This is a genomic window from Flavobacterium sp. N502540 (genome assembly GCF_025947365.1).
Classification (GTDB): Bacteria; Bacteroidota; Bacteroidia; order Flavobacteriales; family Flavobacteriaceae; genus Flavobacterium.
Genome location: NZ_CP110012.1, coordinates 2306858 through 2364125 on the forward strand (window position 1 = coordinate 2306858; position 57268 = coordinate 2364125).

Annotated in this window: 56 protein-coding genes and 2 riboswitches (2 of these 58 cut by a window edge); of the genes, 22 read left to right on the forward strand and 34 right to left on the reverse strand. The window is 36.3% G+C overall.

The annotated features are described in order from the left end of the window. Together OLM58_RS10045 and OLM58_RS10050 are read left to right on the forward strand one after the other, a co-directional pair. Positions 1–5185 carry the 3' portion of an MBG domain-containing protein gene (locus OLM58_RS10045; RefSeq protein WP_264532171.1) on the forward strand. Its footprint begins 1037 nt before the window's first position, so only the last 5185 of its 6222 coding nucleotides appear in the window; the start codon falls outside the window, past its left edge; it ends in the stop codon at positions 5183–5185. Between the two features lie 58 nt (positions 5186–5243). Beyond that, the gene (locus OLM58_RS10050; RefSeq protein ID WP_264532172.1) at positions 5244–6155 is read left to right on the forward strand and encodes a type IX secretion system membrane protein PorP/SprF; all 912 of its coding nucleotides are present in this window, start codon (positions 5244–5246) and stop codon (positions 6153–6155) included. 104 nt (positions 6156–6259) lie between these two features. Here OLM58_RS10050 and OLM58_RS10055 read toward each other — a convergent pair whose 3' ends face one another. After that, positions 6260–6517: a hypothetical protein gene (locus OLM58_RS10055; protein WP_264532173.1), complete on the reverse strand. Its 258-nt coding sequence runs from the start codon at positions 6515–6517 to the stop codon at positions 6260–6262. 305 nt (positions 6518–6822) lie between these two features. Here OLM58_RS10055 and OLM58_RS10060 point away from each other — a divergent pair, with 305 nt between their 5' ends. Together OLM58_RS10060 and OLM58_RS10065 are read left to right on the forward strand one after the other, a co-directional pair. Continuing rightward, positions 6823–7578 (forward strand): NUDIX hydrolase, encoded by a 756-nt coding sequence (locus OLM58_RS10060; protein ID WP_264532174.1) that lies wholly within the window; start codon positions 6823–6825, stop codon positions 7576–7578. 43 nt (positions 7579–7621) lie between these two features. Continuing rightward, positions 7622–7942 (forward strand): MmcQ/YjbR family DNA-binding protein, encoded by a 321-nt coding sequence (locus OLM58_RS10065; protein ID WP_264532175.1) that lies wholly within the window; start codon positions 7622–7624, stop codon positions 7940–7942. A gap of 94 nt (positions 7943–8036) precedes the next feature. Here OLM58_RS10065 and OLM58_RS10070 read toward each other — a convergent pair whose 3' ends face one another. From OLM58_RS10070 to OLM58_RS10100, 7 genes are all read right to left on the reverse strand, one after another. Continuing rightward, positions 8037–8645, reverse strand: a complete 609-nt coding sequence (locus OLM58_RS10070; RefSeq protein ID WP_264532176.1) for an alpha-ketoglutarate-dependent dioxygenase AlkB family protein — start codon at positions 8643–8645, stop codon at positions 8037–8039. Then, a complete protein-coding gene (locus OLM58_RS10075; RefSeq protein ID WP_264532177.1) occupies positions 8632–8877 on the reverse strand; it encodes an Ada metal-binding domain-containing protein in 246 nt (81 codons plus the stop codon). Before OLM58_RS10075 ends, OLM58_RS10070 begins: the two co-directional genes overlap by 14 nt. Before the next feature lie 315 nt (positions 8878–9192). After that, positions 9193–9906: a 2OG-Fe(II) oxygenase gene (locus OLM58_RS10080; RefSeq protein ID WP_264532178.1), complete on the reverse strand. Its 714-nt coding sequence runs from the start codon at positions 9904–9906 to the stop codon at positions 9193–9195. A gap of 127 nt (positions 9907–10033) precedes the next feature. Beyond that, positions 10034–10879, reverse strand: a complete 846-nt coding sequence (locus OLM58_RS10085) for a methylated-DNA--[protein]-cysteine S-methyltransferase (RefSeq protein ID WP_264532179.1) — start codon at positions 10877–10879, stop codon at positions 10034–10036. 155 nt (positions 10880–11034) lie between these two features. After that, complete coding sequence (locus OLM58_RS10090) at positions 11035–11502, reverse strand: GNAT family N-acetyltransferase (protein ID WP_264532180.1); 468 nt, start codon at positions 11500–11502, stop codon at positions 11035–11037. A gap of 75 nt (positions 11503–11577) precedes the next feature. Further along, a complete protein-coding gene (locus OLM58_RS10095; protein ID WP_264532181.1) occupies positions 11578–11910 on the reverse strand; it encodes a DMT family transporter in 333 nt (110 codons plus the stop codon). Positions 11911–11951: 41 nt separating this feature from the next. Then, on the reverse strand, positions 11952–13031 hold the full coding sequence (locus OLM58_RS10100) for a hypothetical protein (RefSeq protein WP_264532182.1): 1080 nt from the start codon (positions 13029–13031) through the stop codon (positions 11952–11954). A gap of 94 nt (positions 13032–13125) precedes the next feature. Between OLM58_RS10100 and OLM58_RS10105 the strand changes: the two genes are divergently transcribed. After that, positions 13126–14970, forward strand: coding sequence for a hypothetical protein (locus OLM58_RS10105; protein ID WP_264532183.1), 1845 nt, complete (start codon positions 13126–13128; stop codon positions 14968–14970). 73 nt (positions 14971–15043) lie between these two features. Here the strand turns inward: OLM58_RS10105 and OLM58_RS10110 are convergent, their stop codons facing one another. Continuing rightward, positions 15044–17362: a patatin-like phospholipase family protein gene (locus tag OLM58_RS10110; RefSeq protein ID WP_264532184.1), complete on the reverse strand. Its 2319-nt coding sequence runs from the start codon at positions 17360–17362 to the stop codon at positions 15044–15046. 227 nt (positions 17363–17589) lie between these two features. Further along, positions 17590–18906: an adenosylhomocysteinase gene (gene ahcY, locus OLM58_RS10115; protein WP_017497980.1), complete on the reverse strand. Its 1317-nt coding sequence runs from the start codon at positions 18904–18906 to the stop codon at positions 17590–17592. A 320-nt stretch (positions 18907–19226) separates the two neighbouring features. On the opposite strand from ahcY, the gene OLM58_RS10120 reads away from it, so the two are divergent. Continuing rightward, positions 19227–19877: a 4'-phosphopantetheinyl transferase family protein gene (locus tag OLM58_RS10120; protein ID WP_264532185.1), complete on the forward strand. Its 651-nt coding sequence runs from the start codon at positions 19227–19229 to the stop codon at positions 19875–19877. Positions 19878–20048: 171 nt separating this feature from the next. Here OLM58_RS10120 and OLM58_RS10125 read toward each other — a convergent pair whose 3' ends face one another. From OLM58_RS10125 to OLM58_RS10135, 3 genes are all read right to left on the reverse strand, one after another. Beyond that, positions 20049–20456, reverse strand: coding sequence for a group III truncated hemoglobin (locus OLM58_RS10125; RefSeq protein ID WP_264532186.1), 408 nt, complete (start codon positions 20454–20456; stop codon positions 20049–20051). Continuing rightward, positions 20453–20740, reverse strand: a complete 288-nt coding sequence (locus OLM58_RS10130) for a hypothetical protein (protein WP_264532187.1) — start codon at positions 20738–20740, stop codon at positions 20453–20455. The genes OLM58_RS10125 and OLM58_RS10130 overlap by 4 nt, the downstream gene beginning before the upstream one ends. A gap of 81 nt (positions 20741–20821) precedes the next feature. Beyond that, positions 20822–21418: a Crp/Fnr family transcriptional regulator gene (locus OLM58_RS10135; protein WP_264532188.1), complete on the reverse strand. Its 597-nt coding sequence runs from the start codon at positions 21416–21418 to the stop codon at positions 20822–20824. Positions 21419–21499: 81 nt separating this feature from the next. Here OLM58_RS10135 and OLM58_RS10140 point away from each other — a divergent pair, with 81 nt between their 5' ends. From OLM58_RS10140 to OLM58_RS10160, 5 genes are all read left to right on the forward strand, one after another. After that, on the forward strand, positions 21500–22228 hold the full coding sequence (locus OLM58_RS10140; RefSeq protein ID WP_264532189.1) for a geranylgeranylglyceryl/heptaprenylglyceryl phosphate synthase: 729 nt from the start codon (positions 21500–21502) through the stop codon (positions 22226–22228). A 33-nt stretch (positions 22229–22261) separates the two neighbouring features. Continuing rightward, positions 22262–22885, forward strand: a complete 624-nt coding sequence (pnuC, locus tag OLM58_RS10145; RefSeq protein ID WP_264532190.1) for a nicotinamide riboside transporter PnuC — start codon at positions 22262–22264, stop codon at positions 22883–22885. Next, complete coding sequence (locus OLM58_RS10150; RefSeq protein ID WP_264532191.1) at positions 22846–24960, forward strand: DUF4301 family protein; 2115 nt, start codon at positions 22846–22848, stop codon at positions 24958–24960. The genes pnuC and OLM58_RS10150 overlap by 40 nt, the downstream gene beginning before the upstream one ends. Continuing rightward, the gene (gene arfB / locus OLM58_RS10155) at positions 24960–25364 is read left to right on the forward strand and encodes an alternative ribosome rescue aminoacyl-tRNA hydrolase ArfB (RefSeq protein ID WP_264532192.1); all 405 of its coding nucleotides are present in this window, start codon (positions 24960–24962) and stop codon (positions 25362–25364) included. The genes OLM58_RS10150 and arfB overlap by 1 nt, the downstream gene beginning before the upstream one ends. Before the next feature lie 97 nt (positions 25365–25461). Beyond that, a riboswitch (TPP riboswitch) is annotated at positions 25462–25555 on the forward strand. Positions 25556–25636: 81 nt separating this feature from the next. Then, entirely contained in the window at positions 25637–27826 is a 2190-nt protein-coding gene (locus OLM58_RS10160; protein WP_264532193.1) for a TonB-dependent receptor, read from the forward strand. Between the two features lie 67 nt (positions 27827–27893). Here the strand turns inward: OLM58_RS10160 and OLM58_RS10165 are convergent, their stop codons facing one another. Continuing rightward, positions 27894–28307 carry a Rieske (2Fe-2S) protein gene (locus OLM58_RS10165; protein ID WP_264532194.1) on the reverse strand — a complete coding sequence of 138 codons (414 nt, stop codon included), beginning with the start codon at positions 28305–28307 and terminating at the stop codon, positions 27894–27896. 156 nt (positions 28308–28463) lie between these two features. On the opposite strand from OLM58_RS10165, the gene greA reads away from it, so the two are divergent. The 3 genes from greA to OLM58_RS10180 all read left to right on the forward strand — a co-directional run bounded on the left by greA (position 28464) and on the right by OLM58_RS10180 (position 30620). Continuing rightward, complete coding sequence (gene greA / locus OLM58_RS10170; protein ID WP_017497969.1) at positions 28464–28940, forward strand: transcription elongation factor GreA; 477 nt, start codon at positions 28464–28466, stop codon at positions 28938–28940. A 65-nt stretch (positions 28941–29005) separates the two neighbouring features. Further along, positions 29006–29395, forward strand: a complete 390-nt coding sequence (locus OLM58_RS10175) for an HIT family protein (protein ID WP_017497968.1) — start codon at positions 29006–29008, stop codon at positions 29393–29395. A 73-nt stretch (positions 29396–29468) separates the two neighbouring features. Beyond that, positions 29469–30620: a transglutaminase domain-containing protein gene (locus OLM58_RS10180; RefSeq protein WP_264532195.1), complete on the forward strand. Its 1152-nt coding sequence runs from the start codon at positions 29469–29471 to the stop codon at positions 30618–30620. Here the strand turns inward: OLM58_RS10180 and OLM58_RS10185 are convergent. Continuing rightward, positions 30617–31765 carry a sensor histidine kinase gene (locus OLM58_RS10185; RefSeq protein ID WP_264532196.1) on the reverse strand — a complete coding sequence of 383 codons (1149 nt, stop codon included), beginning with the start codon at positions 31763–31765 and terminating at the stop codon, positions 30617–30619. The two genes, OLM58_RS10180 and OLM58_RS10185, sit on opposite strands and share 4 nt — an antisense overlap. A 160-nt stretch (positions 31766–31925) precedes the next feature. On the opposite strand from OLM58_RS10185, the gene OLM58_RS10190 reads away from it, so the two are divergent. The 3 genes from OLM58_RS10190 (at position 31926) to aat (ending at position 34199) form a co-directional block, all read left to right on the forward strand. Further along, positions 31926–32801 (forward strand): flavin reductase family protein, encoded by an 876-nt coding sequence (locus OLM58_RS10190; protein WP_264532197.1) that lies wholly within the window; start codon positions 31926–31928, stop codon positions 32799–32801. Between the two features lie 31 nt (positions 32802–32832). After that, entirely contained in the window at positions 32833–33204 is a 372-nt protein-coding gene (locus tag OLM58_RS10195; protein WP_017497965.1) for a DUF3127 domain-containing protein, read from the forward strand. Positions 33205–33560: 356 nt separating this feature from the next. Next, positions 33561–34199: a leucyl/phenylalanyl-tRNA--protein transferase gene (gene aat / locus OLM58_RS10200; RefSeq protein ID WP_264532198.1), complete on the forward strand. Its 639-nt coding sequence runs from the start codon at positions 33561–33563 to the stop codon at positions 34197–34199. A gap of 51 nt (positions 34200–34250) precedes the next feature. Here aat and OLM58_RS10205 read toward each other — a convergent pair whose 3' ends face one another. The 11 genes from OLM58_RS10205 to OLM58_RS10255 form a co-directional block, all read right to left on the reverse strand. Then, a complete protein-coding gene (locus OLM58_RS10205; RefSeq protein WP_264532199.1) occupies positions 34251–34961 on the reverse strand; it encodes a HesA/MoeB/ThiF family protein in 711 nt (236 codons plus the stop codon). 139 nt (positions 34962–35100) lie between these two features. Beyond that, positions 35101–36222 carry a 2-iminoacetate synthase ThiH gene (gene thiH / locus OLM58_RS10210; protein WP_264532200.1) on the reverse strand — a complete coding sequence of 374 codons (1122 nt, stop codon included), beginning with the start codon at positions 36220–36222 and terminating at the stop codon, positions 35101–35103. Between the two features lie 90 nt (positions 36223–36312). Beyond that, positions 36313–36690 carry a GxxExxY protein gene (locus OLM58_RS10215; protein ID WP_264532201.1) on the reverse strand — a complete coding sequence of 126 codons (378 nt, stop codon included), beginning with the start codon at positions 36688–36690 and terminating at the stop codon, positions 36313–36315. 146 nt (positions 36691–36836) lie between these two features. Further along, the gene (locus tag OLM58_RS10220; RefSeq protein ID WP_319802366.1) at positions 36837–37613 is read right to left on the reverse strand and encodes a thiazole synthase; all 777 of its coding nucleotides are present in this window, start codon (positions 37611–37613) and stop codon (positions 36837–36839) included. Further along, positions 37594–38232 (reverse strand): thiamine phosphate synthase, encoded by a 639-nt coding sequence (locus OLM58_RS10225; RefSeq protein WP_264532202.1) that lies wholly within the window; start codon positions 38230–38232, stop codon positions 37594–37596. Before OLM58_RS10225 ends, OLM58_RS10220 begins: the two co-directional genes overlap by 20 nt. Further along, positions 38222–38977, reverse strand: a complete 756-nt coding sequence (locus tag OLM58_RS10230) for a hydroxymethylpyrimidine/phosphomethylpyrimidine kinase (RefSeq protein WP_264532203.1) — start codon at positions 38975–38977, stop codon at positions 38222–38224. The genes OLM58_RS10225 and OLM58_RS10230 overlap by 11 nt, the downstream gene beginning before the upstream one ends. Continuing rightward, the gene (locus OLM58_RS10235; protein ID WP_264532204.1) at positions 38944–39534 is read right to left on the reverse strand and encodes a thiamine phosphate synthase; all 591 of its coding nucleotides are present in this window, start codon (positions 39532–39534) and stop codon (positions 38944–38946) included. The genes OLM58_RS10230 and OLM58_RS10235 overlap by 34 nt, the downstream gene beginning before the upstream one ends. 21 nt (positions 39535–39555) lie before the next feature. Then, complete coding sequence (thiC, locus tag OLM58_RS10240; RefSeq protein ID WP_264532205.1) at positions 39556–41379, reverse strand: phosphomethylpyrimidine synthase ThiC; 1824 nt, start codon at positions 41377–41379, stop codon at positions 39556–39558. 129 nt (positions 41380–41508) lie between these two features. Continuing rightward, positions 41509–41715: a sulfur carrier protein ThiS gene (gene thiS, locus OLM58_RS10245; protein ID WP_264532206.1), complete on the reverse strand. Its 207-nt coding sequence runs from the start codon at positions 41713–41715 to the stop codon at positions 41509–41511. A gap of 64 nt (positions 41716–41779) precedes the next feature. After that, positions 41780–41877: riboswitch (TPP riboswitch) on the reverse strand. A 96-nt stretch (positions 41878–41973) separates the two neighbouring features. Next, on the reverse strand, positions 41974–42543 hold the full coding sequence (locus tag OLM58_RS10250; protein ID WP_017497953.1) for a DNA-3-methyladenine glycosylase I: 570 nt from the start codon (positions 42541–42543) through the stop codon (positions 41974–41976). Next, entirely contained in the window at positions 42533–43219 is a 687-nt protein-coding gene (locus OLM58_RS10255; RefSeq protein WP_264532207.1) for a queuosine precursor transporter, read from the reverse strand. Before OLM58_RS10255 ends, OLM58_RS10250 begins: the two co-directional genes overlap by 11 nt. A gap of 182 nt (positions 43220–43401) precedes the next feature. On the opposite strand from OLM58_RS10255, the gene OLM58_RS10260 reads away from it, so the two are divergent. Beyond that, a complete protein-coding gene (locus OLM58_RS10260; protein ID WP_264532208.1) occupies positions 43402–45501 on the forward strand; it encodes a M3 family metallopeptidase in 2100 nt (699 codons plus the stop codon). A gap of 233 nt (positions 45502–45734) precedes the next feature. On the opposite strand, the gene tsf is transcribed toward OLM58_RS10260, so the two are convergent. The 6 genes from tsf to OLM58_RS10290 all read right to left on the reverse strand — a co-directional run bounded on the left by tsf (position 45735) and on the right by OLM58_RS10290 (position 50466). Next, on the reverse strand, positions 45735–46697 hold the full coding sequence (gene tsf / locus OLM58_RS10265) for a translation elongation factor Ts (protein WP_017497950.1): 963 nt from the start codon (positions 46695–46697) through the stop codon (positions 45735–45737). A gap of 138 nt (positions 46698–46835) precedes the next feature. Beyond that, positions 46836–47603: a 30S ribosomal protein S2 gene (rpsB, locus tag OLM58_RS10270; protein WP_017497948.1), complete on the reverse strand. Its 768-nt coding sequence runs from the start codon at positions 47601–47603 to the stop codon at positions 46836–46838. A gap of 241 nt (positions 47604–47844) precedes the next feature. Beyond that, positions 47845–48231 (reverse strand): 30S ribosomal protein S9, encoded by a 387-nt coding sequence (gene rpsI, locus OLM58_RS10275; RefSeq protein ID WP_017497947.1) that lies wholly within the window; start codon positions 48229–48231, stop codon positions 47845–47847. After that, a complete protein-coding gene (gene rplM / locus OLM58_RS10280; protein WP_017497946.1) occupies positions 48231–48686 on the reverse strand; it encodes a 50S ribosomal protein L13 in 456 nt (151 codons plus the stop codon). The genes rpsI and rplM overlap by 1 nt, the downstream gene beginning before the upstream one ends. Before the next feature lie 194 nt (positions 48687–48880). Beyond that, the gene (locus OLM58_RS10285) at positions 48881–49693 is read right to left on the reverse strand and encodes a ferritin-like domain-containing protein (protein ID WP_264532209.1); all 813 of its coding nucleotides are present in this window, start codon (positions 49691–49693) and stop codon (positions 48881–48883) included. A gap of 26 nt (positions 49694–49719) precedes the next feature. Beyond that, positions 49720–50466: a ferritin-like domain-containing protein gene (locus OLM58_RS10290; protein WP_264532210.1), complete on the reverse strand. Its 747-nt coding sequence runs from the start codon at positions 50464–50466 to the stop codon at positions 49720–49722. A gap of 184 nt (positions 50467–50650) precedes the next feature. Here OLM58_RS10290 and OLM58_RS10295 point away from each other — a divergent pair, with 184 nt between their 5' ends. Further along, the gene (locus tag OLM58_RS10295) at positions 50651–51679 is read left to right on the forward strand and encodes a LacI family DNA-binding transcriptional regulator (RefSeq protein WP_264532211.1); all 1029 of its coding nucleotides are present in this window, start codon (positions 50651–50653) and stop codon (positions 51677–51679) included. Positions 51680–51722: 43 nt separating this feature from the next. Here OLM58_RS10295 and OLM58_RS10300 read toward each other — a convergent pair whose 3' ends face one another. Together OLM58_RS10300 and polA are read right to left on the reverse strand one after the other, a co-directional pair. Then, on the reverse strand, positions 51723–52265 hold the full coding sequence (locus tag OLM58_RS10300; RefSeq protein ID WP_264532212.1) for a hypothetical protein: 543 nt from the start codon (positions 52263–52265) through the stop codon (positions 51723–51725). Next, the gene (gene polA / locus OLM58_RS10305) at positions 52231–55074 is read right to left on the reverse strand and encodes a DNA polymerase I (protein ID WP_264532213.1); all 2844 of its coding nucleotides are present in this window, start codon (positions 55072–55074) and stop codon (positions 52231–52233) included. The genes OLM58_RS10300 and polA overlap by 35 nt, the downstream gene beginning before the upstream one ends. Before the next feature lie 181 nt (positions 55075–55255). Between polA and OLM58_RS10310 the strand changes: the two genes are divergently transcribed. The 3 genes from OLM58_RS10310 to OLM58_RS10320 form a co-directional block, all read left to right on the forward strand. Beyond that, positions 55256–56791, forward strand: coding sequence for a DUF4394 domain-containing protein (locus OLM58_RS10310; RefSeq protein WP_264532214.1), 1536 nt, complete (start codon positions 55256–55258; stop codon positions 56789–56791). 170 nt (positions 56792–56961) lie between these two features. Then, entirely contained in the window at positions 56962–57159 is a 198-nt protein-coding gene (locus OLM58_RS10315) for a hypothetical protein (protein WP_264532215.1), read from the forward strand. Between the two features lie 45 nt (positions 57160–57204). After that, positions 57205–57268, forward strand: the start of a protein-coding gene (locus tag OLM58_RS10320) for a hypothetical protein (RefSeq protein WP_026110151.1). The gene runs 128 nt beyond the window's last position; only the first 64 of its 192 coding nucleotides appear in the window; its start codon is at positions 57205–57207; the stop codon falls past the right edge of the window.

Here is a 57268-nt window from a genome sequence, read left to right on the forward strand (position 1 = left end):
TGATACCGGAGCACTCACAGAACTAACGGAGACATTTGGCACCAATAACAGTAGTGCTAGAAGAAGAATACAAAGAACCTGGAAAGTTCAAAGCACAGGCAATCCCGGAACCGTAACCTTAAGTTATGATATAACCGGTTTAACGTATTCCGCAAAGAGCAGCAGTGATTATGTGCTTTTGGTTGACCCGACAGGTGCCGGCAGTTTCACCGGAACAGGAATCGTGAGCTATTCCCCAACACTCACGGGTAATATACTTTCTTTTGCTAATGTTGATTTACCAACGGGTGCTGTATTTACTTTTCAAACCTTGCTAGCCCCTACTGTTCAGGCAACAAACGTAACTTTTACGAATACAAAAGCGACAACAACTACGGTTGGATGGACAAATGGTAACGGTTCTTCAAGAGCTGTATTTATGTTTGCCGGATCAAGCGGAAGCCCGGTTCCTGTTAACGGAACAACCTATACGGCAAATACTGTTTTCGGTACAGGAACCCAGATTGGTACCGGTGGTTGGTATTGTATTTATAACGGTACGGGTTCAACAGTAGATGTAACGGGGTTAGCTCCGCAGGCCACTTATCAGGTTATGGTTCTTGAGTACAACGATAACGGTTCATCTGGTAACCAGTTATATTTATCTACCACGGCTACAGGTAATCCCGCCGGGGTAACCACTCCCTATGCACAGAAACCGGGTGGTGTAGGTACCGGACTTAAGTTGTGGCTGGATACCAGCAACGGGGTTACGGCATCGGGAAATAATTTAACAGCCTGGTCAGACAGAGCAGGGGTTAACACCTTTACGGTAAGCGCCACACAGCCAACGGTAAACAATAATGCTATTAATTTTCATCCTACTGTTGGATTTAATAACAACGATGGCATGGGAGTATACCCTGCGACACAGAATTTGATTGGTAATACTGCTATTACAGCCAGAGACGGATACGGGGTTTTTAAAATGGGGACTGGTACCATTATAGGCAGTGCATTATCCGGGACAAGTTATGGAGGAGCTTTTTTCGGAGCAGAAAGCCCTCGCATATATGTATCACGTGGGGTTGGAAGTACTCATTCAGGTTTTCTAATGGCAACAGATAGCAATTATCATATGTACAATATGGATATTAGCGGGAGCACTGTTACAGGTAAATTTGACGGTACTGGCCAAACAGTGACAACAGTAGGAACAACCTTCCAAAGTTATACTTTTACTCCTACTGTGGGTACTACCAATAATAAGAATGGTAATGCGCCCCTAAATGGTTGGGATCATTTGAAGGGAGAAATAGCCGAAGTTATTTTGTATGATCAAACAACAGCCTCACAAAGAATAAATATAGAATCTTATCTGTCCTTAAAGTATGGTATTCATAAAGCCGGTAATTATGTTGACAGTAATAATAATATACTCTGGAATGCCACGACTAACGCAGCTTATCATAATGATGTATTCGGAATCGGAATGGACAATTTATCCGGATTAAACCAGCCTAAATCCAATAGTATGAATACGGGTAGCGGTGATGGTACCGGGCAAAGTGCAAAAGGGAATATTGTAATTAGTAATCCTTCTTCATTAGCCAACAACGGATTTTTAATAATCGGGCATGATACCGGAGCACTCACAGAACTAACGGAGACATTTGGCACCAATAACAGTAGTGCTAGAAGAAGAATACAAAGAACCTGGAAAGTTCAAAGCACAGGCAATCCCGGAACCGTAACCTTAAGTTATGATATAACCGGTTTAACGTATTCCGCAAAGAGCAGCAGTGATTATGTGCTTTTGGTTGACCCGACAGGTGCCGGCAGTTTCACCGGAACAGGAATCGTGAGCTATTCCCCAACACTCACGGGTAATATACTTTCTTTTGCTAATGTTGATTTACCAACGGGTGCTGTATTTACTTTTCAAACCTTGATAGCCCCTACTGTTCAGGCAACAAAGGTAACTTTTACGAATACAAAAGCGACAACAACTACGGTTGGATGGACAAATGGTAACGGTTCTTCAAGAGCTGTATTTATGTTTGCCGGATCAAGCGGAAGCCCGGTTCCTGTTAACGGAACAACCTATACGGCAAATACTGTTTTCGGTACAGGAACCCAGATTGGTACCGGTGGTTGGTATTGTATTTATAACGGTACGGGTTCAACAGTAGATGTAACGGGATTAAATCCAAAGACAACTTATCAGGTTATGGTTCTTGAGTACAACGGTTCATCGGATAACCAGTTATATTTATCTACGACCGATACAGGTAATCCTGCCGGGGTAACCACTCTAAATAATGTAGCAACGCTAACCAATTTAAGTATCAATAAGGGTACATTGTCTCCGGATTTTGCAAGCGGTACTATAAGTTACAATGCCAAGGTAGATTATGCAACTAAAAGTATAACCTTAACGCCTACCGTCACGGACAGTAATGCCACGGTAAAAATAAATGGAGTAACGGTAACAAGCGGGAGTGCTTCGGGGGCAATAGATTTGAAAGTTGGTTCGAATGATATTACAACAGTGGTAACGGCTGAGGATGGTACTACAACGAAAACTTATACAACCACAATAGACAGGACGGCACAATCGACAATTTCAACGTCTGGTACATTAGCCGCGTTGACTACGACTTATGGTACCCCATCAGCCTCAACAACGTTTAGTGTTTCCGGGACCAATATGCTCGAAGGGATTTTAATTACGTCACCCTCAGGATTTGAAGTCAGCAGTGATGGTACTACCTTTACGAATTCAATTACAGTTGGTGCGGCCGGAACTATCACATCAAAATCGGTTTATATAAGGTTAAAAGGAACGATTTCGATAGGAAATTATTCCGGAGATATTGTTTTAACCAGTAACACTGCCGAAAACGTCAATGTGGCTACGGCTTCCAGTACGGTCAATAAAGCAGCCTTAACCATCACGGCAGTAGATAAAAGCAAAACTTACGGATCAGCAAATCCGACATTAACGGCTAGTTATAGTGGTTTTGTAAACGGAGACAGCGAAAGCATTTTAACCACTGCACCAAACATCAGCACGACAGCTCAGACAGGAAGTGCGGTTGGAAGCTATGATATAACAGCCGATGGAGCAGCTGCATCCAATTATTCAATCAGTTACACTAAGGGTAGTCTGACGGTCAATAAAGCAGTCTTAACGATCACGGCAGTAGATAAAAGCAAAACTTGCGGATCGGCGAATCCTGTATTAACGGCTGCTTACAGCGGTTTTGTAAACGGAGAAGACCAAAGCAGTTTAACTACTGCGCCGAACCTTACTACCACAGCCGTAACAGAAAGTCCTGTTGGAACATACACTATAACAGCCGGTGGAGCAGTTGCATCCAATTATACCATTAGTTATGCTGATGGAACCCTTACTATAATCGGGACAATTAAATCTACCGATGATTTAGGAGCTCCTGTAAATGGTTATGAAGGAGGTATTGTTGTAAATGTTTTAGACAATGATTTGCTGAATTGTGCAGCGGCAGCAGCAGGTAAAGTGAAAATTGCTTTGGCAAGTACATTACCGTCAGGAATAAATTTTGACACTGCTACGGGTAAAGTAAGTGTAAATCCGCATACGCCATCAGGAACCTATACATTTGATTATACGATTTGTGATCTTTTGAACATTTTAAATTGTAGTACATCTACAGTTACAATAGAGGTTGAAGCTTCGAAAATAGAAACTTCAACTCAAACGCCACCCTTTACTATTGTGGCTACAGGAGGTACTACGCCTTCAGTAGTATCAGATGTTAAAATAAACGGTCAGCCGGTAGTGATCGGGACAAAGCCGGGAGAAGTAACCCTTACAGGTACAAAAGTGCCACCAGGGTTTACGCTAAACCCTGACGGAACGGTTACAGTTCCGCCAAACACACCGGGAGGAAGTTATAAGGTAGAGTATCAGATATGTGAAGTGAGCAACCCTACAAATTGTAGTACATCTACAGTTACAATAGAGGTTGAAGCTTCGAAAATAGAAACTTCAACTCAAACGCCACCCTTTACTATTGGGGCTACAGGAGGTACTACGCCTTCAGTAGTATCAGATGTTAAAATAAACGGTCAGCCGGTAGTGATCGGGACAAAGCCGGGAGAAGTAACCCTTACAGGTACAAAAGTGCCACCAGGGTTTACGCTAAACCCTGACGGAACGGTTACAGTTCCGCCAAACACACCGGGAGGAAGTTATAAGGTAGAGTATCAGATATGTGAAGTGAGCAACCCTACAAATTGTAGTACATCTACAGTTACAATAGAGGTTGAAGCTTCGAAAATAGAAAGTCCAACTCAAACGCCACCCTTTACTATTGGGGCTACAGGAGGTACTACGCCTTCAGCAGTATCAGATGTTAAAATAAACGGTCAGCCGGTAGTGATCGGGACAAAGCCGGGAGAAGTAACCCTTACAGGTACAAAAGTGCCACCAGGGTTTACGCTAAACCCTGACGGAACGGTTACAGTTCCGCCAAACACACCGGGAGGAAGTTATAAGGTAGAGTATCAGATATGTGAAGTGAGCAACCCTACAAATTGTAGTACATCTACAGTTACAATAGAGGTTGAAGCTTCGAAAATAGAAAGTCCAACTCAAACGCCATTCTTTAGTATTGGGGCTACAGGAGGTACTACGCCTTCAGTAGTATCAGATGTTAAAATAAACGGTAAGCCAGTAGTGATTGGGACAAAGCCGGGAGAAGTAATCCTTACAGGTACAAAAGTCCCATCAGGATTTACGCTAAACCCGGACGGTACGGTTACCGTTCCTCCGAATACACCAGGAGGAAGTTATACGGTAGAATATCAGGTATGCGAAGTGACCAACCCTACAAACTGTAGTACAGGTACAGTTAAAATAGAAGTTGAAGAACCGACAAAAGACTGTGTGATTAAGGTATTCAATGCCTTTTCTCCAAATGGAGATTCCCAGAATGATCGTTTCTATATCCAGGGTCTGGAATGTTATCCGGATAATAAGGTAGAAATCTACAATCGCTGGGGCAGGTTGATATTTGAATGTGAGCACTACAATAATGAAGATCGTGTCTTTAAAGGAGGAAATGGTGAATTGACAGGAACCTATTATTATGTCTTAAAATACAGTGATAACAAGTCTCAAACTCATGAAAAAGCTAGCTACCTGTATATCAGTAAATAATAATCAAACAAAAAAAGGCTCAGTCAACAAAAACTGAGCCTTTCTTAAAAGAAAGGATATGAGAAAATTATTTTTATTTTTTATAATTTATTCCACAATTGGATTTGCACAGCAAGATTCACAGTTTACACAATATATGTACAATACTCTTATTATAAACCCTGCTTACGCAGGCTCAAAAGGGACAATGAGTATCTTCGGCTTGTACCGTACCCAATGGGTTGGACTCGAAGGAGCTCCAAAAACAGGTAGTTTTTCTTTGCATACGCCGCTGAACGATAGTAAGTTGGGAATAGGGGGGTCGTTGGTAAACGATAAAATAGGGCCAACAGATGAGAGTATATTATCTGTCGATTTATCTTACACAATACCCACATCGGCCTCCTTTAATCTTTCTTTTGGGATTAGGGGAACAGGCAATTTGTTCAGTTTGGACCAGAATAAACTAAGTCCTGAACTACAGGGAGATCTACAGTTTCAAAATTTAAAAAGTGTGTTTACGCCCAATATGGGAGTCGGGTTATATTGGTATTCCGATAAGGCTTACATTGGTTTGTCGATCCCTAATTTTATCGAAAATAATCGATACAACGATAATAATATATCCATTTTCAAGAATAAAATATGTTACTATTTGATAGGCGGTTACGTATTTGATTTGTCTCCTTCAATTAAATTCAAACCTGCAGTACTTACCAAAATGAGCACAGGATCCTCCTTGCAGATAGACCTTTCGGCAAACTTCATGTACAACGAGAAATTTGTATTTGGAGCTGGTTATCGATCAAATGCTGCAGTAAGTGCTCTGGCTGGGTTTCAGATTACAGAAGGTCTATTCTTAGGATATGCATACGATTTTGACACCACTGCATTGCGGAATTACAATTCAGGTTCACATGAGATATTCCTGCGATTCGAATTGTTCAATAATAGTAATAATAAGGGATTAATGTCACCCAGATTCTTCTAAATTAATAAAGATAGAAACCAGATGGCGAAGGCCCTCTGGTTTTTATAACAAAATAGAACAATAATGTAAGCTGTGATTTTTTTGGAGCAATGTCTGACTAAGAATTATTTTAAAACAGTGTTGATAAAATCCATTACACCAATTCCTTTGTAAGAAGCATATAACGCCTTGTCATAAGCTTCGCTTTTTGCTTTTTTATCTTTGGATTCCGTTTCAACAATCATTTCGTTGAAGATTCTTTCCTGCTCTTCACTATATTTTAAAGAAGCTTCAAGAAGATAAGTCTTAGAAACAAATCCGAACGAAGTCCAGATTTTATTTCTGATTTTTTTGTTTATGCCTTTTAACGGATTGGTAATCATATCTCCGGCATTAAATTTCTACATTCATGTTGGATTAAAAATTGTAAATAGTATACTGATTTACAGTGTGTTTTTGTTGTAAAAACCACAAATCGTTTTTTGAATGTGTTATTATGACGCAATGTAATTGTTTTTTTAATTCGATTTTCATTTTAAGTAAAAATTGTGATAGTTATACCGGGAGTTTTTCTGGAAGAATTCTTATTGAAACAGAAGCTCATTTTTGTAAAAATGTTCCTGATTTATAAAAATGCATTAAATTGCAGGTATATTAAAGGACAGCATGCTGATTTAAGAAACGTTAAATGCCAAAAAAGATAATAGAAAATAGCGAAAACTACCAGCCCGGACTTTCAATTGACTGTGTCATTTTTGGATTTCATGACAATCAGCTAAAAGTTTTACTCATTAAAACTCCATTTGATGAAAAATGGTCTTTACCCGGAGGATTTATACCCATTGAGGAAGATATTGACACTGCAGCCGTAACCGTTTTAAAGGAACGTACCGGAATGCAGGGTATTTTTTTAAGACAGTTTGCCACTTTTGGCCGCGTCAAACGAAACGATCTGGATTTTGGGAATGCCGTACTGGATCACTATAATATTTCCAGAGAAGATGGAAAATGGTTCACTCAGCGTTTTATAACCATTGGATATTATGCCTTAATTGATTTTTTAAAAGCAGTTCCGCAAAAAGAAAACAGTCAGGAAATTATAGAATGGATCGATCACAAAGAAGTTCCCGAGCTTATCCTGGATCATAGAGAAATTCTGGATAGAGCCCTGAATACTCTTAGGATCGAGTTGAATTTAATGCCGGTGGGTTACAATTTGTTGCCCGAAAAATTTACAATTCCACAGCTGCAAAAGCTGTATGAAACGATTTTGGACCGAAAATTAGACAGACGAAACTTTCTGCGTAAAATCACCAATATCGGAATTCTGAACAAACTGGACGAAAAGAAAAACAATGTGGCACACAAAGCCCCAAACTTATATACTTTTGATACTGATAAATACAAAGAGGTCCTAAAAAACGGACTGAATCAGGGATGGTGAAAAACAGGTTTTAAAAAGTAAGATCTTAAAAGACGAGGTAAATATGATTGCAATAGAAACATTTAGAACCCTTGCGTTGTCATTTCCGGACGCCACAGAAGAACCTCATTTTGCGGAAACTTCTTTCCGTATTAACAAAAAAATATTCGCCACTTTTGATGAAAAGAACAATACAGCCGTTTTAAAATTGAACGAAATCGATCAGTCCGTTTTTTGCGCTTCAAGTGAATTGATTTTTTATCCGGTTCCCAATAAGTGGGGCAAACAGGGCTGGACGGTTGTGGAGCTTTCAAAAGTAAGACCAGAAATGTTTGAAGATGCTTTGATTCTTTCTTATCAAAATGTAGCCTTTAAAAAAAAGTGAAAAGTAAGAAGTAAGAAGTAAGAAGTAAGAAGTAAGAAGTAAGAAGTAAGAAGTAAGAAGTAAGAAGTAAGAAGTAAGAAGTAAGAATGTGCTGTTAAGTTACGATAGTTCTGAACGTCAGATTTACTCTGGGTTTTGAAGTCGTTTTTGTGGGAGGTAAACGATGCAGCCAATTCGTTTGGGTAGCATCTTTCATAACCAGTAAACTTCCGTGTTCTAAAATTAAAGAAACAGTTTCTTTGGTTTCCTTGTGTTTGAAGGCAAATTTTCGTTCAGCGCCAAAGCTAACGGAGGCAATGGCACCGTTCTTTTTTAAATCTTTTTCTGCATCACTGTGCCAGGCCATTCCTTCCTCACCGGAATGATATAAATTGAGCAAACAGGAATTAAATGTCTCTCCCGTTTTTTCTTCTATCACCGCTTTTAGTTCCAGTAATTCCGGAGTCCACGCAAGCGCTTTTTTGGTTGTATTGGAATACGTATATTCAAAACCTGAATCGCCATACCACGCCACTTTTCGTTTGGTTAAAATCAATTTACCAAAGATAACAGCTTCATCATTTTTCCATTCAATGGTATTTAAAAGAACCTCCAGATAATGATTGGAGTCTTCCCTCGAAAACAACTTTCCGTAATAATTAACCGTTCCGTCTTTAGGAAGCAGATTCGTTGTTTCGTCTGTATGCGGATTAAATAAGTCCATTTTTCCAGTTTTGATATTCAGTTTTCATGCAATGTCCGCAAGGCCGAAAATTGTTTTCTTTGGCTTCGTTCCCGGTTGAAAAGAAAACCCTGTTTTCGCGTTTCATTCTTTTCCCGGATTTGCATTTTAGCGTTCCGTAGATTTTTAGTTTTCGGTTTCCACCAAAGCAAATTTCTTCATTTTTAATTTTACTTCGTAAATCCGAATCGGAAATTTTTGAGTGTAGAAGCATTTTTTTTAAGTTAAAAAGGTTCAGAGAGGCAAAGGTTCAAAGTTTTTTTGCCTCTGAATCTTTGCCTTCTTAATTTAAAATATTGAGTTGTTTTTTTGAAAGCTTAGAGATTCAAAGTTATTTAGATTCAAGGACTTTGAGCCTCTGTACCTTTGGAACTTTGAACCTTAGAATCTTAGCACTTTAGAACCTCAAGATAAATGACTTTGTGTTTTTTTGTAAATCTGAATCTGGAATTGTAACGCATTGATTGTTAAGATATCAGTTTTTAAGTTGCAAAGGCTTAGAACCTTAGTACCTCAGTACCTTAGAACCTCAAGATAATGCATCATGAAAAATAATCCCCAAGGTGTGCCGTTCGCCCGAATGTATTTCGCTTACACCATGTTTCATATTGACCCGATAATATCCTTTTGTACCTTTTACGGGTCTGAAATTGGTGGTAAAAACTAAAACGTCTCCTTTTTTAGGTTTCAGCACAATAGCTTTGGATTGCGCCCGAGGTGTTTGCTGTGTCAGTACAAATTCTCCACCTGTAAAATCTTCATCGGGTTCGTTCAGGAAGAGAACGATTTGAATTGGAAAATAAACATCTCCATACAAATCCTGATGCAGTGTATTGAAACCGCTTTTACCATATTTTAAAATCAGAACAGTTGCTTTTAATTGATGATTGGCATGGCATTGTTCCAGTAATTCCTGATGCGTATCCGGAAAAACGGTCTGAATATTAAGTGCTTTCATCCAGGCGTTTGCGATAGGAGCGAGTTTAGGATAAATAGAAGTACGAATGTTCTGAATCAGATCGGGTAAGGGATAAGCGAAGTATTTGTATTCCCCTAAACCAAAGCGGTAGCGTTCCATGACCACCGTTTTTCGGTATAATTCAGGCGTTGAATAATCGGCTTTTAGAGCTTCACATTGTTGGTTGTCTAACAGATTTGGAATAACGGCAAATCCGTTTTCGTGCATAGATTCGGTGATGCTGTCCCAATGAAGGGAAGCAATTTTTGATTGTATATTTTGCATAATGATTTTAAGTTGAGGTTTTTTGCCATGGACCGAGCGATAGCGAACGGGAGAAGTAATTCACGAATTATAGCAATTCTGCCGGCAAAGATTTAAAAAAAATAATTCGTGAATTTGTGACAGAAAATTATGGATTTATCTGTGCGCCTTCCCACCCAATAATGGCCGTTTTACGGGTGTTTCCCCACATGTATCCACCAAAGGTTCCGGTGGATTGAATTACACGGTGACAGGGAATTAAAAAAGCTACAGGGTTACTTCCGATCGCGGTACCAACAGCACGGGAAGCATTGGGCTTCTCAATTTGCTGTGCGATTGAACCATAAGTAGAAAGTTGTCCCATTGGGATTTTTAAAAGAGTTTCCCAAACTTTCAATTGAAAATCGGTACCTTTTAAATGCAGTTTAATTTCGGCTAATTTGCTCCAGTCATTTTGAAAAATAAACAGTGCATTTTGTTGTATTAAGTCCAGTTTTCGGCAAAATGTGGCGTTAGGGAATTTATGTTTTAAGTCTTCAAAGCCCTTTTCTTCGTTTTCGGCAAAAGCCATAAAACAAACTCCTTTAGGTGTTGAAGCCACAATGATATTTCCAAACGGACTTTCGGCAAAACTGAAGTTAATTTCTAAGTTCTTTCCCCCATTTTTATACTCGGCAGGCGTCATTCCTTCGATGTTTACAAACAAGTCATGCAAACGGCTGGTTCCCGAAAGACCGGTATCAAAAGCGGCATCAAATAAAGTAGCCTGACGGTCTTCCTGAAGTATTTTCTTGGCGTGTTCGACGCTAATATATTGTAAAAACTTCTTCGGACTTGTGCCTGCCCATTCGGTAAACAAACGCTGAAAGTGAAAAGGACTTAAATGCACTTTTTCGGCAACTTCATCAAGATTGGGCTGCGCTTTAAAATTGGCTTTGATATAATCAATCGCTTCAGCAATTCGATTATAATTAATGTTTTCCTGTGTGTTCATCTTCGTTTCATTTTATAAGGCAAATATCGACACGTTTTTGCGGGCATAAAATCCGAAACTTGCGGAAGTAATAGTTTGTTTCAAGTTTCAGGTTTCATGTTCTGCTAAAATTTGAAACCTGAAACTTGAAACCTGAAACCTGAAACCTGAAACAATTACAGCTGCAATTCTTTCTCCATTTTGTAATTAATCAACTCAACACCGGACCGAATGTTTATCTGCTCGGCTTTTACAACAAAACCGCTTTTTTCAAAAAAAGGTCTGGCCGTAATACTGATGTCTGATGTTATGATTTTTGAATGTTGTCTTTTGGCTTCAAGTTCTAATTCGGTTAAAAGCTTATGGGCGATTCCCTGTTTTTGATAGTCTTTGTGGATATAAAAGAAATCAATATAATTTCCGTTCTTCAAGGTTCCAAAACCAACCGTTTTAGTTGCTATGATAGCCAGTAAAACAAATTGTGTTTGAATAACGTCTAACCAACGTTCGGTATTTTGCACACCCGAAATCCAGACTTCAATTTGCTTTGGATCATAATCGTTTTTACAGACCGATTGTATGGTTTCGGTGTACAATTGCTGCATTTCCGCTAAGTCTGAAATTGTTGCTTTTTTGAAATTCATTAAATTTCTGATTTATAGTGTAAGGAGTGTTTTTATAATATCATTTGATAGTATCAATGATTGATTTAAAATACCTTAATGCGTGGTAGTTTTAGAAAAAACATTAATGACAATAACACCTGCCATAATCAATGTTAATCCAATTATCGCTGGTACATCAGGGATTTGTTTGAAGAAAACAGCGCCAATAATCGTGATCAGTACAATCCCAACTCCCGACCAGATGGCATAAGCAATTCCGACCGGAATGGTTCTGATGGCAAAACTTAAAAAATAGAAAGCGGCAAAATACCCCAAAATGGTAATAATACTTGGGATTAGTCGGGTAAATTCTTCAGATTTTTTTAGGGCCGAAGTAGCAATGATTTCAAAGATTATAGCAATGCCTAAAAAGAAAAAGTTTTTCATATCACGTTTTTTACAAAGATAGTTTTATTAAAAGAAGAACTTTATTTGAGATCGTCTTTTGCGACGGAAACACTAATGAGCTTGTAACCCTTTTCGGTTCGAAGAAATTCAAAATGATCCTGTTTAAAATCGGCTTTATTTTTTGAATTAATAATAATGTTTTTGACCGGGTACCTCCATTCTTCAGGTTCATTACAGTTATTAAAGTACGCATTATATTCACTCGTTTCAAAAATAAAAGGATTCAGCCCATCAGACGAAATAAAATAATCCGTTCCGGAAGCTTTAAGTTGCTGAAGTTTTAATTTTAACAGAGCATAATTTTCTTCAATAAATTTTGTCTTTGATTCGCTTTTCCATCCATTTGGTTCTTTCCAGTAAGTGATTTTATTAAAGGAGATCTTCATTAAATTTTCTTTGGATAAATCAGAAAGCAAATTGTTTTTTAACCACAATTTAAATTCCTTATCGTAATTAATAAAAGAATAATATTCACCATCAACGCCGGCAAAATTCTCTCTTATTTCTTCTTTATTAAGGACTTTTGATTTTTGTAACGAATAAAAGTTAAGATCAGTATTGTCTTTGAAATCCTCAATTAAGATTTTGTTGTTAAGGTCTATCAGGTACCTTTTTCCACCCGTCCAGAAAAAATGTTCACCGTCCTGCTTTTTTACAGCGTCTTTTAGTGCTGTAATCATTCCGTTTTGAACTTTTGATAAAACATTATAATCAGCAGGAATTGCAATTTTGCCTTGACTATTAAACATTCCGGTTTTATCTGTTTTTCGGTCCGTAAATCTGATGTAACCTTCATTTTCACAATCCGGGCCGTTATCAAAAATATAGAGGCTGTCACGTCCCACTACTTTACCGGATTTGGTCAGATAATAGCTCTTCCAGTTTTTACCAGTTTCTTCGGTTACGGCAATAATTTTGTCAAATTTACGGGCAGTAGTGAATCCCATAAACTTTGGTGTTATTTTGATAGTTCCGTTTATGTCTTTAAATCCAATATGTGTGGTGTCTTTATCCCAAAATGAAATCCAGAGGTCTTTTTTTTGTGCGAGTATAACACAATTAGTAAAGAAGTACAGGCAAAAAACTAGAAATCGTTTCATAAAGGCAAATTTCCAGTAAAGATAAGAATAACATTTTCTAAAAATAGACCTTGGATATTTGGGAGGAAAAGCAGTACTTTTCGAGAAAAAATAGATGAATAGAATTGTATTGATTTTGATGGGCTTTAGCCTTTCCGTGTTTTCTCAAAAAAAACAACCAAGTAAAGAAGAGAAAGACATGATTTATGAAATGACTTATAACATAAATAAAGAAATTTTTAAGACTCCTGACTTTCCGTTTAAAAAAGTAAATAGAAAAATGGATGAAATTCAGAAGAAAGCAATTCAATCTGCTGAGGTGATAAATTCTTCTATAGATACAATTATTTCTCGAGGAGTGTTGAAATTGGAGAAATCTACTTATGGATACGATTTGTTGTTTAATTCCCGTTTTCCTTCCTATTTTAAAGAAAATGATGAAACTACTATTGTCGATTTTCACCCCGTAACAAGCAAACTGTTTAATTCGAAAAAAGAGTTGATTGAAATTCAGCATGTCGGTGGGACTTCTTTTGGAATAGAGGTTTTGTACAAATACAAGAACGGAAAAGAGGTTAATTTGAATTTTACGACGTTGCGGAAGCAGGATCAGATCAACAATGCCATAAATTTTAAAAACAATAATGAACTTTCTGAAATTAAAGGAAGTGTAGTTTACAATATTAAATTCATTACGGATTATTCTCAGGTAAAGCTTTCTCAAAAAAACATAGGAAGTACGTTTAAGCTGAATAATAAGGAGTACAAGTTAGTAGAGGTTATAAACAATGTGATTTTGATTGAGGCTGTCGATCCGAATAGCGATCAGGAAAATAAGATGCGCATGGTGAATTATGATGCGCATGGCAATGTATTGGTTAGCTACAGTGACAAGGAAATGGCAGAATTAAAGAAGAAAAATAAAAAAATCAATGATGAAAGAGCTGGTTTTGGTGATATAAGAGGTAATATAAGTAAACGTGTTTTTGAGGTTTTTAAGGCTAATCCTAAAATGAGTTTTGAAGAATTTAAAAAAATATTTACGATAGAGGATATAATAAATGAAAAAAAGAATTACCTCTTTATTCAGACTATTGCGCCAATAAAAAATGATTTCGTTCTTTATGAGCCTGTTTATGGTATAGACAGGTCTTTTGAGATGATTCCGAATCTGAAAGAGCCAGAGTCAAAAAAAATGAGGGCAGAAGATTATAATGCTCCACAATTATCTGCAAATTGGGATGAGAAGCTATTCGGAGATATTAAAGAATACACAGAGAACTTTTACTATGCAACAAAAAAGAACGGCAAGTATGTAAAAGGTAAAATGCAAAATTATACCACTTATAAAAAGAATGCAAACGGAGAATTTGTAAAAGATGATATGTTCCCTGAAAAATCGGATTATCCGGAGAACAAGTATAATAATTTGAAGCAAAAGACAGAATCTATAAGTTATGACGATGATGAAAAGGTGAGTGGAAGAACGATTTATAGTTACGGACCCGACAAAAAAATAGTAGAAGAGAAAAATTATTTTTCGGATAATGATACTTTAAGAAGTTTGGTGAAATATAAATACGATAAAAATCAAGTTATAAAAACAAACTTTTCTTATGATTATCAGGGAGGAGAAACTCAAATTACAGAATCTGAAGAAGTATTCGTATATGATGAAAGAGGAAATCTGATAGAAGAACATTCGAAATTTAACAAAGAAGATTCCGGCTATTTAGATGAATTGGTGGTTTTTAGTAAATACGATGTTAATAATAGAAAAATTGAACAATCAAGTAAAGATTCACAATTGGGCAGGAATGGTAAAATTGAGTTGGATACAAGATGGCAGTATCTTAAAATAGACAATCAAAAAAACTGGACCGAAATGTTTTTTGAGGGAGGACTAAGTTCAGAAAAACAAGAGGCAAATTTTGTTGAGAGAATATTTGTCTATGAATAGTAAGTAGTGCTAAAAACTATACCCGACAGGTTTTTAAAACCTGTCGGGTATAAAAGATATTTTTTTAATTTTCCTATGGATTAAGCGACAATCCGACGCTGAAAAACAGTCTGACTTTGTCGATATTATTGATCCAGGAAGTATCAAAATGAATTGGGCCTAAAATAGACTGATAGGAAATGGCTGCTCCTCCGGATAATACAAGGCTGGTTTCGAAATTATGATCCCAATTTCCTTTTGGCTTAAATGCCTGGTCGATGAAATTGCCAAAACTGTCAAAACCTACAGAGGCAATATTAACATGAGGGGTCAGATAGATTTTTCCGGTAAGATTTATTTGCGAGGCGAGTTTAAGCCCCATATATTGTGTAACATTGAGTTCGTCTTCATGCAGACCCGGGAATGAAAAGCGATTACTGCCGGAACTTGGGATAATACCACCAAGAAAATATCTTGTTGCATAACCAAAATCGAAAAACGAAATTTGATTGTTTTTGAGCTGATCCTGAAAAATAAAACAAGCATCAAATCCTACGATTCCTGTGATTTTCTTTTTTAAGGGCAACCTCTTTTCAAAGCTTAAACCAAATTTCGTATAATTATTTGTTGAGCCGGAAAGATGCAGGACATCTGGGGCGGAAATGGAGGCGTTGACATTGCTAAGGAGTGATCGCGTTATATTTGATTTTATAATGGTTCCGTTTGTAGCAAAGAAAACTTTATCCATATCATTATAGGAATAATGCATGTTGAATTCGATATTATTAGAGCTGTAGTTGTTTAGTGAAACTGCGTTCGGATTGTATTCCCGGTCATATTTTGGTTTGAAGTAGGTGTAGTGATAGTTTAAACCAAAACCAAAATAGCTTTTCAGCGAATTTAAATTTCTGTTTACCTCATTGTTAAATTCAAATGTATTATAAAGGATATTATCTGAGGCTTTGCCATTAAGGTAAATTTCCTGTGTTAGGAAAGCTCCGTAAAGTTCCGTACCCCACCACCATTCTCTGCGTCCTCCAAAATTTTTCTGAAAATTGATTCTGCCTTTTGGTTGTTCTGCTATATCGGCAGTAACCAAAAGTCGGGAAGCATCGGCAAGGACGTTTCTGGCGGTGTAGTTAAAAATAACACCAACACCTCTATAAGTGTCATAATGTACGGAGGTATTTAGCTGATTTTTGGCACGCTCAAATCCAAATAATGTAATTCCGGATTTGTCGCCGTCTTTGACAAAATGACTATAGGTAATCTCATCAAAAAGATTGGTGCCCATAGCCCTGTTTATACCAGCAATTAAATCTTTGGAGGTGTATTTTACATGGGTTTTAAGATTTGCTCTTCCAACTACTAAAGGAAGATTTTCCGGGCTTATTTTTTTATAAACTATAGTGTCAAGAACAAATTCTTTAGGCATGTAGGGCAATTTGTGAATTCGTTGCGGAAATCCCTTTAATTTTTCCGATAAAGCAATTAGAGCCGGAAGATTTTGATTTGCGGCTATTTTACCGTCTTTATAGATTTCGTTACTGGCTGCAAAATCAGCTGTTGAGAAACGCAGGTTGGGCATGTGGTCAACTAATATGGTACACAGATCACGGTTTGCAGGGTTTTTAAGATTACTCGGAAACATACTGGTCTGCATCAATACCGTCATAATATTGTTTAATTTGCCCATAGGCTGCATTCCTCCACCTACATCGCTGCCAATAATAATGTCGGCACCCATTTGTTTGGCAACATCAGTAGGGAAATTGTTTAATACACCTCCGTCTACTAATAAGGTTTTTTCATAAGGCATTGGTTTGAAAATAGCAGGCAAAGACATACTGGCCCGCATGGCATAAGCTAAATTGCCTTTGCTTAAAATAACTTCTTTCCCTTCTCCTAAGTCGGTAGCCATAGCTCTAAAGGGGATAGGGAGACTGTCAAAATCTCTGATATTATATACAGGAAAAGTTAATTCAGAAAGAGATTCTCTTAGATTTTGATCATTTAAAAGAGAACCAACGCTATTGAGTTTTCCATCTTTAATCCCTATTCCGACCAAGTATCTTTGGAATTCTCTTTTTTCTTCTGCACTTACAGATTGCAAGGATTGGCCTCCGCCAAGGAGTTTATTCCAATAAATATTTTTAGTGATTTTTTCGATACTATCACCGGAATATCCCATAGCATATAGTCCGCCAATAATACTCCCCATACTATTTCCAACAATAAGATCAGGTACAATGTGTAGAGAATCCAGTTTTTGTAACAGCGGAATATGTGCAATTCCCTTTGCTCCGCCACCACTTAATACTAAAACAACTTTAGGTTTTTTTTCCTGAGAAAAAAGGATGTGCGGAAGACCTAATAAAAACAAGAAGACGAATAAACAAGATGTTTTTTTCAAGAGTGCTTTGTTTTTGTAGTTGAGAAGTAGTGGCTTATTTGAATTCTTAAAATTAAAAAGTTATTCTGAAAAAAACTTTTTTTGACAGATTTTTTTTTCTTAGAAATAGATCTGTCCTTTATTTATGAAAACCTATTAAAAACAAAACCCGACAGATTTTTAAAATCTGTCGGGTTTTAATATGCAATTGAAGAAATCTAAAAATCAGAAATCTGCAATCTAAAATATTAATATCTGTAGTATTCCGGTTTGAATGGACCTTGAACTTCAACACCAATATAAGCAGCCTGATCTTCGCGAAGAACTTCAAGTTCAACTCCTAATTTAGCTAAGTGTAAAGCAGCTACTTTTTCATCTAAATGTTTTGGTAACATATAAACGTCATTGTTGTAAGCAGCGCTGTTGTTCCATAATTCGATTTGAGCCAAAGTCTGGTTGGTAAATGAGTTACTCATTACAAAACTTGGGTGACCTGTAGCACAACCAAGGTTTACCAAACGACCTTCAGCCAGGATGATGATATCTTTTCCTGCGATAGTATATTTGTCAACTTGTGGTTTGATTTCGATTTTAGAAGCACCGTGGTTTTTGTTCAACCAAGCCATATCGATTTCGTTATCGAAGTGTCCGATGTTACAAACAACAGTTTTATCTTTCATTTGCTCGAAGTGCTCTCCAAGAACGATATCTTTATTTCCTGTAGTAGTAATGATGATGTCAGCATTAGCAATTACAGTGTTTAATTTTTTAACTTCATAACCGTCCATTGCAGCTTGTAAAGCACAAATTGGGTCAATTTCAGTAACAGTTACAATAGATCCGGCACCTCTGAAAGAAGCAGCAGTTCCTTTTCCAACGTCACCATATCCACAAACTACAACTCTTTTTCCAGCCAACATTAAGTCAGTTGCACGACGAACAGCATCCACTGCAGATTCTTTACAACCGTATTTATTGTCAAATTTAGATTTAGTAACAGAGTCGTTAATGTTAATTGCAGGCATTGGTAAAGTTCCGGCTTTTACTCTTTCGTAAAGTCTGTGAACACCAGTAGTAGTTTCTTCAGATAATCCTTTAATTCCAGGAACCAATTCAGGGAAACGGTCAATAACCATGTTAGTTAAATCTCCACCATCATCAAGGATCATGTTCAATGGTTTTCTGTCTTCACCAAAGAATAAAGTTTGCTCAATACACCAGTCAAATGATTGCTCATCAAGACCTTTCCAGGCATAAACCTGAATTCCTGCAGCAGCAATAGCAGCAGCAGCCTGATCCTGAGTGGAGAAAATGTTACAAGAAGACCAGGTAACTTCAGCACCAAGAGCAATTAAAGTTTCGATCAAAACAGCAGTTTGAATCGTCATGTGTAAACATCCAGCAATACGAGCACCTTTTAAAGGTTGTTCGTCTTTATATTCAGCACGAAGCGCCATTAAACCTGGCATTTCAGCTTCAGCCAATTCAATTTCTTTTCTTCCCCAAGCCGCTAGAGAGATGTCTTTTACTTTGAAAGCCACAAAAGGCGTAGTTGTAGTACTCATTTATAGTATATTTGTAATTGTAAAATTTTTGCAAATTTACGGAATAGGTTTTTAATTTAGACTACTTTCTGTCAGAATTGTGAAATGTTTAATTTCTTAATCTTTAGAATATTAGTTGATTACTGCGGTGGTTATATGGAGTGTAGTCGAAATAAGAAGCTAATCCTGCTGTACACTATATCTTTTGCAGTCTCGTAAAAAAAACGAGACTGCAAAAGGATGCCGTTCCCATCAGGGCTAAAAGACGAGACGTTAAATAAGAAATTTCGTTTTCAAATCAGGAAAACAACTCATAACTAAAAACTCATAATTAAAAAAGAATGCCTTTATTTGAAACCATACAATTCAACGAAACGACTAAAATCTTAGTTTGGCACATAACAGAATCTTTTGAGGAGTTAGTGAGCAATATAGTTTTAAAAGAGAAAACACAGTTAAGGTTGAACGGAATGAAATCGCAAATGCATCAGCGTGCCTTTTTGAGCGTTCGCATGCTGATTCAGGAAATGGGTTTTACAGATCAGGATTTGCATTACGACGAATTTGGGAAGCCATATTTCAATTGCGAAAATCATATCTCCATCACACATTCATATGATTTTGCAGCTATTATAATTAGTGATAAAACAGTAGGAATTGATATGGAGTTGCAACGCGAAAAGATTCTTCGCATCGCCGACAAATTTGTAGAAACCGAAAATACCTATTTGAATACCCAAAACACACCGGACTACATCAGGGAACTGACGGTAATCTGGGGAGCCAAAGAAGCAATCTTTAAAATCAGAAACGAAAAAGGAATCAGTTTTAAAGATCATATCAGCGTAAATGCGTTTTCGTTAGATAAAAGCCAAACGAAGGCAAGCCTTGATTTTAATGAACTGGCAGTGGATTTTGAGGTGCATTACAAAGAAATTAAATCGAATACTTCAGGGCAGAATTTTACCTTGGTTTATGCTTTTGAGAGATAAAGACTTAATAAAAACTCCAAATTCCAAGGTTTGACTCCAATTTTATCATTTCGACCGCAGGGAGAAATCAAACAGGCGAAGCAAATCACACATGGAAGTCCACAAAGCTTGGCGACTTACTTAGCGGAGTTTCTGTTGTGATTTTTTTTTCTCGAAATAACAAAAAGCAATTTATTCAGCACTAGCTTCCGCTATTTTTTTTCGATTTTCAAACATACTCAGAAACAAAAAAGTTCCCATTTTACGCGCGCGTCGTTTTAGCGTCTCGGCATTTTCACCTTCAAAATGTTCTTCTAAAGTCTGAAACCAATAATTCAGCCAGATTCCAAACTCATTAGAGGTGATTCTTCCTTCAAAACGCGAATCGACCTCGTTGTGTACGGCAAGCGGATTACCATTGTATTTTCTTACGGCAAATAAGTTAGTTTCCCAAAAATCGGTTAGCTTCTCTAAATGCGCATCCCAATCTTTGATCATAGAGTTAAAATAAAAGCCGATTTCTGCATCGGCTCTTATTTTAGCGTAAAACTGATGGACTAAAAATTTGACATCTTCTCGATTCTCTATTTGTTTTCTCATAGAATAAAACTATTTAAAAGAATAAAAAACACACTTAAAAGTGCACTTGCAATAATAAAATTAAAAACCGTTTTGTGCTTCATCTGTGCCAATATAGATGTGTTTGCAAAAACACAAGCCAAAACAATAATGGCAAGTTGGATCATTTGTGGTATTGAGGTTCCGTTAGCCAGAACGTACATGGCCGCAGCACCACCTAAACAGCTTTGACCAATTACAGCCATTGCAGCTGAACCCATGTAGTTTTTATTGAAATTTTCGAATGTTGTTTGATATAGTGTCATGATATTGAGATTTTTATACTACAAAGGTACAGGCACTATAGGGTTGCGTTTTATGATTTAAATCATATAAACGGAACTATTTTATCGGTATACTTTTCTGTTTATAATTTTTAAAAGACCTTTTTTCTCCAGAGTTTTTATCGTTCTGATGACCGTTTCAACACGTAAACCCGTTAGGTCTCCAATCTGTTGTCTTGTAAAATTGATGAGATATCCATTTGCGTCTTTTTTAAAATTGAAATAGACAATTCCGTGATCGATTAATTTTAAAATACGATGCTCCGGCTCCTGAGTAGACATCTCTGCCGCCATAACCGATTTGTAATACAGTCGCTGCGCCAGATTTTCGATTATTTTAAGACTGATGTCCGGATTTTCCCCCAGCAGTTTCATGAAACTATTTCTGTCAAGAAGAAAAATTTCCGAATCTTCAACAGCAATGGCATTTGCCGGATATTTTTGATTTAAAAATAAAGGAGGTTCTCCAAAAGGCTGTTCTTTGTAAAAAATACCCTGAATAAATTCACGTCCGTCATCGTTATAATTACTCATTTTTACTTCTCCGGAAACAATCTGACAATAGTATGCTGGCAGCTTGTTTTCTTCAAAAATAATTTCATTTTTGTCGAAAGACTTTTTCAGAGCGCCATATTTTTCCAACAGATCAATTGCAATCATAATTTTGTTTAACTATAACACAAATATAATTCATTCAAAATAGTTCTTCTACATCAAAAAACTTTTACTTTTACGCCCATTATGAGACAAAAATTACTCACTATACGGCAAGAAATTTTGGAAGCTAAAAGGAATGGGCAAAAATTACTGGCTATTCTGTTAGATCCCGATAAGATTGTTTGGGAAAATTTAGATCATTTATTGTTTAAAATAAATCAATCTCCCGCAACACATATTTTTGTAGGAGGAAGTATTGTACAGGCAACAATTTTAGAAGATTTAATTTCAAAATTAAAACAAGATACAAATTTACCCGTTGTTATATTTCCGGGTGACCCTTCTCAGATTTCACCTCAGGCAGACGCAATTTTGTTCTTATCTTTATTATCGGGCCGAAACCCGGATTATTTGATAGAGTATCAGGTTCAGGCAGCTCCAATTTTAAAAAAGACAAATCTGGAAGTTATTTCGACAGGTTATATTTTGATTGAAAGCGGCAATGAAACAGCTGTAGCACGTGTAAGTAAAACGAAACCTCTTGACAGGGATAACTTTGATCTGGTGCTGGCAACAGCGCAGGCGGGGGAAATGTTAGGAAACCAATTGATTTATCTGGAGGCGGGGAGCGGTGCAAAAAAAGCAGTTCCGTTAGAAATGATACAGCTAATTGCTCAAAATGTTGAGATTCCTATAATTGTTGGTGGAGGAATTGTAGATTTGCATGGAATTCAAAAGGCTTATAATGCCGGTGCTGATTTAGTGGTTATCGGAACCGCTTTTGAAAATGACAGTCATTTTTTTGAATCATAAATAAAATTCCAATCCAAATTAACCTACTCCATTATGATTGATTTTTTTCTGGACAGTTATAAAAACACTCCGTTATGGCATATTGCCCTGGAGTTTTTAGTTTTTATCTGTGGGATTTTGAGTGTGTGGTTTGCGAAAAAAGAAAATATCTGGGTTTATCCAACCGGTTTGATTGCCACCGTTATATCAGTTTATCTGTTGTATGTTGCAGGTTATATCGGAGATATGATTATCAATGGATATTTTTCGATTATGAGTATATATGGGTGGTATGTATGGGCCAAAGGAGGAACGGTTGAGGACAATCTGCCTATAACACGAACGAATAGTAATGAAAAAATAATTGGAATACTATTGTTTTTCATAACTGTTTTTGTAGTTTTCGGCATTTATAAATACTTTGATTACGAAATTAGAAACGACAATTATGTCGATATGATTTCATCTGGAATATTTTTTGCAGGAATGTGGTACATGGCGAAGAAAAAGATTGAGAACTGGACGCTTTGGATCATTGGTGATATTATTGTGGTGCCCCTTTATGCCTATCGCGGTTTAGGGATGTTATCACTTCAGTATTTAATTTTTACAATTTTGGCTATTTCAGCTTATTTAGAATGGAGAAAAATCTTAGACAGCAAAAAACAGCTATCATAAAAATTGCCTTATTTGGTCCTGAAAGTACAGGAAAAACTACCTTGGCAAAACAACTTGCAGAATATTATGAAACCGAATGGGTTCCTGAGTTCGCACGCGATTATTTGCAGGAAAAATGGGAAGAGAACCAGCACATTTGTGTAGCCGATGATATGATGCCTATCGCATTTGGGCAAGTAGCTCTTGAAAATCAAAAGCTGGCTTTGTCCGGAAAGTACCTGTTTTGTGATACCAATTTAATGGTGACAAAGGTTTTCTCTGAAATGTATTATGGATTTTGTGACCCGCTTTTAAACGAAGCAGCATTAGAGCATGAATACGATTTGTTTTTTCTGACTGATATTGATGTTCCCTGGGAAAAAGATGATATTAGAGATACTCCTAAAGGTCGTGAAACAGTCTTTTCAGTTTTTAAACAGACTCTTATTGATACTAAAAAACCTTTTATTACCCTTTCCGGAGATAAAGAAAGTCGTTTGACTAAAGCAATAGCGATCATAGAGCAATTAGCTGACGCAAAACAGCATGGTATCTCATCTGAAGATTTTGTTCAGATATACGAACATGGAATTTCTTTTGAGAAGATTTTACAACAGCTGCAAATTTTTAAAAACGGAATATCAAAATCTAATTTAGTTGGTCCGGCTACAATTTCAAATGGTATATTAAGTTTGTCAGAAGTAGAATTTGAAGAGAAAGCGGCCTTTTTTGATCTTCAAAAATCAGAAGTCAAATTGAAAAAGTTTGTTCCGGCTTCGGGTGCAGCCAGCAGAATGTTTAAATTTTTAAGCGCTTTTCTGAACGATTTTGACATGCAGAAAGAAACTATCAATGCTTATATCAACCGTAAAAATGACAAAGAGCTATCTATTTTTATAGTGGCTATGGAGAAATTTGCGTTTTTTAAAGAAGTTGATAAAAAGTTAAAAGAAATCTATCCGGATTTTGAAAGGCTTGACCGTGATCATAAAAATTATTATTTTATAAAAACATTGTTGTCTGTCGATCACTTTGATTTTGCAAATAAGCCAAAGGCAGTTTTACCTTTTCACCAATACAAAAGACATATTGCAAATCCAATTGAAGAACATTTGAACGAATGTGTTCACTATGCTTCTTCGAATCAGATTTCGAATTTGCATTTTACCGTTTCAGAAGCCCATCAGAATTTGTTTGAACATGAAGTTGAGGTTCTTAAAGAAAAAGTTGAAGTGGATTCAGAGGTTAAAATAAATATCTCTTATTCCTATCAAAGTAAAAGTACCGATTCGATTTGTGTAGATGCTAAAAATAGTCCAATTCGGGATAAGAATAATAAATTAGTTTTTAGACCCGGCGGGCATGGTGCGTTAATTGAGAATTTAAATGAACTCGATGCGGATGTTATTTTTGTCAAAAATATTGACAATGTAATTCAAAATCATATGGATCAGATTGCATTGTATAAAAAAGCATTAGCAGGGATTTTGATTAAAATACAGCAACAAGTTTTTGGCTATTTAAATGCCATTGAAAAAGAAGAGATACGAGAGGAAGATCTTGAAGAAATCGTTGTCTTTTTATCAAAAAAGCTTAATGTTGAGTTGAATAGTGACTATAGTAAGTTTACTTTCGAAAATAAAATCAGTAAGATAAAGAGCTTATTAAACAGGCCAATTCGTGTTTGCGGAATGGTGAAAAATGAAGGAGAACCCGGAGGTGGCCCATTCTGGGTAATGAGTCCAAAAGGATCAGTTTCATTGCAGATTGTAGAGGCTTCGCAAATCGATCTGACAAATAAAAGACAACAGGAAATCTTGGCTTCAGCAACTCATTTTAATCCTGTGGATTTAGTTTGCGGAATCAAAAATTATAAAAATGAAAAGTTTGATTTATTACAATTTGTAGATCAAAAAACGGGTTTTATCGTCGAGAAAAGTGTGGATGGCAAACTAGTAAAGAGTTACGAGCTTCCGGGACTCTGGAACGGGGCAATGGCCAATTGGCTTACTATTTTTGTGGCAGTACCATTAATCACCTTTAATCCGGTGAAAACAGTAAACGATTTATTAAAAGCTGCACATCAGCCACAATAATGGATATCGAAAAAATCATATCAGAGTTAAGTTTTAAAGCCGTACGAAGCAGTGGTGCGGGCGGACAAAACGTAAACAAAGTGTCATCAAAAGTGGTGTTGACTTTTGATTTGAATGTATCTCAGGCACTGTCTGAAGAAGAAAAACTGCTTTTACAAAAGAATATAGCAACCCGTTTAACCACAGAAAATATATTGATTTTAAATTGTGATGAAGACAGAAGTCAGCTTAAAAACAAAGATATTGTTATAAAACGTTTTTTAGAGGTAATTAAAAAAGGGCTGTATGTTCCTAAAGTTCGTAAAGCCACTAAAGTTCCTAAATCGGTAATTAAAAAGCGTATTAAGGATAAAAAGAACGTTTCGGAAATAAAACAATCCAGAAAGAAACCTAATTTAGATTAAATACCAACTCTTTAAATTCCAATTATAGCCTTTAGATTTCGTTGTCAAAAATTGGAATTTGGAATTTGAAAATTGGATTTTTTAACATTACATTTGCACTGTCTCAAAGGGGTGCTCTAAATAACGAGCTGAGATCATACCCAAAGAACCTGAGCGAGTAATGTCGCTAAGGGAAAGACGACAATTTTAGCGAATACACTATACTTTGTCGTGAAACATTTATTAATTTAACAAAAAGAATAATTCCCCCTTTTACTCGTAATTATTTACGGATGAAAACTATTTTTAAAGGTGCTGAGGTGCTAAGTTACAAAGGTTCTAAGATTCAAAAGTCGACCAGAACCAAATCTATTTTCTTATTTCTTTTTTCTATTTTCTTTTCTCAATTTTCTTTCGCGCAAGACCAGGATTCTACGAAAGTTAATAAACTGGATGATGTTTTAGTTTCAGCAGTTCGTGTTACTGCTAAAACTCCGGTAAGTTTCAGTAATCTTGATAAAAAGGATATTAAATTTAGAAATCTGGGACAGGATATTCCAATTTTAATGAATTATCTGCCATCGGTGGTGACTACTTCTGATGCAGGAGGAGGAATAGGCTACACCGGGATCAGAGTGCGTGGTAGTGATGCTACAAGAGTAAACGTAACGATTAACGGAATTCCTTATAATGATGCTGAAAGTCAGGGAACTTTTTGGGTAAATATGCCTGATTTTGCTTCTTCTGTTGAGAGTTTACAATTGCAAAGAGGTGTTGGAACATCTACTAATGGTTCCTCTGCTTTTGGAGCCAGTTTGAATATGCTGACGGATAATTATGCTACGAAAGCGACCGGAGAAATTTCAAGCTCTTACGGAAGTTTCAATTCAAATAAAAATACTGTAAAATTCAGTACAGGTTTACTGAACGATCATTTTGAGCTGGCAGGGCGTTTGTCTACCATTAAATCAGATGGATATGTAGATCGTGCAAGTTCTGATTTAAAATCGTATTTTCTTCAGGGGACTTATATTGGTAAAACAACTTTAATTAAGGCGCTGGTTTTTGGTGGGACCGAAAGAACATACCAGTCCTGGAACGGAATTGATGCTGAAAAGCTAAATTCAGACCGTACTTATAATTCAGCAGGAAAATATAAAGATGAAGCAGGAAATGTTCATTTTTACGATAATGAAACCGATAATTACAAACAAAACCATTATCAATTGCATTGGAGTGAATCCATTTCTGATAAATGGAGCAGCAATTTAGCGCTTCATTATACTAAAGGGCAAGGATACTATGAAAACTTCAAATATAATGAGCCAGTTAAAGGTTATGGGCCAATTCAGCCTACTAAAATGGTAGAAAATGACCTTGGAGAATTAGTTCCGGGAACTGATTTAATTCGTCAGAAATGGTTAGACAATGATTTTTACGGCACAACTTTTTCGGTAAAATACAAAGAAGAGAAATTAGACATAATCGTAGGTGGTGGCTGGAATAAATATGAGGGAGCTCATTTTGGTAAAGTAATCTGGGCCAGAAATTCTTCTCAGGCGCTGCCGGGAGATCATTACTATGATGATTTTTCAACCAAAACAGATGGAAATATCTTTGCAAAAGCCAATTATCAGTTAACAGAAAAACTTAGTTTTTATGGTGATTTGCAATACAGAAATGTAACGTACAAGGCCAACGGAAAAGACACTGGATTAGTAGACGATAACTTCAATTTCTTTAATCCGAAAGCAGGTTTAAATTACGCAATCAATTCAAACAACACCCTTTATTTTTCATATGCAAGAGCCAATCGTGAGCCTAACAGAACCGATTATGAAGGGGGAAATGTAAAACCTGAAAAACTAAATGATTTTGAATTGGGCTGGAGATTCAATTCAGATAAATTTCAGTTGAATTCGAATGTCTATTATATGGCTTACAAAGATCAGTTAATTTTAACCGGAAGACTGGATGATGTTGGAGCTCCAATTCGTGCTAACACAGAGAAAAGCTACCGTTTAGGTTTAGAAGTTGATGCCACAATACAACTTTCTGAAAAGTTTATTCTGAGACCAAACTTTACTTTAAGTAGTAATAAGAATATTGATTTGGCCGTTGAAGGCGAGCATTACGGAACAACCAATATCGCTTATTCACCGTCAGTTATTGCCGGAAATATTATCGTATACAGTCCGATTCAAAGTTTACACATTTCGTTATTGCAAAAATTCGTAGGCGAACAATACATGAACAATATTGAATTGCCCGCAGCAAAATTAGCGGACTATTTCGTAAATGATTTGAATGTGTCTTACGAAATCAAACCAAAATCAGTTTTCAAGTCGATCTTAATTACTGGTCTGGTGAACAATTTTCTGGATAAAAAATATGTTTCAAACGGAGCAATGTGGGATGTTTATCCTTACTACTATCCTCAGGCAGGAATTAATTTCTTAGCCGGATTGACATTGAAATTCTAAAAAAGTAAGAAGTCAAACGTAAAATTTAAAAAGCCTGAAAAGTTATTTTTTCAGGCTTTTTTTATTTTTAATTGTAGACGTGAATGATCGTTCCGGTAAATTCTACGCGATATTGTTTTAAGGGATAATCTTTACCTCCCAATCCGGTAAATAAACTATAGGCTGTTTTGTCGCAGGAACAAACCGCATTTATACCTTCAATTGTCATGGCGGTGCAGGAAGTTACGGGCTGATTTGGACAGGCGGCATCAAATGCATTATAACCACTTCCGGTATTAAAAATGATAATCCCTTTTGCTCCGTAATTTGGAACAATCACGCCATTACTTACAAATTTAAGATTGGAATAAGCAGGCAGATTGGTATCAATAGACAGGTTAACTGCATAACTAGGAATGTAAGGGTTTTTGTCGCGTCTACTATTTTCACTGCAAGAGAAAAGCACAGAGACAAAGACAATTAAGTACCAGAATTTTTTCATTATTTTAATAAGAATTAGTGAAACAAAAATAAATTATTTACATTTGGATTCTATATGATTAACATATAATTATGTACTATTAAAAATAATAGTATATTTGTAATTAAGAAATCCCGTCCCGATGGGATTTTTTGTATTTATATAAACGACGAAGTTATGAGTAAAGTATCTTATTATACAGCAGAAGGATTAAAAAAATTAAAAGATGAGTTGGAGCATTTAAAAAGTGTAATGCGTCCAAAGGCATCTCAAGATATAGCAGAAGCAAGAGATAAAGGAGATTTGTCTGAAAATGCGGAGTATGATGCAGCAAAAGAAGCACAAGGTTTATTAGAAATGAGAATTGCTAAACTGGAAGAAGTGTATTCTAATGCAAGATTAATTGACGAATCACAACTGGATGTTTCGAAAGCACTGGTTCTTTCTAATGTTAAAATTAAGAATCAAAGCAATGGAATGGAAATGAAATATACGCTTGTTGCTGAAAGTGAAGCAGATTTAAAAACAGGAAAAATCTCTGTAACGTCTCCTATTGGAAAAGGGTTACTGGGAAAATCTGTCGGAGAAGTAGCTGAAATTACAGTTCCAAACGGAGTTTTGAAATTTGAAATTCTTGAAATTACCAGAGACTAATTTTTTACGTTTAACTGTTTAATCGTAAAATCGATTAGACAATTCATCCAATAAACAAAGAAACAATGCCATCAATATTTACCAAAATAGTAAACGGAGAAATTCCTGCTTATAAAATTGCTGAGGATGATAATTATCTGGCTTTTTTAGATGTAAACCCAAATGCAAAAGGACATACACTTTGTATTCCGAAACAAGAAATCGACAAGATTTTTGATATGGAAGAGGAGTTGTATTTAGGATTAATGAAGTTTTCTAAGAAAATTGCAGCAGCACTCGAAAAAACGGTTCCTTGCAAAAGAGTTGGAGTGGCAGTTGTTGGTCTTGAAGTGCCTCACGCACACGTGCACTTGATTCCGTTAAACGAAATGGATGAAATGCGTTTTCAAAATAAAGTTTCACTTTCTAAAGAAGAATTTGAGGTTTTGGCCAAAGATATTCAGGCTAATTTATAAATAAAAAATATTAAGTTTTAAGTAAGAAATCACAATTTTAATTGTGATTTTTTTTTAAGCAAAAATTTTAATCATGAAAAGATATATAGTTTTAGTGGTCATACTTTATTCGATCATAGCTAAAGGACAAGTTAAAAATAATTATGAAGTTGTAGATAAGCAAATTTCTAAAATTGAAGCTAGTTCAACTAAATCGACCAAGGATATTGCAAATTATATAAAAGATAATTTTAAAACAGATGATGATAAAATAAGAGCGGTTTATTATTGGACAGCTTCTACTATTAGCTATGATGTTGAAAATATGTTTGCAGTAAATTTTAACGAAAGCAAAGAAGATAAAATAAATAAAACACTTATAAGTAAAAAAGGAGTTTGTGTTAATTATGCTGAGGTTTTTAATGATATTGCAAATAAAGTAGGGATTGAATCTGTAGTTGTAGAAGGATATACGAAGCAAAATGGTTTTACAGACTATATATCTCATGCTTGGTGTGGAGCAAAAATAGAAGGGAAATGGTACGCTTTTGATCCAACCTGGGGATCGGGATTTATTGTGAAAGGTAAATTCGTTAAGAAAATAAATAATTATTATTTTAAAACTGATCCATCAAAAATCATTACATCACATATGCCCTTTGATTATCTGTGGCAGTTTTTGGATTACCCAATAACAAATGAGGCGTTTTATAAAGGTAATTTTGCAGTAAATAAATCGAAAGTAAAAATTGATTATGTAAGAGAAATTGAAAAATATAATTCTTTATCCGAGATTGAAAAACTAATAAGTTCGGCAGATCGAATGGAGAAAAATGGAGTTAAAAATGCAATGATTTTTGATAGATTGGCTTATAAAAGGAGTGAAGTTGAAGTTTTGAAAGTGAATAGAATTGTAAGTCTCTTTAATGAAGGGGTTAGCGAATTAAATACATTTATTATTTTTAGAAATAATCAATTTAAACCAAAAGTTTCGGATGATGAAATAAGGAAAATGATTACTTCGCCTAAGGATAAACTTGTAAAAAGTAAGGAATTGATTGATAGTATAGGTGTCATTTCTAAAAATAATCAAGCCAATGTAACCTCTTTGTTAAATGGAATAAATCAGACTCTTACCCAATCTGAAGAGCATTTTTTGTTTGTTGAGAAGTATTTGAGCAAATCAAAGTTGGCTAGAAAAACAATGTTCACAAAAGTAAGCTGGTTTGGTGTTCCTATAAATTAGACTTTTTTATTTAGTAAAATCTGAAATGTAGTTCCTTTTCCAATTTCAGACTGTAGAACTTTTATCTTTCCGTTATGATATTCTTCAACGATCCTTTTGGTTAAGGAAAGTCCAAGTCCCCAGCCGCGTTTTTTGGTCGTAAAACCGGGTTCGAAAATAGTTTTAAACTGCTTTTTAGAAATTCCCGTTCCGGAGTCTTTTACATTAATTTTTACATGATGAGTATCTTCTTCAATTTGAAGATCCAGCATTCCTTTTCCTTTCATCGCATCAATAGCATTTTTAACTAAATTTTCAATAGTCCAGCTGTGCAGTGTTGGATTTATCATTGCCTGTATACTTTGTTGAGGTGCTTGATAAGAGAAAGTAACCTGCTTCGAAAAACGGGATTGTAAATAATGGTAAGTATTCAAAGTTTCGGTAACAATATCTCTCTCCTCTAAAACAGGAACCGACCCAATTTTAGAAAAACGGTCTGTGATCGTCTGTAAACGTTCAATATCTTTTTCAATTTCAAAAGTTATAGACGAATCGATTTCTTCTGTCTTTAAAATCTCTACCCAGCCAATTAAAGAGGATAAAGGTGTTCCGATTTGATGCGCCGTTTCTTTTGCCATTCCTGCCCAGAGTTTATTTTGGGTAGCCATTTTGGTACTTCTGTAAAAATTATAAATCAAAGCTCCAAACAAAAAGATAATCAGCAATAAGGCGATGGGATAATATTTCAGTTTATTAATCAATGCCGAATTCCCATAATACAATTCCTGATGTTTTCCGGGCGCATATTCAATAACGATAGGCTCATTCTCATTTTTCAGATTTTTGAGATAAGATAAGGTGCTTTTTTCATTTTGCAGGACTTCTTCCGGAACATTCACAGAACTAATCACCTTATCATACATGGTAAGCATAACGGGAACCGAGGTATTATTGTTGATGATTTCAAGCGGTAAATCTAAATCTGTATTTTCATCTGCATTGACCAGTGTCTTTTGTGCATTGGCCCAAAGATTCATCTTTAAGCGTTCTTCGTTTTTAAAGATTTGGAAAAAAGTATAAGTGTTCCAGAGAATCAGGGAAATGATTAAAAAGGAAATGGTAATAATGATCCAACGGGTTGTATTTCTTCTCTCGGAAAAAGACATAAATATTTTTTTGTGGTATAAATATAACGAAATATACACATTTAATATTTTGTGTAACGATAAAGATTTTTTTGTTTTAAAGTCTGAAACTATTTCTTTGGATTAAACGATTTTTCTATTTTTGTAGCTACGGAAATGAGATTCCTTTAAAAAGAAAAATATGATTAGTATTGATCCAAAAGAAATACCAACGGCCAAATTGCAAGGCTATTTACAAAGTGCTGTGGGGCCTAGGCCAATTGCATTTGCAAGTACAATTAGTGCTAAGGGAATACCCAATTTGTCACCTTTTAGTTTCTTTAATGTGTTCAGTGCCAATCCGCCAATTTTGGTTTTTTCACCAGCACGACGCGTACGCGACAATACAATAAAACATACTTTAATTAACGCTGAGGAAACCCGCGAAGTAGTTATAAATGTTGTGAATTATGATTTGGTGCAACAGACATCATTAGCCAGTACCGAATATGGTGATGGCGTAAATGAATTTATAAAAGCCGGATTGACACAAGTCCCGTCCGATTTTGTAAAGCCTTATCGTGTAAAAGAGTCTCCGGTACAGTTTGAATGTAAAGTCACTCAGATTATTCCGTTGGGAGATCAGGGAGGTGCAGGAAATCTGATTCTTTGTGAAGTGGTTAAGCTTCATATCAGCGAAGCTGTTTTAGATGAAAACGGAGCCATTGATCAGTATAAAATAGATCTGGTTTCAAGATTGGGCAGTAATTGGTATTCCCGATCGAATCAGGGGCTTTTTGAAGTGCCTAAACCCTTGACTACTCTTGGGGTAGGAGTAGATGTAATTCCTGATTTTATTAAAGAAAGCCCTGTTTTTGATGGGAATGATCTTGGAAAATTAGGGAACATTGAAGCCTTGCCTACCACAGAAGAAGTTAGTATATTTGTGAAAGAAAATTTTTCGGTAAAAGGAGTTTTAAGCTCTGACGATCTCGAAAAAGTACATTTGGAAGCCAAAAAATATCTCAATAAAGATGATATTTCATCGGCCTGGAAAGTACTTTTAGCAAAGCAATAAGAATAGAAACAATAATTAATATAGAAAGAAGATGGAAGTTACAGGTAAAGTAAAAGTGGTGAACCCAGAGCAACAAGTTAGTGCTGCATTCAAAAAAAGAGAGTTGGTTGTTACCACAGATGAGCAATATCCACAGCATATTTTGATCGAATTTACACAAGATAAATGCGATTTATTAAGTAGCTACAAACAAGGTGAGGCAGTAAAAGTTTCTATCAATTTAAGAGGAAGAGAATGGGTTAATCCACAAGGAGAAACCAGATATTTCAATAGTATTCAAGGTTGGAGAATCGAAAGACTGGCACCAGAAGGTCCTGGACAAACGCCTCCAATGCCGGCTGCAGAAGCTTTTGCACCTGCAACTAATTTAAACGAAGACGAACCGGACGATTTACCGTTCTAAGAAAGTTTAAACTTCAAAAAATAAATTCCAAATTCCAATTCATAAAATGTGTAATTGGGATTTGGAATTTGTTTTTAGCCTCGGTTTTTGTCAAAGTTCAAGGCTGTAATAAACTTTAATATTACACAAAATGATCCTAATAATTGTCATTTCGACGAAGGAGAAATCCTCGCGAGTAGCTCGACAAAGATTGGGTTTTCGTTGCGGAGTTTCTTACGGAGATTTCTCCTTCGTCGAAATGACAACATTGCGGGAATTTGGAATTTAAGTCTTAGTGATAGCGGAGAGGCGAAGCCATTTCAGTATTGAAATTTCCCAATGGGAATTTGGAATTTAAAAATTTTGGAATTTAAAAAATGTATTACGTATTTAACGATTTGTTTTTTCCACCCGTTTCAGAAGCCGATGAAGAAGGAATTCTTGCCATTGGCGGAGACTTAGATCCGGAAAGACTGAAATTAGCTTATCAAAGCGGGATTTTCCCGTGGTTTAATGAAGGAGAGCCTATTCTTTGGTGGTCACCGGACCCCAGAATGGTTTTGTTTTTGGAGGAATTGATTGTGTCAAAAAGCATGCGTAATGTTCTGAATAGAAAACAATTCACGGTTACTTTTAATGAAAGTTTTAGAGAGGTGATTTCGAATTGTCAAAAAATAAAACGTGAAGGACAAGACGGAACTTGGATTTCAAACGAAATGATTGATGCCTATTGTAAACTTAACGAGCAGGGAATTGCAAAATCTGTCGAGGTTTGGCAGGATGACGTTCTCGTTGGAGGTTTGTATGGGATCGATTTGGGTCATGTTTTCTGTGGAGAAAGTATGTTTTCGAAAGTATCGAATGCATCAAAAGTAGCTTTCATAGCTTTGGTAAATTATTTAAAAGAAGGAAATTACAAACTTTTGGATTGTCAGGTTTACAATTCCCATTTAGAAAGTTTAGGCTGTCGTGAGATTGATCGCGAGGAGTTTATAGCTATCTTAAAAAAGGAATGAAAGAATCTACTTCAACTTATGTAAAGGATTTTATGAGGACGAGAGGGTTGGTTAGAAATTAAGTTTGGTAAAATTCCAGTTTATCGTATTAAAAAGTACCAGTTCATTGTTTAAAGTTGGTAATTCTAAAATTATTTTGAGCGTTTCATGCGCCATCATCGTGCCAATAATTCCGGGTAATGTTCCTAAAACACCATTGAGATTGCAATTCGGAACATCCTTCGGATCCGGCATCTCGGGAAATAAATCACGTAAATTTTTACTGCCCTTATGGTTAAAAACGGCAATTTGCCCTTCAAACTTTAAGATACTACCGTAGACCAAAGTTTTTTGCAGCGCCACACAGGTATCATTTACCAAATAACGTGTTGTGAAATTATCCGAACCATCGACTACAATATCGTATTGTTCAATAACCTGTCGGGCATTTTCCGGAGTTAATTTTTCGACTATGGCTTCGACTTTTATTAATGGATTGAGTTCCGAAACCTCTTCTTTTGCAACAACAGCTTTAAGTTGACCAAGTTCTTTTTCGGTATATAAAATTTGTCGGTGAAGATTATGGATTTCGATAGTGTCAAAGTCCATAATACCAATAAAACCAACTCCCGCTGTGGCGATATACTGTAAAATGGGACACCCTAAACCGCCGGCACCAATTACTAAAACTCTGGCCTTTTTGAGTTTCTCCTGACCTTCGTCACCAATTTCGGGAAGAATGGTTTGCCTGTTATAACGTAGAAATTCCTGTATAATACTCATTTATTGTGAAATGTGATTTGTGATTTGTAAAATGTGGTTTGTAAAACCTGAAACTTGAAACCTGAAACCTGAAACCTGAAACCTGAAACTTGAAACTTGAAACTTGAAACTTGAAACTTGAAACTTGAAACTTGAAACTTTAAATTTGTAGACTAAAACTTTTGTCCCAGTCTTTCCAGACGGGTTCGTAGCCTGAATTTGTTATAATTTGCGCAATTTCTTTGGCAGAACGTTCGTCGCTGATTTCGAATTGCTCCAGAGATTGCGGATCAACAACATAACCACCGGGATTGGTTTTCGAGCCTGCACTCATACTGGTCACACCGATAGGGATAATATTGTTTCTGAATTTCTCATTTTCACGTGTCGAGATTGAGATTTCCAAATCCTCATTCCACAAACGATAGGCGCAAATGAGCTGTGTCAAATCCTTATCGTCCATAATAAAATTAGGTTCAATAATGCCTTCTGCCGGGCGGAGTCTTGGAAAGGAAACCGAATATTTAGTCTGCCAGTATTTTTTTTGAAGATAATCCAGGTGTAACGCATTAAAAAAGCTGTCGGTTCGCCAGTCTTCCAGCCCCAGTAAAACCCCCAATCCCATCTTATGAATTCCAGCTGTACCAATACGATCGGGAGTTTCGAGTCTATAATCAAAATTTGATTTTTTGCCTTTCGTATGGTATTTTTTATATACTTCCTGATGGTAGGTCTCCTGATATACCAAAACCGAATAAACACCAGCCTGATGCAAACGTTCATAATCTTCGGTTGAAAGTGGCTGGACTTCCACAGAAATAATGGAGAATTCTTTTCGTATTAAGGCAATTGCATTTAGGAAGTAATTAATGTTTACGGTATAATTCGCCTCACCAGTCACCAATAAAACATGGTCAAAACCAATCTCTTTTAAAGCTTCTACTTCAATTTTTATCTCAGCATCAGAGAGGGTTTTTCGTTTGATTTTATTGTCTAAACTAAATCCGCAATACGTGCAGATGTTTTGGCATTCGTTGCTGAGATATAAAGGAGCATACATTTGTATGGTTTTGCCAAACCGTTTTTTGGTAATTTCATGGCATTTTTGAGCCATCTGCTCCAGATAGTTTTGTGCGGCAGGAGAAATCAGAGCTAAAAAATCATCGAGATTTCGTTTGGTTTTAAACAAAGAGTGTTCTACATCTTTTGATGTGGTTTGATATATTTTAGATTGAATAGTATTCCAATCATAATTCTCAAAAACCGATTTGAATGTTTTCATTGGATTGTGTTTTGTTTCACGCAGATTTTAGGAGATTTAAGCAGATAAAAAATGATTTATGTTTTGTTATTTTTATCTACAGACGTTTCTTTATATTTTATTCGCAATTCTTTTGATATCATTAAGAATGTTTAAAGTATTGAAATTTACTAGTAATCCTAGTTTCTTATTTGTTAGCCTTAGATAAGTATTAAGTTGTTTATGGTGTATTGGAGCTAAATCTTCAACTGATTTCAGCTCAATTATTACTTTGTCTTCTACTAATAAATCGATTCTAAAAGCTGGATCTAATATCATTTCATCATATGTGATTTTTATTTCAATTTGTTTCTGGACTTTCAAGTCTAATTTTTCTAATTCGTAAAATAAAGCACTTTCATAAACAGATTCAAACAATCCAGGACCCAACTTATTATATACTTTAAAAATTGCTCCTCTTATTAAGTATGAGATTTCATTTTCATTCATTATTCTATTAATTTAAAAACGATTCAAAAATAAAGAATTTTCTCTCTTTTTTATGTTTGTTTTTCAAATCAATTTAAGACAGTGACGAACAAAAAAATAATCATTTTTTATCTGCTTAAATCTCCTAAAATCTGCGTGAAATATTTTTATTCATATAAAAAAGAGGTCAAAGGACTTGAAGCCATGGCATAATTTTGTTGAGGAGCAATTTTAGCTTCAAAGGCTTTTCGGCCTGCAATGACAGCCTCTTTAAAGGCTTCGGCCATTAATGTCGGATTTCCTGCAACCGCAATTGCCGTATTAACCAAAACTGCATCTGCTCCCATTTCCATGGCTTTTGCAGCATCAGACGGAGCCCCAATTCCGGCATCGACGATTACGGGAACATTACTTTGTTCGATAATAATCTCCAAAAAATCAATCGTTTTTAGACCCTTGTTACTTCCAATTGGGGAGCCTAAGGGCATAACAGCGGTGGTTCCGGCACTCTCAAGATGTTTGCATAAAACGGGATCGGCATGGATGTATGGCAGGATAAAAAAACCAAGTTTAGCGAGTTCCTCTGTCGCTTTTAAAGTTTCTATCGGATCGGGCATAAGATATTTCGGATCAGGATGAATTTCAAGTTTCAGCCAATTCGTTTCTAATGCTTCTCTCGCTAATTGTGCAGCGAAAACAGCCTCTTTGGCGTTTCGTGCTCCCGATGTATTGGGTAATAAATGAATGTTTGGATGATTTAAGTGCGTTAGAATAGCATCAGTTTCGGTTTCGAGATCGATACGTTTCAGTGCTACAGTGACCAACTCACTTTCTGATGCCAAAATAGCATTCTCCATTTCCAGATTCGAACCAAATTTTCCTGTTCCTAAAAATAGACGGGAGGTTAAGGTTTTGTCTCCGATGTTAAACAATGACGTTTGCATATAACTTTTCGTTTAATTGTTGAATGAGTTTTTCTTTTTGATTACTTTCTGTAAGCATTCCGGAGATCGCAATTCCATGAATCCCGGTTTCCATTAAGGGAGCGACATCGTTCAGAGTGATTCCCCCAATGGCATAAACAGGAATCTCCAGTTTATTGCGTTTTAACTCTTGAATAATTTTAAAATAACCCGACAATCCCAGAATTGGACTTAGTTTTTCTTTGGTTGCTGTAAAGCGAAAGGGGCCCAAACCAATATAATCGCAGCCATTTTTGATATGATTTTCAATGTCTTCATAAGTGTTGGCTGTTGCCCCTATGATTTTGGTATTTCCGAGTATTGCCCTTGCTTCGTCAATTTTCATATCCGATAGTCCGAGATGAACTCCGTCTGCAGCGATTTGCTGAGCGAGATATAGGTTGTCGTTCACAATAAAATTAGCGAGATACTCTTCACATAAAAATTTTACAGCTTCCGCCAGAGTAAAAGTGTCTTTTTCAGTTTGATTTTTAAAACGGAGCTGCACCCAATCGCATCCGGCATCTAAAGCCTGATGGATATTATACAGCTGTTCTTCTATTGTTTTTCCCTGCGAGATATATTGTAATTTATGATACATAATGATGTCCGATTAAGGTTGGGGTGGAATTCAGGTATTTTTCTATGTAGTTTTTCGCATTCCTGCAAGCTTCTTCCAAAGATTGATTCCGTGCAAGATTTGCAGCTATTGCAGCCGATAATACACAGCCTGAGCCATGTTTTGCGAAGCATTTTTTATCAGAAGGCAGAAGATCGATGATTTCGTCTTTCAGGAACAAACGATCAGTTCCGGTTGCCGAAGAATTGTGCCCGCCTTTTAATAGAATGTTTGTTGGAAATTTATTCTGAAACTCAAGTTGATTGATAATAAACCCCGGAAACAATATTTCAATTTCGTTGTAATTAGGAGTAATTAAATCAATTTTTGACAACGTTTGATTTAATTCTAAACGATCTTTAATGCTCATAAATTCAAATTGTGTTGACGATTTTAAAACCGGATCCCAGACGATTAAAGTGCTTGGGGATATTCGTTTTATAGCCGAAAGAATGTGGTTCAGATAATTTAAAGAAGGAACAATTCCAATTTTGACGGTACTGATTTTATAACGCTCAAAAAAGGTTTCAATTGACGAAATCACAAAACTCAAATCAGTCCATTGAATTTCAATAAATCGATCTTCCGTTTGAAGGGTATTAGCGGTTAAAATGCCAAATCCAGTGACCTGATGCTGTTCAAATGTTTTGACATCTGCCAAAACACCGGCACCGCCCGAAGGATCAAAACCTGCTATTGAAAGTGCGATTGGACGATTTGCTGACATAATTTGAATTGTTTTATAGGGTTTTCATTTTTCCAGATTGCTCCCAGAAGAGCCATGCCGTCAAAACCATTTTCTAGTGTTTTTTTGATGTTTTTAGCATCAATTCCTCCTAAAGCGATAACTTTAGTGATGTGATTTGTTCTTGAGTTTAAAGCTTCAAAAAGATTCGTCTCCGGATGATAGTTCTCTTTGGAAATGCTTTTGTAAACCGGACTTAAAAAAGCATAGTCAAACTCTGGCGGTAAGGAATTAAAATCTTCTATTGAATGGGTTGCTGTCGAAAATGATTTTCCTTCTGAAGAAATTAAAGTGTTATTTTTTCTTTCTTTTTCCGAAAAATGAATTCTGTTAATTCCAAAGTCTTCCGCCAAAACGTGATGACTGTGTAAGACTAAATGGCTTCGATATTCAGGTTTTATCTGCTGAATGAATCGAGCCATTTCAATTTCAGAAAAATCAGGCTTCCGAATATGAAGTAAAGCCAATCCTTCTTCAAATAGAGAATGAACGATATTTGTTTCATTTTTAATTGGGGAAGGATTGGTAATTACGATCATATATTTTCTTCACTAACTATATTAAATATAAATCTCTTTCCCCTGCTCGATAAACTCTTCTGATTTTTCTTGCATGCCTTTTTCGGCTGCAGCTACATCACGAATTTCCTGAGAGATCTTCATGGAGCAGAATTTAGGACCGCACATCGAACAAAAGTGAGCGACTTTCGCACCATCGGCAGGAAGGGTTTCATCGTGAAACTCTCTAGCCGTATCAGGGTCAAGGGCTAAATTGAACTGATCTTCCCAACGGAATTCAAAACGGGCTTTACTTAAAGCATTGTCGCGGTATTGTGCTCCCGGGTGACCTTTGGCAAGATCGGCAGCATGTGCCGAAATTTTATACGTGATTACACCATCTTTCACATCTTTTTTGTTAGGCAAGCCAAGATGTTCCTTTGGAGTAACATAACACAACATCGCACAGCCATACCAGCCAATCATCGCTGCTCCAATAGCAGAAGTTATGTGATCATAACCTGGTGCAATGTCCGTCGTTAGTGGACCTAAAGTATAAAAAGGAGCTTCATGACAATGTTCCAGTTGTTTGTCCATGTTTTCTTTAATCATGTGCATCGGAACGTGACCGGGACCTTCAATGAAAACCTGAACATCGTGTTTCCAGGCAATTTTAGTTAATTCTCCTAGGGTTTCCAGTTCTGCAAATTGTGCTGCATCGTTGGCATCTGCAATAGAACCCGGACGTAAACCGTCTCCAAGAGAAAAAGCCACGTCATATTGTTTCATGATTTCGCAGATTTCCTCAAAATGAGTGTACAAAAAGTTTTCTTTATGATGAAACAAGCACCATTTGGCCATGATAGATCCTCCACGCGAAACAATTCCGGTAACGCGATTGGCAGTCAAATGAATATAACGCAACAGTACTCCGGCATGAATCGTAAAATAAGAAACACCTTGCTCTGCCTGTTCAATTAAAGTGTCACGAAAAACTTCCCAGGTTAAATCTTCGGCAATTCCTTTTACTTTTTCTAAAGCCTGATAGATCGGAACCGTACCAATTGGAACAGGAGAGTTACGGATAATCCACTCTCTGGTTTCGTGAATGTTTTTGCCTGTTGATAAGTCCATAATCGTATCAGCACCCCAACGACAAGCCCAGACTGCTTTTTCTACTTCTTCTTCAATACTCGAAGTCACGGCGCTATTGCCAATGTTAGCGTTTATCTTAACCAAAAAGTTGCGGCCAACGATCATAGGCTCACTTTCAGGATGATTAATGTTGTTGGGGATAATGGCTCTTCCGCAAGCTACTTCGCTGCGGACAAATTCGGGAGTGATTTTACTTTTAGGGGTATTAGCTCCAAAACTATGACCACCGTGCTGACATTGCATCGCTTTGGTTTGTTCGTTTAAAAGCTCTATTCGCTGGTTCTCACGAATAGCAATATATTCCATCTCAGGAGTAATAATACCTTGTTTGGCGTAATATAATTGTGAAACATTAGCGCCTTTTTTAGCTCTTTTAGGCTGATGTAAATATTCAAATCGAAGATGATTTAAGCTCTCATCGCGCAATCGGCTTTGTCCGTAATCTGAAGTGATTTCATTCAGAATTTCGACATCATTACGGTCTAAAATCCATTGTTCTCTTAGTCTTGGAAGACCTTTTCTAATATCGATTTCAATATTAGGATCGGTATAGGGACCTGAGGTATCATAAACCGTTACGGGAGGATTTTTTTCAATTCCACCGTTTGAAAGTTTGGTGTCGCTAAGATGTATCTCGCGCATGGCCACTTTGATGGGGTGTATTTCTCCGTTGATGTAAACTTTTTTGGAATTAGGAAACGGGGTTCTGGAAATTTGTTCTTCTGTAGTCATAGCTTGTAGTTGTATTTTGTGAAATGTGAAATGTAAGATGTGAAATGTAATTGTCGATTGTAGAGGTACACGGCAGTGCATCTACTTCTTGCTTGACAATTGGAATTTGGAATTTAAAAAATTGGAATTTTATCCTCCCTGAGTAGCAGAAATAATTAGAATTTCGTCAGTTTCGGATACAAGTTGTTGGTTCCAGTTGGATTTTGGAACAACAGTATTGTTGATAGCAACGGCAATTCCGTTTTGTTTGTTGGGAATTTCGAGATCGAGCAATGACTGAATGCTTAACGATTCAGCATCGAATTTTTTGATTTGTTGGTTGATTTTTAGTTCCATTCCTTTAAGTTTAGTATGTAGTTATACTTTAGGAATGGCTACAATCGCACATAGAAATGCGCGCAGAAGTCATCTTACTTTTCCCTACGCTAGTGTGAACTAGATCAGGTTCAGAGGGTAAAATCTCAGCCTGCAAAATTGCAGACACCCCTAAAGTGTGAAGCAAATGTAATAAAATTTTATTGGAGAGCTGAAAAAAGTTTCAGGTTTCAAGTTTCAGGTTTTTGGAAAACTGAAAACTGAGACTGAAAACTGCGACTATTTCTTTCTCGTCCAGCAGTCCTCAACATGATCATTGACCATACCGGTAGCCTGCATATGAGCATAAATCACGGTTGATCCGACAAACTTGAAGCCTCTTTTTTTTAAATCTTTACTAATTTCGTCCGAAATTGGAGTAGTAGCAGGGACATCTTTTAATGTTTTTGGATTGTTGTCGATCGGTTTTCCGTTGACAAATTTCCAAATATAGTCAGAGAAAGTGCCAAATTCTTCCTGTACTTTCAGGAATGCCTGTGCATTTGAAACGGTAGCACGAATTTTAAGTTTGTTGCGAACAATTCCCGTATCCTGTAGTAAGGACTCTATTTTTTCTTCGGGATATTGGGCGATTTTTTTATAATCGAAATGATCAAAAGCGGCTCTGAAATTCTCTCTTTTATTCAGAATGGTAATCCAGCTTAAACCTGCCTGAAAAGTTTCCAGAATTAAAAATTCGAATATCGACGGGTCATCATAAATGGCAACACCCCATTCTTCGTCGTGGTATTTTTTATATAAATCGCTGGAAGAACACCAGCCGCAGCGTACTAGATTTTTATTCTCCATTGTTTAGGTGTTTGGATTTTTCGTGAGCAGGATCTTTGTCTAAGTATTTTTTAATCAAATGATGACCTCCATAAATAGCCGGTGTTAGTAAAACAGCTACGGATAATTTGAAAATGTAACCTGTTAATCCTGATGAAATAAAAGTATCGAAATCAATTTTTCCGGGTAACCAAAAGGCAATTCCAAGTACAATAAAAGAATCAAACAATTGTGAGATTACAGTTGATCCTGTTGTTCTGAGCCATATTTTTCGCTCTCCGGTACGTCTTTTGAAAAACCAGAAGATCCAGACATCAATCAACTGAGAAGCCATAAAGGCAATTAAACTACCCACGATGATCCACATACTTTGTCCAAAAACCGCCTTAAATTGTTCGTCATTAACAGGACTAATTCCTTTGGCCGCGGGTATCACGATAGCCATAAATAAGATCAGAAAAGCATAAGCAATTAGACAGGCTGTTATAAAGGACAGTTTTTTGACTCCTTTCTCGCCAAAATATTCATTGATTAAATCGGTTGTTAGAAAGACAATCGGCCAGGGTAAAATACCAATGCTCATGACAAATGGGCCAATCTGAATTAATTTTCCTCCAATAAGCTCGGCTACAACAGCATTGGTTATAAAGATGCCAGCCAGAATTACAAAAACAATTTCTCTACGGGTTTTAAACATGTGGTTCGGTTAATGATGTTTCAAATTTAAACTATTTCTCTATAACTTTTTAGCGGAATATTTAAATTAAAGGGTAGTTTTTAGAGGATTCCAAAGTTAAAATTTTCAAATGAATACTGATTTTTAGTTACATTTGGAACAATAACCTATTTTAAAACAAATCAACGATAATGAAAAAATTAATGACAATTTTTCTCATGGGAACAACCTTATTTGCGGCTAACGCACAGACCATTCCGGATAATCCGCTGGTTCAAAAATGGACAGGTCCCTATGGTGGTGTCCCTGCTTTTAATGAGTACAAGGTTTCGCAGTTTAAACCTGCATTTCAGTTTGCAATTCAGGAAAAACTAAGCGAAATTGATGCTATTACGAACAATCCTAAAGCACCAACTTTTGAAAATACGATCGCAGCTTTAGAGCGTTCAGGTAAAACAATTGCCAGAATTTATAGTGTTTATGGAATTTATGGCTCTACTTTGAGTACATCTGACTTCGACGAAGTTGAAACAGAAATGTCTCCGAAATTATCTGAGTTTGCAGATAAAATCGTTCAGAACAAAAAGCTATTCGCCAGAATTGAAGCTTTGTATAATTCTAAAGAAAGCAAAAAACTGACTAGTGAGCAACAACGTTTAATTTGGCTGTATTACACAGATTTTGTTCGTGAAGGAGCTAAATTGAATGAAGGCGATAAAGAAAAAGTAGCAAAAATCAACCAGGAACTGGCGAGTCTTTTTACTAAATTCAGTCAGAATCTATTGGCAGAAGAGCACAATCAATATGTAGCTTTAAAAACGGAAAGTGATTTTGACGGTTTGCCTACAGAAGTAAAAAATGCTGCTATTGCTGAGGCAAAAAGCAGAAAGTTAGATGTATTGGGATGTGTTGCAAATACACGCTCGTCTATTGAACCGTTTTTGACTTTCTCAACCCGCAGAGATTTAAGAGAAAAGGCATTTAATATTTTTGTAAAACGTGGCGATAATGGCAATGCAAACGATAACAATTCGACTTTAGTTGCTATTTTACAATTGCGTACCAAGAAAGCCAACTTGTTAGGTTTTCCAACTTTTGCCGATTGGAGTTTGTCTAATAAAATGGCAAAAGATCCTAAGAAAACTTTAGCTTTAATGGAATCTGTATGGAAACCTGCAGTAGATAAAGTACATCAGGATGTTGCCGAAATGCAGAAAATTGTTGATGCAGAAGGTGGGAAATTTAAAATACAGCCTTGGGATTACCGTTATTATGCTGAAAAAGTCAGAAAAGCGAAATACGATTTAGATCAAAATGAGGTGAAGCCTTATCTACAATTAGAAAACTTACGTGAAGGAATGTTCTGGGTTGCCGGAGAATTATTCAATTTAAGTTTCAAACAAATTACAAATGTTCCGGTATATCACCCTGATGTACGTGTTTGGGAGGTGAGTAATAAAGTTACGGGTAAAGTAGTTGGGTTATGGTATTTTGATCCGTATGCACGTGCAGGAAAACGCTCAGGAGCATGGATGAATGCATATCGTGATCAACAGCGAATGGACGGTGAAGTTTTGACCATCGTGTCTAATAACTGTAACTTCATTAAAGGAGCTGAAAATGAGCCAATTTTAATTTCCTGGGAAGATGCGACGACTTTGTTTCATGAATTTGGACACGCTCTTCACGGATTGTGTTCTAATGTGACTTATCCAACTTTGTCAGGTACAAATGTAGCCAGAGATTATGTTGAGTTCCCATCCCAATTGTTAGAGCACTGGTTAGCTACACCTGAAGTATTGAATAAGTTTGCTTTGAATTACAAAACCAATCAGCCATTGCCTCAAACGTTAGTAGACAGAATCGAAAAAGCGGCTAATTTCAATGAAGGTTTTTCAACTGTAGAAACGATTTCAAGTTCTTTAATAGATATGAAACTTCACTTGGCAACAAAAACTATTGATCCTCATAAATTTGAGAAAGAGACTTTAGATGCGCTTCACATGCCGTCAGAAATTGTAATGCGTCATAGAATTCCACAATTCGGACACATTTTCTCAGGGGATGGATATTCGGCAGGATATTACAGTTATTTGTGGGCTGATGTGATTAATGCAGATGCTTATGAAGCTTTTACAGAAGGAAAAGGACCTTATGATAAAGTAGTAGCAAAACGTCTTTATGAGACTATTTTCAGTGTTGGAAATACAATAGATCAGGAGAAAGCGTATGAAAACTTTAGAGGAAGAGCTCCGAAATCAGATGCTTTAATGAGAGCCAGAAATTTTCCGATCAAGAAGTAAATAGTTAGAAGTGAAATGTGAGATGTAAAATGTGAGATGGAATTAGAGGAAAACTTGAGATTTACGAAATAATCGAGTTGCTCTGAAGATGAAATAGATTCAAGGCACTATTCTTAAAAGTTACGATTCTAACTTTTTCACATTTTACATCTCACATTTCACAAATAAACATTCCGCATAAAAAAAGCCCGAATAAATTAATATTCGGGCTTTTTAAATATTGAAATAATATATTAACCTAAAGTAACTCTTTTGAAACCTGTGATCTCAACGTTGAATCCTTTAACGTAATCACCAACTTTTTTACTGTCATCTTTGATGAAGTTTTGATCTAGTAATGCTTTTTCTTGATCTAAAGTAGTGTTGTCAGAAATGAAACGTTGAATTTTTCCAGGAATAATTTTATCCCAAATTTGTTCTGGTTTACCTTCAGCTTTTAATTCAGCTTTAGCATCTTCTTCCGCCTGTTTGATAACTTCTTCAGTTAATTGAGAGAAAGAGATGTATTTAGGAACATTTTTTAAAGTTTTTCCTAAACGTTTTGCTTCTTCATTATCTTTTTCGATTACAGCAATACGAGCAGCAAGTTCAGATTCAACGAAAGCAGGATCAAAATCTTTGTAAGATAATGTGTCAGCTCCCATAGAAGCAACTTGCATAGATACGTCTTTTGTTAAAGTCTCAGCGTTAGCGATTGGAGCAGAAATAGCTGTTAAAGCAGCAATTTTGTTAACGTGAACATAAGATCCAACGAAAGCACCTTCTAAAATTTCAAAACCACCGATTTCGATTTTCTCACCGATAACACCAGTTTGCTCAATTAATTTTTCAGCAACAGTAATTCCATTGAAATCTGAAGCTAAAAATTCTTCTTTAGAAGAGAAGTTGATCGCTTTTTCAACTAAATCTTTAGCTAAAGTTACGAAAGCTTCATTTTTACCTACGAAGTCAGTTTCACAGTTTAAAGTGATGATAGCTCCTTTAGTGTTGTCTGCATTGATAAAAGAAACAGCAGCTCCTTCAGAAGACTCACGGTCAGAACGGTTAGCAGCAACTTTTTGTCCTTTTTCTCTAAGGATTTGTATAGCTTTATCGAAATCTCCTTCAGCTTCAACTAAAGCTTTTTTACAGTCCATCATTCCGGCACCTGTAGATTGTCTTAATTTATTTACGTCTGCAGCAGTAATTGTTGCCATAATATTTTGAATTTTAATGTTAAAAGTAAAAATTCCATCTTCTAAATCCCAAACTCCAATTTTATTAAATTATCAACATAACGTTTTTAATTTTGTATTTGGAATTTGGAATTTAAAATTTGGAATTTAAAATTTGATTTATTCTTCAGTTGCAGGAGCAGCCTCAGCCTCAGCAGCAGGAGCAGCTTCTTCAGCTACTTCAACTTCTTTTTCAGAACCTCTGTCAGAAAGACCTTCGATTACTGCAGTAGTCACTAAAGATAAAATTTTGTCAATTGATTTAGAAGCATCATCATTTGCTGGAATTACGTAATCAACCTCTCTTGGGTCAGAATTCGTATCAACCATTGCGAAAACTGGAATGTTTAATTTTTGTGCTTCTTTTATTGCGATATGTTCAGCTTTGATATCTACTACGAACAATGCTGCAGGTAGTCTAGACATATCAGCGATTGAACCTAAGTTTTTCTCTAATTTAGCACGTAAACGATCAACTTGCAAACGCTCTTTTTTAGATAACGTCATGAAAGTACCATCTTTCTTCATTTTATCGATAGAAGACATTTTTTTAACTGCCTTTCTGATAGTTACGAAGTTAGTTAGCATTCCACCTGGCCATCTTTCAGTGATGTAAGGCATGTTTGCAGCTTTTGCTTTATCAGCAACGATGTCTTTTGCTTGTTTTTTGGTAGCTACGAATAAGATTTTTCTACCTGATGCAGCGATTTTTTTCAAAGCTTCGTTAGCTTCTTCAATTTTAGCTGCAGTTTTATATAGATTGATAATGTGAATACCATTACGCTCCATATAAATGTAAGGAGCCATGTTTGGATCCCATTTTCTAGTCATGTGTCCGAAGTGAACACCTGCTTCTAGTAATTCTTTTACTTCTATTTTGTTTGCCATTTTTGTACTAGTTTACGTTCTGTTGATTAGCAATGTGTCTTTTTGGATTTTAGATTTTAGATTTTAGATTTTTAGATTTTTCAATCTTTTAATCTTTTTAATCTTTCAATCTTTATAATCGCTTAACCCATTTAGATGCTAAACTATTTCCTACCTCGATAGGAGAGCAACAACAACTGTGTTTTTTAATTTCAATAAATAATTGATAGTGTCCTGCACCAAATGTACAAGACAGGTAATATTAACGTTTAGAGAATTGGAATCTCTTACGAGCTTTCTTCTGACCGAATTTCTTACGTTCAACCATTCTTGGATCTCTTGTTAATAAACCTTCTGGTTTCAAGATAGCTCTGTTTTCGATGTTCACTTCACACATTACACGTGCTAATGCCATTCTTACAGCTTCTGCCTGACCAGTTGAACCACCTCCGTAAACGTTTACTTTTACATCAAAGTTACTAGCATTTTCTGTCATAGATAATGGTTGTAAAACTTTGTATTGTAAAGTTGCAGTTGGAAAGTAAGTTGCGAATTCTTTTTTGTTTACAGTGATTTTTCCTGTTCCTTCAGAAACATATACACGTGCAACAGCGGTTTTTCTTCTACCGATTTTGTGAATAACTCCCATTACTTAAGATCGTTTAGGTTAACAGTTCTAGGTTTTTGAGCTCCGTGAGTATGCTCAGCACCTACAACAACATTTAGATTTCTAAAAAGTTCAGCTCCTAATTTGTTTTTAGGTAACATTCCTTTTACAGCTTTTTCTACTAATAATGCAGGATTCTTAGATTGCAATACTTTAGCAGTTAAAGTTCTTTGTCCTCCTGGGTAACCTGTATGACGCATGTAAATTTTGTCATTCATTTTTGTACCTGTAAGGTTAATTTTTTCTGAGTTGATAACAATTACGTTATCTCCACAGTCAACGTGCGGTGTGTAACTTGGTTTGTACTTACCTCTTAAGATCATTGCAACCTTTGAAGCAAGACGTCCTAAGTTATGACCTTCAGCGTCAACAACAATCCACTCTTTAGTTACAGTGGCTTTGTTAGCTGAAACCGTTTTGTAGCTTAATGCGTCCATAATATTATTTTAATTAAACATTCCATCCCCAATAAAGGGGATGCAAAAGTACAATTAATTATTTTAAAACCAAATACCTGAAAAGAATATTTTATCTGCTGAAAATCAGGACATCAGTTTTCGATTTTAAACTATAAAAAAAAACCACCTTCACAAGTAGTGTAAAGATGGTTCAATATTTAGAATTGTTTGGACTAAACAATAAATAGATTTGCAATATCAACGACCTGTTGTGTCGTAAGTGGCTCATCATAAGCTTCTGATCCTGCAGAAGCTCCAAAGGCAGCTGCGGTGTTGAATCCTGCCTGTATGGTAACGCCTTCGCCGTCATAGACCGCTTGTGTTGCGGCAGGCATTCCTGCACCTCTCTCACTGTTAGAAATCCATCCTTTCAATCCTCTTAAACGTCGTACTTCAGAGGCATGACGGGCTTCTACTGAGTGAATTTGTAATGCGGCAGTCAATAAATCAGGTGTAGTGATTAAATTTGCTGCCTGACCTTTGTAGGCTCTAACACCTGTATCTTCAAAGGCTTGTGCCAGTGCCAAAAAGGTTGGATAGTCATGAAACGGGTCAAAAGCTCCTCCAACGGTAAAGTCAAAAGTAGGTTTAGCGACAAAGTTTGCACTTGCTGGTCCGCCCAGTCCCGCAATCAAAAACTTAACGTGATCGGACTCGTGTGCTGCTATTTGTTCAAAAACTTTTCGATCTCTTCCTCCATTTTCTGATGCCGGAATTACACCGGAATCTAACGCCATGGCATAAAATTCGTTTTCCAGATATTCTAAAGTTAAGGCAAATTGTAGCGCTCCAATCGGAGTTGCAGGTGTTGCGGTAATGTCTTTTGCCAATGCTTTATTGGCCATTGCAGATAATCCGAAAGGGATTGATGCATAGGCTAATGTTTTTCCAATACTTCCAAACTGATTAAAACTGTCTCTTCTTGAACCAGTGCTTCTCATCAAGCTATCATCAGTAAACGTTTCTATAAATTTTAAAATATTCATAATTTCTATGTTTTAGCTTGTTAAGATTAAGGTAAATATTTGGCTGTGAATTTTGTGGTAATGAAGCCTCCCGCAATTGGTAGAATTTTTGAAGGGTCCTGAGCAACATCCAAACCGGTGCTTACATTTACAATATCATCGCCGGCAAAATCCTTAGAGTTAGGATTGATCAAGCTTCTGATAGCTGAGGCGTGTCTGGCTTCTACCGAAACAATTTTTCCGGCTAAAAGTAAATAATCAGCACTTTTAATTAGTTTTCCTGCTCCGTTATAAGCAGCAACTCCGGTATCTTCAAGAGCTTTTGCTGTAGCAAGAACCTCAGTACGGCTGTTGAAATTTAAAGAGCCATAATTAAAAGCCAAGGAGGGAAGCAGTTGTGAACTTGGGTCAGGAAGTGCTCCGGTTAAAGCGGCCTTAAAAAAATCCCTGTGAATTACTTCGTGATGATACAAATCTGTTAATACCTGACGTTCGATAGGATTAAAAGTGACATTAAAGCTTGTTGAGTTTACCACTTTAGTATAAAAATCGGCTTCCAGCTGTTCCAGAGCATACGCGTAGGTCAGTACTCCAAAATCACCGGACCCTAAATCAAAAACTCCATTTCTGATTCCGGGCAGCGTAGTGTCCTCCATATCATCGTCATTGTCATTATCGCTGCACCCAGCCATAAGAAGGCCTGCACCAACTAATGTAAGGCCGCTGAGCTTAAGAAAGCTCCTTCTGTTGTTCAATGAAGGGTCAACTTCATGAATTTTAACTTCGTTTTTCATAATCAAGGATTTTAAAAGGTTAAAAGCATGTATTCAGGTATTAACGAAATTTTAAGGCTTGCGGTTTTGAAAAAGAAGTTAATTTTAAAAAACACTCTGAAATTTTAAATGGGATAACGTGTTTTTTGTTTTATTTTAGGTAATTCTACTATATTTGTATTAATTACATAAAATTTATTTTTAAATGAAAGCTAAAGCAACTCTAAAGCAAATTGCGAAGGAACTGGGTGTTTCTGTATCGACTGTTTCTAAGGCGTTAAATGATAGCCCGGAGATCAGTGAGCAAACAAAGGTGAAGATTAAGGAGTATGCCAAACTCAAAAACTATAAACCGAATGTTATTGGTTTGAATTTAAAGAATCGTAAAACCAAAACAATAGGTGTAATTATACCTAATATACTTAACTCCTTTTTTGCAAAGGTTTTTAGTGGTATCGAAAAAGTAGCCGATAAAAAAGGATATAATGTAATTACTTGTATTTCGAACGAATCTCTGGAAAAAGAAGTTCATACGCTTGAAATGTTAAGCAACGGAACGATTGACGGATTTATATTGTCAGTATCTGAAGAAGCACAAAAATTGGAAGATTATGGTCACTTTTCGGCGATCATTGCTGATGGAACACCTATTGTGATGTTTGACAGAATAGCCGATGGAGTAGAATGTGACAAAGTAATAGTAGACGATTTTGATTCTGCTTTAAATTCAACACAACATTTAATTGATTTAGGATGTAAAAATATTGCTCTGATTTCATCAGTAGACAATTTGAGTGTTGGGAAATTAAGAGCCGACGGTTATTTAAAAGCATTAGCAGACAATAATATTCCGGTAAATGAAAATATAATTCTTCGTACCGATTCGGAAGAAGATATGAAAGCTAAGATTGATGGCATTTTCGAACATAAAATTGATGCGATTTTTGCTTTGGATGAGAATGATTCGGTGGCCGCTTTACGAGTAAGTCTGAAAAAAGGATATAAGGTTCCGGAAGATATTTCAATCATAGGTTTTGCGGATGGAATTTTAGCTTCAAGACGTTTGTCGCCAAGTTTAACAACAGTAAGTCAGCATGGAGTAGAAATAGGTGAGGTCGCAGCCAGACAGTTAATTAAACGTTTAGAGGAGGAATCTGAAGAAGAAACATCAGATTATGAAACAATCGTCATCAAAACAAAACTGAAAGAACGAGAGTCTACAAGAAAGAAATAAGCATAAAAAAACATCCGCCATGGCGGATGTTTTTTTTATTCAATTATTTTACGGACTCTTCATTTATTATTTGTGGGCTATGTAAATTAGGACCATCCCAAATTGTGTATGTCTTTAGATATTCTAATATAATTTTTTGTGTTTTAAAATCATACTTTTTTAAATAGGTTACAAGTGAACCAGAGTCTTTTTCGCTATAATAGAAAAGATATTTGTTGCTTTTTTCGAGAATTCCCCAATAATTATTAGCTCCTGATCCTAGAGAATAAAATCGAACTAAGAGTATGTTTTTATTTTTTTCATTTGGAAAAATATCAATACATTTCTTAACCCCGATTGCATTCTGGTAGTGTTTAATTGGTAAGGCTTCTTTCTTTATTCCAAATTGATTGTAATCAATTAAAAATTGAATTATTTCTTTTTGGTATTTCTTTATCCTATAATCTTTATCTACTCCAAATCCTTTTTGACTGTAGGTATTAAATGAGGAAATGAAGAACAAAAAGCTTAAAATTAATTTAAAATTGAACATAAAAGAACCCTGAAATAAATTAATGGGCTGCCAGCCAGTCTTTGCCCATTCCAAGTTCAACTTCTAGAGGAACTGCCATCGTAAAGGCGTTTTCCATTTCGTGTTTGATCATAGGCTGAATTTTTTCGAGTTCATCATTGTGAACATCGAACACAAGCTCATCATGTACCTGAAGCAGCATTTTAGATTTCCAGTTTTCGTCTTTTAGTTTTTTATGAATGTTGATCATCGCGATTTTAATCACATCGGCAGCACTTCCCTGAATGGGTGCATTTACAGCATTTCGTTCAGCGGCACTTCTCACCACTGCATTTGCCGAGTTGATGTCTTTTAAATAACGGCGACGGCCTAAAATGGTCTGCACATATCCTTTTTCACGCGCAAATTCAATTTGTTCGGAAATATACGATTTCAGTCTCGGATATGTTTTGTAATACGCTTCGATCAAAGCGGCGCTTTCACTACGGGATAAAGAAGTCTGATTGCTCAGTCCGAAAGCAGAAACACCGTAGATAATTCCAAAGTTAACCGTTTTTGCATTGCTTCTTTGTTCGCGGGAAACTTCCTCCAAAGGCACATCAAAAACTTTGGCTGCAGTTGCTCTGTGAATGTCTTCTCCGTTTTTAAAAGCGGCAATCATATTTTCTTCACCACTTAATGCGGCAATAATTCTTAATTCTATCTGCGAGTAATCGGCAGAAATTAAAGTATAGTTTTCATCACGTGCGACAAAAGCTTTACGAATCTGACGTCCTCTTTCGGTACGAATCGGGATATTTTGTAAATTCGGATTGTTAGAACTCAAACGGCCTGTTGCGGCAACAGTCTGCATATAATCCGTATGAACGCGTTGTGTCTTTTTGTCCACCTGTTCCGGTAAAGCCAGAATGTAAGTGCTTTGTAATTTCACCATTTGACGCCAATCCAGAATTTCTTTTACAATTGGATTGTCGTTGGCCAAATAAGTTAAAACTTCCTCGCCGGTTGCATACTGACCGGTTTTGGTTTTCTTTTGTTTTGCTCCGCCAATTTTAAGTTTGTCAAACAAAATGTCGCCCAGCTGTTTAGGAGAAGCCAGGTTGAATTTCTCTCCGGCAGTTTCGTATATCTTCTGTTCTAGCGATTTGATTTCAACATCCATTTCTTTTGACATCGCCTTTAAAAACTCAACATCCAGACGAATTCCTTCTGTTTCCATGGCTGCTAAAACGCTTACTAGCGGAATCTCAATTTCGTCAAACAGTTTTTTAGTCTCGGTTTTGTCTAATTCTGTAGTGAAGATTTCTTTCAGCTGTAAAGTGATATCAGCATCTTCGGCAGCATATTCCTTAATATCTTCAAGAGCTACATCGCGCATTGAAATCTGATTTTTTCCTTTTTTGCCAATCAATTCCTCAATTGGTTTTGGAGCATATTTCAAATAAGTTTCCGATAAAATATCCATGTTATGACGCATATCCGGATTGATCAGGTAGTGTGCAATCATGGTATCAAAAAGTTTTCCTTTTACCGTTATGCCATAATTAGAAAGGATTTTTAAATCGTATTTTAAATTCTGACCTATTTTTTCAATGTTTTCATTCTCAAAGAAAGGTCTGAATTTTTCAATTAAAACATGAGCTTCTTCCTGACTTTCCGGAAATGGAACATAAAAAGCTTTTCCTTTTTCGTAAGAGAATGCAATACCAACCAATTCGGCATGCAAAGCATCTAATCCGGTAGTTTCGGTATCAAAACAAACAGAAGTCTGGTTTTGCAGATTCTGTAAAAGTAATTTTATTCCCAAATCCCCTTGAATCGCCTGATAGGAGTGAGGAGTATTTTCTAAAGTATTGTAAAAGGAAGTTCGGGCTGTTTCTGTATTTTCCTCGCTGGAGCCTCCTCCAAAGAGATCAAACTGATCTTCGTTTTTAGGCTGTGGTTTTTTATACAATTTAGCGTCAGAAACCGGAGCTGAAGTTGTTTCATTCTCGCCTCCTGTTTTAAATAAATTATCAAATTGTTCCGCCATTCGTCTGAATTCCAATTCCTGAAAAATAGCTTCGGTTTTTTCAATATCGGGACGTGTTAACTCATAATCGTTTTCATCAAAAGTTACCGGGCAGTCTAATAAAATGGTTGCCAATTTTTTAGATAACAATCCTTTCTCTTTATTGGCCTCAATATTCTCCTTCATTTTTCCTTTCAGCTTGTCTGTATTCGCTAATAGGTTTTCCATTGTTCCAAATTCCTTAAGAAGCTTTTTGGCAGTTACCTCACCAACTCCCGGAAGTCCCGGAATATTATCGGCAGCATCACCCATCATTCCAAGAAAATCGATCACCTGTTCCGGACGTTCGATTTCGAATTTGGCTAAAACTTCAGGAACTCCCCAAATCTCAATCCCATTCCCCATACGGGCAGGCTTGTACATGAAGATATTCTCAGAAACCAATTGGGCAAAATCCTTATCGGGAGTTACCATAAAAACTTTATAATTCTGTTTTTCTGCTTGCTTGGCGATAGTTCCAATTAAATCGTCAGCTTCAAAACCTGATTCTTCGATAATCGGAATGTGCATGGCTTTTAATAATTCACATATATAAGGAACTGCAATTTTTATGGCTTCCGGTGTTACATCACGATTGGCTTTGTATTCCGGGAATATTTCGTTACGCAATGCGCTTCCGCCTTTATCAAAAGCTACAGCCAGATGATCCGGTTTTTCACGTTTGATAACATCCAAAAGCGAATTCATGAATCCCATGATTGCCGATGTATCCATTCCTTTAGAGTTAATCCTTGGGTTTTTTATGAAGGCGTAATAGCCACGAAATATTAAAGCGTAAGCATCAAGTAGAAAAAGGCGTTTTTGTGACGACATAAGTACAATTTATCAATTCAATTTTCAAAGTTACGAATATCACTATAATATTAGGGAAGAAAATGCTTTGTTATTTGTTTTTCAGAAATACCGGAAGATTTGACAGCTATTTTCTGAAAACTTTGAAAAATTGCAAACCAAAAGATTTTTTTTGCCGTAAGTGAATAAAAAACAATGTGTTATGAGAGAAAATTTATTTACACCGCGATCACTTTTTTTGATGGGATTAATGTCATTTTTAGGTGCATGTTCTAATGATGACGACAGAACTCCAATTCCACAGCCAGAACCAGAACCAATGCCTAGTACTGCCCCTCCGGTAGACTTCACCGCATTAAGCAATGATAACAAAGTTTTTTACTTTAATGCCAAAGATTTAAAAACTCCTGTTCGTTCTTATTCTATAACAGGATTACAATCAGGCGAGAGTATCATTAGTATTGACTACAGACCTGCTACAGGTCAATTATATGGATTGGGCTCTACCAGCAGATTATATACCATAAATGAAAGTTCGGGATTAGCAACAGCTTTAGGAACAGCATCTTTCTCTCCGGCAATTGAAGGAACATCGTCTTCTATAGATTTTAACCCCACGGTTGACAGGGTACGGCTAGTGTCTAATAACGGAAAAAATCTGAGATTGCATCCCGAACTCGGAACTGTAGCTGCAACCGACGGAAATATTAACGGGATAGCGAATGCTCAGGTAGGAGCGATTGCTTATACCAATAGTCTTTCAGGAAGTACGACGACACAGCTTTTTGATATTGATTATGCTACGGATAAATTGTACCTGCAAAATCCTCCAAATGATGGAACCCTTCAGGAAGTAGGGAGCTTAAAAGTTGATTTTTCAGGAGTTGGAGGTTTTGATATACAGCCCGATTCGAATTTAGGAATAGCAGTAAATAATAAAAATAGCGAATCAAGATTATATACGATTAATTTAACGAATGGAGAAGCAACCTGGGTCGGGGTTTTTACACAGCAGATTGTTGAAGTAGCTTTTAAGACAAAACCTATCGCTTTCGCAACGTCCGAAACAAACATTTTGTATCGATTTAATCCGGTTACAGGAACTTCAAATTCAGTTGCTCTGATGGGGATGAATTCAAGTGAGCAGGTGGTTGGTTTGGACTTCAGGCCAGCAAACGGAGCGCTTTATGCCCTAACCAATCAAAACAGACTGTTAACGATTAATTCTTCAAACGGACAGGTGACCGCTGTTGGTGCTGGATTGTCTCCAACATTGTCAGGACAGAATTTTGGTTTTGATTTTAATCCAACGGTTGACAGAATACGTGTGGTAAGCAATACAGGACAAAATCTCCGACTGCACCCGGATACAGGGGTTGTTGCTGCTGCAGATCTCAGTCTTAATCCGGGGACACCATCCGTTACAGCTGCCGCTTACACGAATAATTTTGCACAAGCTTCGACTACACAGTTATTTGTTATCGATTCCGGTACTAATAGCTTGTATCTGCAAAATCCTCCAAACAACGGAACTTTAGTATTAGTAGGCAGTCTTGGAGTGGCAGCCACAGGAATGAATGGTTTTGACATAGGAGGTAACAGTAATGAAGCTTTTGCAGTATTAACAGTTAGTGGTGTACAGTCTGTTTATAAGATTAATCTAACCACCGGTACAGCAACAAAAACAGTTGATTTTTCTCCGGCAGTTACTTCGATGACTTTAGGATTGGGCTTTTAAAAGATAGAATAAAATATACATGCGATAAAGCGACAGGATATTCCGGTCGCTTTTTTTATAAATTAAAGTTAAAATTTTAATAGGATATCATTTCTTCATTTTGTCTTCATATTACGAGGGTAATTTTGATCTGTAAAATAAAAGGTATTAATATAAAAAATGTAGAAATCATGAGAAATTTATTGATGTTAGTAGTAGCAGTTTTAGGAACAAGCGTTATGGTGCATGCATTTCCTGCCAAAGATGTTAAACCGGCTCCTGCAAAAGAAGTAAAAGCAACCAAACATCCTAAACACAAAGCGGATAAAAAAGTAAAATCAGCAAAAACGGCAGTTCCAAAAACAGAAGCTCCAAAAGCAAAAAAATAAGACTATAAAAGGATAAAAAAGATAAATCAATTAAAATTAAAAGTTATGAAAAATCTAGTAATGTTACTCGTGGCAGTTTTAGGAACAAGTGTAATGGTTAGCGCACAAA

What these genes read in the sequence shown, in the direction of transcription:
- OLM58_RS10290 (WP_264532210.1), bottom strand. Translation starts at nt 50,466, where the DNA reads ATGAAAAACGAAGTTAAAATTCATGAAGTTGACCCTTCATTGAACAAC.
- OLM58_RS10230 (WP_264532203.1), bottom strand. Translation starts at nt 38,977, where the DNA reads ATGTCAGCAAATCGTCCAATCGCACTTTCAATAGCAGGTTTTGATCCT.
- OLM58_RS10130 (WP_264532187.1), bottom strand. Translation starts at nt 20,740, where the DNA reads ATGACACTATATCAAACAACATTCGAAAATTTCAATAAAAACTACATG.
- OLM58_RS10315 (WP_264532215.1), top strand. Translation starts at nt 56,962, where the DNA reads ATGAGAAATTTATTGATGTTAGTAGTAGCAGTTTTAGGAACAAGCGTT.
- OLM58_RS10285 (WP_264532209.1), bottom strand. Translation starts at nt 49,693, where the DNA reads ATGAATATTTTAAAATTTATAGAAACGTTTACTGATGATAGCTTGATG.
- OLM58_RS10135 (WP_264532188.1), bottom strand. Translation starts at nt 21,418, where the DNA reads ATGATTGCAATTGATCTGTTGGAAAAATATGGCGCTCTGAAAAAGTCT.
- OLM58_RS10195 (WP_017497965.1), top strand. Translation starts at nt 32,833, where the DNA reads ATGGAAGTTACAGGTAAAGTAAAAGTGGTGAACCCAGAGCAACAAGTT.
- OLM58_RS10065 (WP_264532175.1), top strand. Translation starts at nt 7,622, where the DNA reads ATGATTGCAATAGAAACATTTAGAACCCTTGCGTTGTCATTTCCGGAC.
- OLM58_RS10160 (WP_264532193.1), top strand. Translation starts at nt 25,637, where the DNA reads ATGAAAACTATTTTTAAAGGTGCTGAGGTGCTAAGTTACAAAGGTTCT.
- pnuC (WP_264532190.1), top strand. Translation starts at nt 22,262, where the DNA reads ATGATTGATTTTTTTCTGGACAGTTATAAAAACACTCCGTTATGGCAT.
- OLM58_RS10050 (WP_264532172.1), top strand. Translation starts at nt 5,244, where the DNA reads ATGAGAAAATTATTTTTATTTTTTATAATTTATTCCACAATTGGATTT.
- OLM58_RS10205 (WP_264532199.1), bottom strand. Translation starts at nt 34,961, where the DNA reads ATGAGTATTATACAGGAATTTCTACGTTATAACAGGCAAACCATTCTT.
- OLM58_RS10165 (WP_264532194.1), bottom strand. Translation starts at nt 28,307, where the DNA reads ATGAAAAAATTCTGGTACTTAATTGTCTTTGTCTCTGTGCTTTTCTCT.
- OLM58_RS10250 (WP_017497953.1), bottom strand. Translation starts at nt 42,543, where the DNA reads ATGGAGAATAAAAATCTAGTACGCTGCGGCTGGTGTTCTTCCAGCGAT.
- OLM58_RS10175 (WP_017497968.1), top strand. Translation starts at nt 29,006, where the DNA reads ATGCCATCAATATTTACCAAAATAGTAAACGGAGAAATTCCTGCTTAT.
- OLM58_RS10215 (WP_264532201.1), bottom strand. Translation starts at nt 36,690, where the DNA reads ATGAATGAAAATGAAATCTCATACTTAATAAGAGGAGCAATTTTTAAA.
- greA (WP_017497969.1), top strand. Translation starts at nt 28,464, where the DNA reads ATGAGTAAAGTATCTTATTATACAGCAGAAGGATTAAAAAAATTAAAA.
- tsf (WP_017497950.1), bottom strand. Translation starts at nt 46,697, where the DNA reads ATGGCAACAATTACTGCTGCAGACGTAAATAAATTAAGACAATCTACA.
- OLM58_RS10090 (WP_264532180.1), bottom strand. Translation starts at nt 11,502, where the DNA reads ATGAATTTCAAAAAAGCAACAATTTCAGACTTAGCGGAAATGCAGCAA.
- thiH (WP_264532200.1), bottom strand. Translation starts at nt 36,222, where the DNA reads ATGAAAACATTCAAATCGGTTTTTGAGAATTATGATTGGAATACTATT.
- OLM58_RS10235 (WP_264532204.1), bottom strand. Translation starts at nt 39,534, where the DNA reads ATGATCGTAATTACCAATCCTTCCCCAATTAAAAATGAAACAAATATC.
- OLM58_RS10150 (WP_264532191.1), top strand. Translation starts at nt 22,846, where the DNA reads ATGGAGAAAAATCTTAGACAGCAAAAAACAGCTATCATAAAAATTGCC.
- OLM58_RS10105 (WP_264532183.1), top strand. Translation starts at nt 13,126, where the DNA reads ATGAATAGAATTGTATTGATTTTGATGGGCTTTAGCCTTTCCGTGTTT.
- OLM58_RS10220 (WP_319802366.1), bottom strand. Translation starts at nt 37,613, where the DNA reads ATGCAAACGTCATTGTTTAACATCGGAGACAAAACCTTAACCTCCCGT.
- OLM58_RS10255 (WP_264532207.1), bottom strand. Translation starts at nt 43,219, where the DNA reads ATGTTTAAAACCCGTAGAGAAATTGTTTTTGTAATTCTGGCTGGCATC.
- aat (WP_264532198.1), top strand. Translation starts at nt 33,561, where the DNA reads ATGTATTACGTATTTAACGATTTGTTTTTTCCACCCGTTTCAGAAGCC.
- OLM58_RS10060 (WP_264532174.1), top strand. Translation starts at nt 6,823, where the DNA reads ATGCCAAAAAAGATAATAGAAAATAGCGAAAACTACCAGCCCGGACTT.
- OLM58_RS10225 (WP_264532202.1), bottom strand. Translation starts at nt 38,232, where the DNA reads ATGTATCATAAATTACAATATATCTCGCAGGGAAAAACAATAGAAGAA.
- OLM58_RS10100 (WP_264532182.1), bottom strand. Translation starts at nt 13,031, where the DNA reads ATGAAACGATTTCTAGTTTTTTGCCTGTACTTCTTTACTAATTGTGTT.
- OLM58_RS10180 (WP_264532195.1), top strand. Translation starts at nt 29,469, where the DNA reads ATGAAAAGATATATAGTTTTAGTGGTCATACTTTATTCGATCATAGCT.
- OLM58_RS10075 (WP_264532177.1), bottom strand. Translation starts at nt 8,877, where the DNA reads ATGCTTCTACACTCAAAAATTTCCGATTCGGATTTACGAAGTAAAATT.
- rplM (WP_017497946.1), bottom strand. Translation starts at nt 48,686, where the DNA reads ATGGACGCATTAAGCTACAAAACGGTTTCAGCTAACAAAGCCACTGTA.
- OLM58_RS10070 (WP_264532176.1), bottom strand. Translation starts at nt 8,645, where the DNA reads ATGGACTTATTTAATCCGCATACAGACGAAACAACGAATCTGCTTCCT.
- thiC (WP_264532205.1), bottom strand. Translation starts at nt 41,379, where the DNA reads ATGACTACAGAAGAACAAATTTCCAGAACCCCGTTTCCTAATTCCAAA.
- OLM58_RS10260 (WP_264532208.1), top strand. Translation starts at nt 43,402, where the DNA reads ATGACAATTTTTCTCATGGGAACAACCTTATTTGCGGCTAACGCACAG.
- OLM58_RS10055 (WP_264532173.1), bottom strand. Translation starts at nt 6,517, where the DNA reads ATGATTACCAATCCGTTAAAAGGCATAAACAAAAAAATCAGAAATAAA.
- OLM58_RS10140 (WP_264532189.1), top strand. Translation starts at nt 21,500, where the DNA reads ATGAGACAAAAATTACTCACTATACGGCAAGAAATTTTGGAAGCTAAA.
- OLM58_RS10120 (WP_264532185.1), top strand. Translation starts at nt 19,227, where the DNA reads ATGCCTTTATTTGAAACCATACAATTCAACGAAACGACTAAAATCTTA.
- OLM58_RS10185 (WP_264532196.1), bottom strand. Translation starts at nt 31,765, where the DNA reads ATGTCTTTTTCCGAGAGAAGAAATACAACCCGTTGGATCATTATTACC.
- OLM58_RS10190 (WP_264532197.1), top strand. Translation starts at nt 31,926, where the DNA reads ATGATTAGTATTGATCCAAAAGAAATACCAACGGCCAAATTGCAAGGC.
- ahcY (WP_017497980.1), bottom strand. Translation starts at nt 18,906, where the DNA reads ATGAGTACTACAACTACGCCTTTTGTGGCTTTCAAAGTAAAAGACATC.
- OLM58_RS10125 (WP_264532186.1), bottom strand. Translation starts at nt 20,456, where the DNA reads ATGAGAAAACAAATAGAGAATCGAGAAGATGTCAAATTTTTAGTCCAT.
- OLM58_RS10310 (WP_264532214.1), top strand. Translation starts at nt 55,256, where the DNA reads ATGAGAGAAAATTTATTTACACCGCGATCACTTTTTTTGATGGGATTA.
- OLM58_RS10080 (WP_264532178.1), bottom strand. Translation starts at nt 9,906, where the DNA reads ATGCAAAATATACAATCAAAAATTGCTTCCCTTCATTGGGACAGCATC.
- OLM58_RS10295 (WP_264532211.1), top strand. Translation starts at nt 50,651, where the DNA reads ATGAAAGCTAAAGCAACTCTAAAGCAAATTGCGAAGGAACTGGGTGTT.
- arfB (WP_264532192.1), top strand. Translation starts at nt 24,960, where the DNA reads ATGGATATCGAAAAAATCATATCAGAGTTAAGTTTTAAAGCCGTACGA.
- thiS (WP_264532206.1), bottom strand. Translation starts at nt 41,715, where the DNA reads ATGGAACTAAAAATCAACCAACAAATCAAAAAATTCGATGCTGAATCG.
- rpsI (WP_017497947.1), bottom strand. Translation starts at nt 48,231, where the DNA reads ATGGGAGTTATTCACAAAATCGGTAGAAGAAAAACCGCTGTTGCACGT.
- OLM58_RS10095 (WP_264532181.1), bottom strand. Translation starts at nt 11,910, where the DNA reads ATGAAAAACTTTTTCTTTTTAGGCATTGCTATAATCTTTGAAATCATT.
- polA (WP_264532213.1), bottom strand. Translation starts at nt 55,074, where the DNA reads ATGTCGTCACAAAAACGCCTTTTTCTACTTGATGCTTACGCTTTAATA.
- rpsB (WP_017497948.1), bottom strand. Translation starts at nt 47,603, where the DNA reads ATGGCAAACAAAATAGAAGTAAAAGAATTACTAGAAGCAGGTGTTCAC.
- OLM58_RS10085 (WP_264532179.1), bottom strand. Translation starts at nt 10,879, where the DNA reads ATGAACACACAGGAAAACATTAATTATAATCGAATTGCTGAAGCGATT.